Origin of the sequence: Pseudoalteromonas sp. SS15, assembly GCF_049257195.1 — a bacterium.
Taxonomy (GTDB): Bacteria; Pseudomonadota; Gammaproteobacteria; order Enterobacterales; family Alteromonadaceae; genus Pseudoalteromonas.
Genome location: NZ_JBMMUD010000012.1, coordinates 1 through 57,671, shown reverse-complemented (window position 1 = coordinate 57,671; position 57,671 = coordinate 1). Strand labels below are relative to the sequence as shown.

Below are 57,671 nucleotides of genomic sequence, written 5' to 3'. Positions count from 1 at the left end.
TAGGGTGCTAGGTAAAAGCATTAATGTGACTCTACTTGAGTCAGAAGACATCGCAACTGTTGGAGTTGGCGAAGCGACTATCCCACCGATTATGCAATACAACCAAGCCATCGGTGTGAATGAGCACGATTTTATGCAAGCGTCTAAAGCCACCATTAAGCTTGGTATTCAGTTCGAGAATTGGCTAAAACCTAAACATAATTATATGCATGCCTTTGGTAGCATAGGAAAAAACTTCCCGTTTTGTGACTTTCATCACTTTTGGCTTAAAGCGCAAAATAAAAATGACCAAGTCGATAATCTTACTTATTGGGATTTCTCACTTAACTACCAAGCAGCTAAGCACAACAAATTCCAAAAGCTCAAACACCTCCCAAACACTAATCTGCCGGGCATTGCCTACGCCTATCATTTTGATGCTGGGTTATACGCTAAGTTTTTAACCGAACACGGTAAGCAGCACGGTGTTAATCATGTCATCGGCACGGTAAAACAAGTAAATCAAAATAACGAAACGGGTCATATCGAAAGCCTGTTATTAGATAACGATACCCAGCTTAGCGGCGACTTATTTATCGACTGTACCGGCATGCATGCTCTACTCATCGAAAAGACACTTAGTACAGGCTATGATGATTGGTCACATTGGTTACCTTGTGACCGCGCTATGGCAGTCCCGAGTGAGAATGCAGAGACAGTAGTGCCTTATACGCGCTCTATCGCTCATCATGTTGGCTGGCAGTGGCAAATTCCGCTGCAACACAGGACAGGTAATGGCTTAGTGTATAGCTCTAAACACATGAGTGATGAAGAGGCCAAACAAACGCTGCTTGGTAACCTGCCGGGCAAACCAATAAGTGACCCAAGAATTATAAAATTTAGAACCGGTCGTCGCAGAAAAGTCTGGAATAAAAACGTCATCAGCATTGGTCTATCAAGTGGCTTTTTAGAGCCATTAGAATCAACCAATATTCATCTTGTGCAAAGTGTGGCAACGCGTTTACTCAAGTTCTTTCCGCACAATGGCATTAGCCAAACCTTAGTCGATGAGTTTAACCGCTTGTGCAAAGCCGAAGTTGAAGGCATTCGAGATTTTATTATTTTGCACTACAAATTAAATAATCGTAGCGATAGTGCATTTTGGCGACAATGTCAGCAAATGGACATTCCTGACACACTGAATACTAAAATTGAGCTATTTAAACAAACAGGCAAGGTACACTGCGAACCAAACGATTTATTTACCGAAATCGCTTGGCAACAAGTAATGCTCGGGCAAGGTATTACGCCAACCGATACTCACCCACTTGTTGATGGGTTAAGTGACGAACAAATCAAAGACATGATGGAAAGTTTGCGAACGCTGGTCGATAAAACCGTCGAAAACATGCCAACTCACCAAGACTTTTTATCTATCTTAACCTAATCGCCCCCAAATAATGCTCAGGTATGAGTCAACGCTCGTACCTAATATAGACCCACAAAGTATTAACCCCCGGGAAAAACAATTAGTATTCAAACTATTTATTTAGACTATAAGTAAAACAGATGAATACGATAAAACCCTGAAAAATATAAACATAATAACTTTTACCACTAATTAAAATATTAAAATTTCGTTACAGCACTTGCTATAAGCGTCTAAAACCAGTAATCTTTTCAGCACAAATTCTTTGAGCACTAATTAATTTAACTTTAAGAGTTATTCATAACAGTTAGTCGCTTGTCAAAAAGTCCGTTACGCAATTATTCATTGCGACATGACCTTTTCGGCTCAACCAAACCATGGTTCGCCTGCCGAAAACGGTTCGATACCTTGCTACTGCGAGGATCACAATCAAATTTTTAATTATTAATTTAACCTAAGTCGTGCATCTGCACCGGGGTATTCATGTCTAAGAGTCTTTGGCTTACTAGATTTGCTCATCTGCGTTTTGCCCATCATGGTGTTTTCACGTCTTAAAACTATGCCCTATTGCGCCGGTAGGAAAAGAGGAACTTGCAGAAAATGAGTTTAACAAACACAAAAAGATTAGTTATAAAAGTTGGTAGTGCCTTGATTGCGCCACAACAAGATGGCTGTAAAGCGCGTTACCTGCTTAATATTGCTCAATTTATTGTTAGAGCTCGCGCCCAAGGTGTTGAAGTTTTATTGGTTTCATCAGGCTCTGTTGCCGCTGGCGCACATCATTTTAAAAATCCAGACCGCAGTAACATCGCAATTAAAAAAGCTATGGCTGCAGCAGGTCAAATGGAGATGATGTCAACGTGGGATCGCTTTTTTGATTTTCCATCAGCACAGCTACTGATGACACACGCTGATTTACGTGACAAAGAACGTTATGAAAGTATTCGTCAAACTTTGTTTAGTTTATTAAGCGAAGGCATTTTGCCAATTATCAATGAAAACGATGCGGTAACAACCGAGCACTTGAAAGTGGGTGATAACGATAACTTATCGGCAATGGTCGCCGCTGCGGCAGATGCTGACACATTAATTATATGCTCCGATGTTGACGGGTTATATGACCAGAACCCAAAAACAAACCCAAATGCAAAACTTATTGAAGAAGTAAATACCATTACGTCAGCGATTTATGACATGACAGGTGGTCCAAATAGCGCCGTGGGTACTGGCGGAATGCGCACCAAGCTTGAAGCGGCTGAAAAAGCCACATCACACGGTATTGCCACTTATATCATCAATGGGTTTGATGAAAGTACTTTTAATGCACTACTCGATGGCGACAATCCGGGCACTTTATTCACGCCATTTAAAAATCCAATGGAAGAAGCCCAACACTGGATGACACACACAGCAGCCGAACATGGCGAACTTGTTGTTGAGTCTGAAGGATTACACAACAGTGAGGAGCTCAATTGTGAAGAGATCCTTTCTGTAGAAGGTGAGTTTTCAGCAGGTGAAACTGTGCTGATCAAAAACACCAAAGGGGAGCGTTTGGCTAAAGCAAGCAGTAATTACAGCAGCTGCTTATTGAACTTTATTACACAAAATACCGATGGTATAAATACTAGCCAAATGCAAAATAGTATTGGCCCTATTATTTCGAAAAACGACATTGCTGTGCTGGAGAGAAAACAATCATGAGCTTAATTACAAATTTATCAAAACAAGCGGCGAAAGCGGCAAAAGTATTGGCATTACTAACAACTGAGCAGAAAAACCAAGTACTGCAAGCGATGGCTAATGCACTGCGTGCAGAAACTGATCATATTCTTAGCGCAAACCAAGAAGATTTAGCCAATGCCAAACAAAATGATTTAAGCCCAGCTATGATTGATCGCCTTACGCTTACTCCCGCACGCATTGAAGACATGGCGCAAGGTATCGAAACCATCGTGTCGTTAGACGATCCGGTAGGGAAAACGCGCAGCATGGGCACTCGACCAAATGGCATCGAAATCAATAAAATGCGTATTCCTTTAGGCGTGGTATGTATGATTTATGAAGCACGCCCAAATGTCACAGCCGACGCGGGCGCACTGTGCTTTAAATCAGGTAATGGCGTGATTTTACGCGGTGGTAAAGAAGCATTAGCCAGTTCAATGGCCATTGCCAAGGTCATGCATAAGATTCTAACTGAGTTTAATCTGCCAGAAGCGCTTATTACTGTCGTACCAGATCCAGATCGCGGTTTAATGATGGAGCTGATGCAGCAAAAAGAATACATCGACCTGATCATTCCACGCGGCGGCGAAGGCCTTATCAACTTTGTGACCGAAAACAGTACTGTGCCTGTCATTCAGCACTTTAAAGGCGTGTGTCATTTATATGTTGATAAAGATGCCGATTTAAACATCGCAGAAGCCTTGCTATTGAACGGTAAAACTCAGCGTACTGGCGTATGTAATGCCCTAGAAGGGTTAGTGGTTCATAAAGACATCGCCGATAAGTTCTTAAACCAAGTAGCCCCGATTTTGCGTGCTGCAAATGTGAAAGTGAATGCCTGTAAACGCGCTGCAGAGTACTTTGACGACGTCACTGTACTAAACGATGACGAATTTGGTGAAGAGTATTTAGCGCTAGAAATTGCCATTCGTATTGTCGATGACTTTGCCGCTGCAATCGACCACATCGACCAATTTGGCAGTCATCACACTGAAGTGATCTGTACTAAAAACCATGAAACAGCCACGCTGTTCCAACGCAGTGTTGATGCATCTGTAGTTATGGTCAATGCGTCATCACGCTTCAGCGACGGCGGCCAATTAGGTCTTGGCGCCGAAATTGGTATCGCAACTACTAAGCTACACGCCTATGGCCCAATGGGCTTAGAGTCATTAACCACTGAAAAGTATTTAGTAAATGGTACAGGTCAGGTGAGAGATTAAGAGTTTGCGAGTTTGCGAGTTTGCGAGTTTGCGAGTTTGCGAGTTTGCGAGTTTGCGAGTTTGCGAGTTTGCGAGTTTGCGAGTTTGCGAGTTTGCGAAAATAATATCGCCTCGATAGCTAAACCAAACCCGGTAGCACCGACTTTATGTCGGGTTTGAAAAATTAAAAACATCTGTAGGCGCGGGTTCACCCCGCGCTTTTATTTGCGCGATATAAAATCGCGCCTACAAGGCAACACTATCACACGGTAGCACCGACTTCATGTCGGGTTTCAATCTCCAGCGCTTTTAAGACCTTCAATAGTGTGATTAAAAATTTCGTCCTCATTAAAACTTACGCTTAAATTTTTTCACTGCTTGCTCAAGTAATAGGCTTATTCCTTTCACTTCGAATTACAACAACCAAGGCTGTTCAATCGCGATAAATCGACTTGAGCTATTAATCAATGAATTCGCTGTAAGTTGCTCAACTCCAACGGCCCATGTTTCGATGCCGTGTTTAGCTGCCACTTTTTGCATTAATAAATCAAAATCACCGTCGCCCGATAGTAAACAGATCACGTCTACATCTGGCGCATGTTCAAGTATATCTATGGTGATCCCCACATCCCAATCACCTTTGGCCGAGCCGTCTTTACGCTGAATAAAAGGTTTAAGCTTTACATTAAACCCTATGTGTTTGAGGGCTTTTTGAAACTTGTGCTGTGAGTCGTCGTTTGGGGCTATGGCGTAGGCGTTTGCAAGAGTAATGTCGCCTTGCTCAGATAAAAACTGCCAAACTTTTCGGTAATTGAGTTGACGTGAAAATGCGTCTCGAGTGGTGTAGTAAATGTTTTGTACATCGACAAAAACAGCAATTTTTTTCATTTGGCGCTCAGAGCAATTTAAAACCCCATGCTAACCAAAAACTTGCCTAGATAAAACCAAAAGAGGCTCAGTTACCTAAGCCTCAAAGCTCTCATGTATTAATCACACATAAAGTAGCGATTTGTAAATGCGCAATCTTTACCATTCCAGCATGAGATAGCACCGGTTCTGCAATCTGCTCGATTTGTTGGAATACAATCAGGTGTATCAGAATTGAAGTAACCACCAGCCACATTTGGGGTTGCAGCATTAGCGAGTACTTTTTCAGATGTTAAGTTTTTCAGCTTTTTTTTGTTCAGTTTCATAATAAATATCCTTTTAGTGCCGTTATTGGCAAAAAAAGTGTAATGAAAAAACACAGATTAAGTAAACACTCTAGTAAGAATAAGTAATTATAAAGCAAGGTAAGTTTAAGTGATTTAGTGCTATTGAGTATTCATGATTAATGACCCAGTCACACTATGCAGTTTATTAGCCTTAAACCAAAGCTCAGGTTAAGTTAGAGAAAATATCTTCATAAAGGTTTATACTGCGCCGGTTTTAGTTATCAATTTAGTGTCATTATGAAAGATCAACATTCACCTTACTGCGCCATCGGCTTATTCAACCCTAAATCACCGACGAATGTTGGCGGTATTATGCGTGCTGCAGGCTGCTATGGGGCCAATGAAGTGTTTTTTTCTGGTAGACGTTACGCCATTGCAGCAAAACATCAAACCGATACTAAAAATGTCAGTGAGAAAATACCGCTTACTCAAGTCGATGATTTAACTCAAGCCGTTAGCCAAGACATTCCTATCGTGTGTGTTGAACTCGTGGAAGGCGCAACACCACTGCCTTTATTTCAGCACCCAGAACAAGCATTGTATATATTCGGCCCAGAAGATGGCAGTTTGCCACAAGAGATTGTCGATAAAGCCAGTGCCGTAGTTTATATGCCAACTACAGGTTGTATGAATTTAGCTGCTACGGTTAATGTGCTTTTATATGACCGCGCAGCAAAACACACTCAGCAGTTTAATAAACAGCAAATACTCGATTCACGAGATAATAATAATCGACTGAAGTTTAAGCCTTAAATAATAAATATCTACACAGAGGTTAGGTTGCAATAACACCCCTGACTCTGTGATATCACGGTTGCACCAGACCTAGCTAATTGATCTTTCTCAATAAACGGTTCTACAAGGCCGTCGCCTTCCGTGCAAAACATGCCCGATGAATATGGACCGAAATAGTTTAACTTGCCAGCTTTGTCAATCACCGCAACCGCTGGTACTGAGGGAACAAACGCTTTTAGTATGCCCGGCTCATCTAGCGTGACAGTGACATTGTTGAACTGGTGTTTTTCAGCGAGCTTTTCTACCGAATTAATATGACTTTGCGCCACAGTCTGACAAAAGCAATCACTGCGTTGAAAATGGATCACACTGCCAGCAAGTTCTAAATTATCTTTCAATAACGCTTCAACAAATACAGTATCGAAAGATAATGACAGCGCCGACTGATGTAATACATTTTGAGGGTCGAAATATTTAGTTTTATTACTGGCAGCATATAAGACTGCAAGCAATAAACCTGCAGCCCAAATAATTAATAGGGTTGGCAACCACTTAGACTTCAAATCGACTCATTTCCTGATTTAAGCTGTTGATTTGCTGCTGCATACTTGCAAATTTTTGTCCCATTTCGACCGTAGAGCTTTGCAAGTGCTTTGAATTACTCGCAAGTGACTGAGTTGACTGAGAAATGCTGTCAGATACGGTTGTTTGCTCCTCCGCGGCACTCGACACAGATGCCATATTATCAACAATGCTTTGAATACTTTGCACAACACCTGACATCATACCTGATGCTTCATTTGCTTGCGTCACAGTACCTTGCGCTTGCTCTAAACACTTAGCCATTTGCTCGACTGATAAAGAAGCCTCAGAGGTTAAAGATGCCGTGATATCACTGATCTGTTCGGCATTTTCACGGGTCTTCATAGCCAATTTTCGCACTTCGTCTGCAACAACCGCGAACCCTCGCCCATGCTCACCTGCCCTTGCAGATTCAATCGCCGCATTTAAAGCAAGTAAATTTGTTTGATCAGAAATGGATTTAATCGCATTCATGACCTCTTCAATTTGATTACATTTATTAGCCAGCTCACTGATTGTGTTTGAGGTATCTGCTAACTCTTGAGTTAAAGTATCTATATTTTGACCCGAGCTGTCGATAATCGATCTCGTTTTATTTGTATTAATAAAGGCGTCATTGGCATTGTCATTTGCACTGGAAACCTGGCCAGATACATTACTACTGGCTACCGTCATTTCTTCTGTAGCCGTAGCTATTAAATTGATTTGATTCGCATTATCTTCACTGGCGCTTTGTGCTTGAGCGGTAAGAATGGCTACTTCCTCTGCCATATTTGCCACGGAGTCTGATACTTGTTTTGATTGTGTAATCAAATTAGAGAATGAACTAATCAGCTTATTAAAATCAGCCAATTGCTTTGAGTCACTAGGCTGATAGCTGGCTAAATCAAATTTACCATTATTTGCCAATATGGTTTTCACACTGGACGATAAATCATGTGCAGCAACTGCTTCCCGGTGAGAGTGCTTTGCTACATACATCAACACACCAGCTTCAACAACGGCGAATATAGCGTGGATCATCAAGATATAAAACAGCAAATGACCCTCTTCAAATATAAATACACCAGAGCCTTGAACTTGCATCACAAAGAACAAGATATGGTGAACAGCAACAAAACCCACACTCGCCAAAATAACTTTCCAGTCTCGGTAAAAGCTCAAGAATGCCAACATGACAAAGATTTCAAAGTGTAGCTCTGTTAAACCCATAGTCTGCTGAATATGGAGAGCAGCAAAAACCTGCACAGCCACACCAACACTGTATCTAGTGATAGAAGATTGCGGTGCGCTCTTAATGAGAAATAAAGGGAGGCTCAGAGTAAACAAGCCAATAACAATGGCCTCAAACCAGGTTTGAGTGAAAAAAGCGATAAAGAGGGAGAGTAAAAACTGCGCAACTAACACGCCAGAAAAAATTCTGTTTGCTTTACTTATCCAGGGGTAATCCATTCTTATCTCCAATAGAGTTTAGAATATTTTAATTTTTATAAGTATAAGCTACGTTTCAAAAAACGCTTTGGATTGAAGTTTTTTCTTTGCTCAAGACTGTTTACTCAATATATGTTCAAAACGGTACCTGGAACAGAAAAATTGATGAGAGTTTACTCTGTCTAGCACTCTAATCTCCTTACCATATTAGAGATACTGATGAATAAAAAACTTATTTCTGATTGATGAACGGTTAAATGGTTGTTTGATAAACCTCGACCTATGCAAAATTACATAAAAAGCTGACATATCAGAGCATAAACCTTAAAAACCAGTTAGAATTCGTTCCTCTTAAAGGAGCATATAATGAAAACAATACTCTCAGCTTTTACCGCTTTAGGCATTTATCTATTTAGCTCAGATTGCTTAGCGACATTTAATACGAACAATCTCACACTAAAAAAAATTAATTCACATGAGATAAATCAATACGAAGCAACTTCTTCAAAAACTTTATTAAACGCATCTACGCTCGTTTTATATGGTCGAGATGGGCTAAGCATTTTTGAAGTAACCGATGATGACTTTATCTTAAAGTCTGAATATCCTCATTTGCATTTTGCCTCAGATGCTAGAAATACCGTGGAATATGCGCTCTCTGAAAATGGTAAATCACTTCTGTCGGTTGATTTCTCCGGTAATATCATTGTTTGGCAGATCACTGAAGAATATAAGCTAGTTGAAAAGCAAATCACAGAGTTTAATCCTGATTCATGGAGTACATCAGGTCAGCTAACCAGCTCTGCTTTTTATGCTTACGAAAATAGTGAAAGAGCAGTCACCAAATTCACACCTTATTATTGGGACCCTGCAAACTTTTCAATCTCTAAAGGAAACAGTGTCACAATAAATGATGAAGATTTCGACCAAGGTAAACAGCACCATTACCCAGATTTAGGCTTGGTTTTACACATAGCTAAAGATGCCTTAACAGTGTTTGATTTAAATAACAACTATCAAGAAATGTTTAACGGTTCTTTTGATTTCAGATACCCAGGAAGGATTGCCAGTGCATATGACCCAGTTAACCATACTCTGCTCATACATAATTACGACACTGTCATTGAGCTAACACTAACAACCGATAACCGTGTGGCTAACCACCGTGAAGTTTCTCGCGAAACTTTCTTGCCAGATAATTTGTCAGTGCATGATATCTTCAGCACTGACAATCGTTTGCTTGCGTATAACTATGCACAACTTTTAGAGCTGACTTTAACTTCTGATAATAATTACGCTGCGACCGAAGTATGCGCAGGCTGTGTGCCGAGTAGCCCAAACCTTGATAAAGAAACACTTCGCCTTTATTCAAAAAGTACAAGCTTAAAAGTCAATACCATTAACAATGATGGTTCTTTTAGCTCAATAGAAAGACAAAAAGAGCAAGGCAGACTCAAAACCAGTGGCCCTGATTATTACCCAAATCTAGTAATTGGAGACAGCAGTAGCTTAAACTTCAATGGTCGATTTTTCACTTTATCTGCTCTTTCATCTGAGCGTGGACAAACATTCACTAAAGATATCCCACTGACTGATCAGCTTCATAATCAAACTACTTCGTATAAGGGTTTTTATAAATTAGGGAAGCAAGTTTTATTTGTTAAAAATGACTCTTATACATTAATTTCGACGAACGCAGACGAGACTGATTTAAATTTCAAAAATGGTAAATTAGTTCTTGAAAACAGCTCTGAACTTGCAGAGTGGCAGGCTGTTTTTGCATTAACTGACACTCAAGTCGTGTTTGTTTCTGCTGGTGACTATTACTTATTTGAAGTAATCGACGGAGAGTTGGCTTTTAAACAAGTCTTTGACTTGAATTTAGCTTCGAGTACAAGGCTTAACAAACATACAAGCTATATTGTTGATGGCATTAATATTTATGCATTTGACAGAGATTTGCAAAAATTACATCACTTACTCTTTGATAATGCTCAATTAAGCCTTCATAAAACTATCGACTTACCTATATTTACTAATAGCCTAACTGATTACTATGGAGAAGTTACTTACGTTAATAAGCGTTTTTATTTACCTGCATACTGGGGGTTTGGCAAAATAAGTGAACATGGTATCTACCGTCTTGAAGAGAGCGGGTTCGTTAAAGAAGATATTGCATTACCCCGAGTGCCAAAAATGAGTCCAGCTCAGTTGAGCGACACTCAATCTTTGTGGTTTTTTGATGTTGGAAACTACGACACTTTAGATACTTACCTGCTTGATACTGAAGCTGAAAGTATTTTTTCACGTGTTGGTGAGTTCGACCTTTATGAGGGAAAATATGCACAAAGAAACCATTACTTACACTTTTACTCAAAAGGTACTATGGTTATCACCAATGAGCTGTCACCAACCTCTGAATCAGTCGAGTTAACTCTAAACCAAGGCAATCCAACTAGCTGGGATTTAACCACCTACTTTAGCGAACAACAGCGTCAGGACCTTAAGTTTGTCACAACACAAACACTACCGGGCGTGTCATTATCTGAAAAGGGTTTGTTAGAATTTGATGGTCAGCCTTCAAACTCTCAAAGTCTCATTGTTTCTGTCAGCAATTCACTGGAGCAAAATGCAGAGCTGTCAGTGCAACTCACATACAATAGTGCGCCAACAGCGATAAACAATTTAGAGTTTGCTGCGAAAACAGATAAAGAGTTAACAATCACGTTTGCCGAGCACTTTGTTGATGACAAAGACTTACCGATAATCGTTGAGTTAAATGGTGTTTTAGACAATATGACACTATCAAAAAATACGTTAACCATTACTTTCTCAGAAGCTGGCGATTTTAAATTGCCAATCACCACTTATGACATTGAAGGCGCTTCAAGTAAGCATACTTTAATGTTTAAGGTAGAAGAAAAAGAAGAAAGCTCAGGTGATTCTGGTTCTGGTGATTCTGGTTCTGGTGATTCTGGTTCTGGTGATTCTGGTTCTGGTGATTCTGGTTCTGGTGATTCTGGTTCTGGTGATTCTGGCTCTGGTGACTCTGGTTCTGATAGTAGTAGCACAAACACAGGAAGCGACAATAGTAATTCATCGTCTTCCCAAAATGCAGAACAAAAAAGTGAGAGCCAAGGGGGTGGCTCAGGTGGTAGCTTGTTCTACTTACTAGGCTTGATGATCGGCCTTGTTACAGTGAGAAAAAAACAATCATAATCAATGGGGCTTCACTGAAGCCCCATTTCTTTTCATGCATTAAGCAAACACCGCAACCGTTTGTCTACTCAGTGCCAATAGCTCCCCATCTGGGTGCCAAATTTTAGCTTCTTCGATCGCGTATCCATCAGCGCTGTTATGTGTCACCGCTTCAAAACCAAACCACTGGCTCTGTTCTAATTGTACTGGTTTTAAAAATTCAATGTACCAGCTCATGGTACTTGCAGGTGCCGGACGAGGATACATTTGCAGCATAGTCGGCGGCCATGCATCGCTCAATGCCAGCAATTGCAGCTCATCTTGAAAACCTTCATGCTCAGCAAAACGCATCCAACCACCTAAATGCGATGTCATTGCGCCCGTAAATGGCATACCACCTTGTTGTAAGCAAATTTCAACATGCTGAAAAAATTCTGGCGTCATATTTGGAATATAAGGAATGCGTTGTTCAGGCTTAGGCGCAACTAATTGATGGGTTTCATCATTGCTCACCAGTAACTCTGACTTACGAGATTCACCAAAACAAAATTGCGCCAGTACACAGGTGCTGCCATCTTGTTCAATACGCGCCAATACTTGAGAGGCGCTTTTACCTTCACGTAACACTTCGACTTTAATATCGAACGGCTGCTCAGCAATCAGTGGACCGATAAAGTTTGTACTAATAGACAAGACTCGACGGGTTGGCTTTACAACTTGTTTTACTGCTTGGAAAAGTAGCGCCCCAGATACGCCTCCAAATGCAGTACGGCCTTGGCACCAAGAGCTAGGAAGGACAATCCCTGACAGCCCTTGTTCTAATTGCGAGAGGACAGTTTGTAAATTCATAGTAAAAACCTAAAGTGGAAATCAGATAAAGTGTATGTGTTTTTTATACCACAGACCGACTGGTACGACCACACCCAAATTTTATACTACTTTCTACCTTTTCTAATTTTAAAAATCCCATAACAAACACTGAAAATTCATCTCTAGCCAAAAAATAATTTGAATTAACGCAACAATTAACTAGCATTTTATATACGTTGCGAATGCTTGTAATTGTGCAGGCCCTGCCACCGATGTGCTTTGGAAAAACCATGGCCAATACGTGAGCTGCGTAGCCCATGCTAAGAATATTGAAGTGAATAACGGATTACTTACTGAGGAGGAAGGAGATGCCCTCACAGAAGCCGCTGGTGAAAGTAATTGCGGTAAACAATCAAAAGGAAAAGGTAAAGGAAAGTAAGACCCTCCATAAGCGACTGATAAAGGGGCATGATGCCCCTTTATTTTTGCATCAAAAATCCCAAAATTCGCAACAATGGGTGCATTTTGCTTCGCACATTCAGATGCCTTTTTTCTAAAAAATCGAAAAGCTATTAAGATCATAAACTTACAAAATTTGAAAAGTTGGCACCCAACCTGATACATATGACTTGAGTAAATGAGAGTAAGCTAGATACCAGCACTCATTGGCAAGGCCTCCCCCCACAGGTTCACCACCAATGAGTGCTAATTTCATATTGGTTCACATGCGCACTTGACAGCGATGTCATTTGACATCTAATGTTAAAAATAGGTTAAGCGACCTATTTCAGAAACATGCGATTCAAAGGAACTCAAATGAAAAACCATTCTCTCAAACTACTTGCGTTGCAAGTTGGTTTAATTGCTTCGGCCAATGCTTTAACGATTGTCGATGATCCAAACAACCCAAACGGTTATTTACTATCGCGAGCAGAAATTAATGCTGCGCGTGACGCAAAAGCCTCAGATCCTATGTATCAGATTTGGGCCAAAGCGCTAGAAACACGTGACAACAGTATTGTTGAAGCGATCACGCCTAGCAATGCCAATAATCCTGAAAACGTGAAACGCGTTGAGCGTGTTTTTGGTCAGCAAGAATGGGACTTTTTAACCGGTATGGCTGCCCCTGAATATACTTATACGCGTTTCTTACGTGCCATAGGTAAATTCCCAGCATTTTGTGGTGAATATACAGATGGCCGTGATTCTGATGCCATTTGTAAGAAGTCTATCATCACAGCATTTGCACACTTTGCACAAGAAACTGGTGGACATATTGCCAAAGACAATATTTCTGACAATCCACAGCAGTTAGAAGAGTGGCAACAGGCACTCGTGCATGTTCGTGAAATGGGCTGGTCTGAAGGTCAACCTGGTTACACGACAGGGTGTGGACAAAACGACTGGCAAAACCGTCGCTGGCCATGCGCTGATGGTCAAGGTTATTTTGGCCGAGGAGCAAAACAACTTTCTTACCACTTCAATTACGGTGCTTTCTCTGAAGTCATGTTCAACGGTGATGCAACTGTACTGCTAAACAACCCAGGTTTAGTTGCTGATTCTTGGCTCAACTTAGCTTCAGCTATTTGGTTTTTCTTAACGCCTCAAGCGCCAAAGCCCGCCATGTTGCATGTTATTGATCGAACTTGGGTGCCCTCTCAAAAAGAGCTCGCTGCCGGTATTGGTTATGGGTTTGGTACCACCATAAATGTGATCAATGGGGGCATTGAGTGTGGCGAGCAAAACCGTACTAAAGGTCAGCCAGTAAACCGTATTCGTTACTGGGAAGGTTTATCGAACTATTACAACATTCCAATTGAAGCTGACGAAGAAAATACCTGTTGGCAGCAAACGCCTTTTGGTAGCTTAAATCTAAATGGCTCTGCAGATGTACTCTACACTAATTGGGAAGCAGATTGGACTTATCACTCAGACCGCCCAGGTGGCCAGTCATTCGAGTGTAAATTAGTGGGTTACCAAACTGCGTATTCCGCACTTGTGCCAGGCGACTATGAAAAGTGTGTCACTAATTTTTATCAATCTCATGTTAATTGGCCAAATGTGACGGTGGTTGAAAAGCTCGATCCGCCTAAAGATAAACCACCAGTGGGGGGTATTGCGGCATGGGATAACACTAAGGTGTATTTAAAAGGTGACAAGGTCAGCTTCAATAAAACAATTTACACCGCGAAATGGTGGACACAAGGCGACCAACCTAAGGCTGATGGCGGACCTTGGGCGCTAGTCAAATAAGCCATACTCGCCCGTATTGATCCATAAGTTTACGGGCCGACACGCTATTAAACTACCCGATAGGTGATTGATATTTATGTTATCAATCACCTTTTTTATTGCTTTATTTTGACCACATTTTAAAAAAATCGACGACGTAACAACCATCCCTTGTAAAATTAAAGTTAAAATTCAGTTAACATTTATTTTACACCGCAATAAATATGCGCTACTTTTATGCTCGGTTCCCAAAACCATAAACAAGTAATTGTAAGGATATGATAATGAAAGCACGCCACTTCTTGCCGCTGTTAAGTGCGGTTTCACTGTCTGTAGCAGCTCAAGCGCCACTGACAGAAGCACAAATGATGAAATACACATCACAAGCACAAAAAACCACAATAGGTAAAGCTGCACAGCTTAACCTGCCGCTTAACAGTCAATTCGCAACTGCAAATGCCGTGAACCAAACGGTCATTACGCAAACGGTTTCACACCCAAATGCCAGTTACATCAAGCTGCACTTTAAGAATATCAACTTACAGAATGGCGGCAAACTAGTCGTTCGCTCTGAGGATGGTAGCGAGCGTTATGAGTACACAGAGTTCAACATGAGCACCGCTACAAAAGCGCAGGGCGATGATGGGGTTTCATCATTTTACGCAATGTCAGTCTCAGCAGACAAAGTGATTGTTGAATACACGCCTGGTCAAATTAATAATACCTTCGCAGCACAAAGCCAAATCTCGCTGGCAGATGCTGAAATCGATAGTTACTTCCATGGTACAGAGAATGACTTTGCACAGTCTATTGAAACCGATGTAGGCATAGCCTCTACTTGTGGTGCAATGGAACGCCGAGACGTGCAATGCTGGGCTAATTCAAACCCAACAGAGTTTGAACGTTCTCGACCAGTTGCCCGATTACTTATGAACGGCAGTGGTTTATGTACTGGCTGGCGAGTTGGCAGTGATAACCGCATGTTCACCAATAACCACTGTGTTGAATCTGCATCTGAACTGGCAAATACTGAAGTATGGTTTAACTATCAACACACAAGTTGTGATGGAAATACGCTAGAGAGTGTTGTAAAAGTCACAGGTAAAGATCTATTAAAGACCGATTACACCCTCGACTATACGTTATTTACCATTAATGATTTCGCAAAAGCGGCACCATTTGGTTATTTTGGTCTAGATGTACGTGATGCAACACAAGGTGAGCGCATTTACATTCCTCAGCATGGCTCTGGTAATCCAAAAGAGCTGTCGATTGAATCTGACAGAGATGCTAACGGTCTTTGCTCTGTAAACAATGCAAACGCGAATGGCCGTGGCACAGGTACTGACTTGGGCTACTACTGCGATACGATTGGCGGCTCTTCTGGCTCTCCGGTACTTGCTGCAGCAACAAACAATGTTATCGCACTTCACCATTTAGGTGGATGCACTAACAAGGGCGCAAAGATCAGTTTAATTTGGCCTCAGGTTTCGAGTCATTTCAATGGCCAAGTACCTTCTGGTGATAATGGCACAGTTGACCCACAACCAATCGCTGACTTCGATATTAACTGTAACCTAATGAGCTGTAGTTTTGATGGCAGCCGATCAACTTCACCAAATGGCGCTATTACGCAATACGAGTGGCAATACGGTGATGGCTCTGCCAACGGCTTTGGCACAAATGTAAGTCATACATACACTGTAGCTGGTGAATACTCGGCTACGCTCACCATCACTGATGAAACAGGCGCAACAGCAAGCAAAACCTATACACTTGCTGTCGATGATGGTACAGACCCTAAACTACTTAAAGATGGCGTAGCTAAAACTGGGTTAAATGGCGATAGAAACAATGAGCAATTCTTCTACTTTGATGTACCAGCAGGTATGTCAGGTGCCACCATTGTGATAACTGGCGGTTCAGGTGACGTTGACTTATATGTCCGTAAGGGCAGCGAACCTACTCGAACAACTTATGATTGCCGACCTTATCGCTGGGGTAATGAAGAAACTTGTGCAGTGAGCTCGGGTGCAGGTAGATACCACGTTATGCTGAGAGGCTATAGCACTTATAGTGGCGTAAGCTTAACGGCTGCAGCTAATTAATTTTTCCTTTATTAACCTGAACTTTGGTTAAGAGATTTACCAACGTTCAGGTATTAAATTGATAAATAATTTTTCAAGTCTGTAGCCGGAAACTTTTTAAGGATAACAAGGCGAATTTACGCGTCAATAGCTAGCCTATTGCAAGTAAATTCAACACAGTTAGCGTTAAAAATTGTCGCTAGAGATAGATTTATTATCCAGAGCTCAGGTTTATTAACAACTGCTAGCAAAGGCGACTATGAGGATACATGGTCGCCTTTTTTGCACTTAGAACTTTAGTAATAGGTCAGTATAGTGATAATAAAAATTGAGATTGTCATCACTGGCCAAAACCAAATATTGGCTAAACGTTTGTATACTCGCCCATCTCCGGTTTCTTCTTTCGCTTTATAATATTGATGTGCTATCAGCATAAACAATGACGATACCAAATAAAGTAAGAAGTAAAAGATCTCAAAATAGACCACTTCATCAATTTGTAAGTGCTCTCTAATACTGTAATGGGCAAGTAAAATCGTGAAAACAACTGCGGTTATATTGTTACGCAAGTCACCATAAGGTGTGTACTTCATACTCACAACACATGCATACAACAGGCATACCATGACCATTACAGGCAAAAGCGTCGTCACAAATGGTCCGATAAATTCACGCTCAATGTTAATGTTATAGTTAAGCTCGGGCGCGACATTTTGGTTATAAAAAGTATCTAAACCAAAATTAGTATTGTAACTTTCAAATCGATACTTGAAGTAACTGCTCTTTAACTGCCACTCATCAAGCACTATATCGGGAGATACTGCTGGGTTATCCATTTTTGACAGTTTTTCATACGACTCAAGATCCGGCACTAAAATAACATTGCCGCCCATATCAGCTTCATTAAAACTCAGTTCTATGCTCTTATGATCAAACGGGTATTTACTGTAATCAAACTGCTGCCTAGTTTCGATAGAGAAATGCCAGCCAACTAACACACCGCCATCTTTTAAATCCTGCCGATAGGCCTGTTCAATTTTACTGTTAACGGTATGATTAAAAGCCAACTTAGGCTCAATAAAGGCTTTCTGAGAAGCCGTTAGCTTTTGCCAAGCATGGCCTGTCAAATGCACGTTATTGGCATTTACAAACTCAAGTGACTCAACATACAAACCCGTTGCTACATACTCAGGCTGCGCAACATGCATTGTTTCCATCCTGTCACTGTAGCTCGTTGAAAACGCCTCTCTTTGTGCTTGTGTTGTGATCACGACATTATCAGCGCGTTCAAGGGTTTTAAAACTCCTGGCAAACTCAAGTACAAGTGATGTACTCAGTATCAATGTCACTGACAACAGCACATTGTTTTGTGTCCAAGTCAGCTTTCTTACTTTCGTCATCAATAAAATAAGAAAGATAAATGAAGCTGCGCCCCAAGCAATAATATGAATATTATTTTGACGACGCTCGTCTCTGTCCATGTAAAACATGTCAGAAGACATCCGAGTGATCAATGTCCAATTTGTGTGAGGCACTTTTGTACAAGCAGCATAATGCTCGCTGTTATCAAGTGTTTCACCATTAAAAAACAGGTAATCTAAATCGCCTTCAAAGCACCCTGATATTTTAGAGAGATAAGCAAACTCAGTCTCTGACACTAAGTCTTGTAAGTTTTCCATTTCTCTGACATGGCTAAATACAGGGTGAGAGATTAGGTTTTGTTGCTTAGAAAATAAAATACCATAACCGCCAAGTCCCAAGTCTAGCTCTTTCAGTGAAGCAGTTAAATGATCCAACGATATATCAGAGGGCACCACTCCCACTGGCATTTTCCCTTCTCGTTTGGCATTTTTATATTGATAAAAAGGCACCGAGTAAGTCGTCATCAACACATTGTTTTGCGGCTCGTAATACGGTTCAGTCCAGATAGGCCCCTCTTTTAACGGCCTGTGATACCAGCTAAATTCTTTATAAGGCTTGTCATAATCAACCAAGTTATATTTACGCTCGACCCCCGTTAACCTTTCATAATAGGGGCTAAAATATCGGATATTAGGCTGGTATTGATATGGATGAAAGGTCACATTTAAAGAATAAATATCTTCATTGACGGCAAACTCGTCTTCTAACAGCTTTAACACAAATGTTTTATCTGGCGTTGCCGTGACTTCACGGGCAAACCTATCAACACTTGTCATGATTTTTTCTAGTTCACTACCCACTTCTGCCGCGGCATTTAAAGTCTGGGTTTTGACTTGCTCACGAACGCCTTCACTAAAAGACCGAGTCTGCTGGATTTGATAAAAGCTATTTAAGATAAAACCACAAACAGAAATAATTAAAAATAAAGTCAAAAGTGGTTTAGTTAATTGGTTATCCCAGGGATCTTTTACACGCACGCTGTTTTCCAATCTGTGTTTAAATTTTCAAAAATATTAATTCACTAAAATTCAGGCGATATTGCCCTATCAAAACAATTCTAATATGGAATTAAGGTAGAAATATGAAGCCGAAGCAATACATATTGTTAACATTTTAACTAAAACAGAGAAGTTATTTGAGTTTTACACAGATTCTTATCTAAAAGGGTTATAAAAAATAAAAAGCGCATAAAACAGATTGCTTTATGCGCTTTTACTTAACGACTTAATTAATTGGACTTAAAACGTTTAAATTTAGTAGCTAGCTTGAAGCGTCAAACCACTATAAGCACTGTAACCACGAAGCATGATGTAGTAAGTACCGCCCGTGCCAGAGCTCAAGCTACAACTCTCATTGTTACCACTACGATAAGGGCGGCAGTCATATGTACCCGTTGTTGGTGCTACTCCTTTACGAACATAAAGGTCTGCATCACCAGAACCACCTGATGTATTTACATTTAGTGTAACGCCTGCAGGTACATCAATTGTGTAAATAACTTCAGAGTTACGTGATCCAGAAACACCGGTTACTGGTACACCATTGTCAAGACAGTTGGCGCTACAGCCACCACCCGATGAAGTTTTTGCTACCAGCGATACACCAGCATACGCACTATAACCACGAACCATTACATGCCACGTACCAGCAGCTGGGTTATTAAAAGTACAGGTTTCTTCATTACCGTTTTTGTATGGACGACAGCTATATGATGATTGTGTAGGCTTAGTACCTTGTTGAACATAAAGGTCTGCATCACCCGAACCACCAGACATATTAAATGTCACACCCGACGTATTCGCTGGTACTTCAAATGTGAAGAAGCTTTCAGAGCCATTAGCACCAGAGATACTCACAGCAACACCATCTTCAAGCACTGGATCAGGGTCAACTGGGTCAACCGGACCACCATCCCCCGATAAGCTGTAAAGAAGTTCATTTGGCGAACCTGATTTTGCATCACTGACTTTATTCTTCGAACTGCGGCTACTTAAAAGAGAATCAATTTGCGCTGGCGTACGCGTACTATCTTCATCAAGATAAAGTGCTGCAACACCAGCAACATGAGGTGCAGCCATTGATGTACCACTGATGGTATTAGTCGACGTGTTAGAGTTGTACCAAGCTGACTTAATGCTTGAACCCGGCGCGTAAATATCTAAACAACTACCATAGTTAGAGAAGCTTGAGCGGCTATCACTGCTCGTTGTTGAACCAACTGTAATAGCATCAGCAGCACGTGCTGGTGAATAGTTACATGCATTTGAGTTGTCATTACCAGCAGCAACAACAAAGGTTACACCTGCAGCAACTGCAGAGTTAACTGCATCATCAAGCGCTTGTGAAACACCACCACCTAAACTCATGTTAGCAACAGACGGGCCAGACGCATTGTTTTTCACCCAATCAACACCTGCAATAACGCCTGAGTTAGTACCTGAACCAGTACACCCTAGTACTTTGATACCAACGATATTCACATTCTTTGCAACACCGTACTGGCTACCGCCAATTGTACCCGCTACGTGAGTACCATGACCGTTACAGTCTGTTGCATCTGCATCGTTATCGACGAAGTCGTAACCATGTGATGCTCGGCCACCAAATTCGTTGTGAGAAATTAGGACACCGGTATCGATAACATAAGCCGTTACACCCGCACCATCGTAGTCATAATGATAGTTTGAGTTAAGTGGTAGTGAACGTTGGTCAACACGGTCTAAACCCCAAATTGCATTTCCCTGATCAACATTGGTTGCTGCTAGAGGAGACACACTCACAATCTGATCTTGCTCGATATAGTCAACATCAGGGTTATTCAGTAAGTCTTGAACTTGGTTTGCAGATGCATTCACAACCACACCATTTAAAGAACCAGCAAACTTGCGTGATACATCTACGTTATAGCTATTTACGAGTTTTTGGCTGGCCTGCTCAGCATAACTTGCTACTGCATCAGCGCTTTGAATATTTAAAACTGAAGGGGTTTTAAATACTACAATGTATTGATTTGGAATGGCTTTGCTTGCAGAAACTTGTTTTAGTTCTGCTTGAGCTACAGCTTGACCAGATACAATTGCACCGATAGCAAATGCTAGAGTCGATAATTTACGCATAATGATTCCTTTTACTTTGTTGTTTGATTAAAAATCACTCAAACCATAGCGCAAGGAACCTTAAAGATCACATTTTATTTACATAAATTTAAACTTTCTCATCTTTAAATTCGTACCCATAACTTTACATTCAAGCATTTTATTCATTAGATTCAATTATTTAATTTAATAAATTTGACACAATCAACATTGTTAAATTTTAGTTACATACTTGGCAAAAGTGGCTTCCACCAAAAAGTTTGCACAAATTTCTTTTCTGAATTGAAAATTTCTCCAGTTATGGGTGTTCTAATCACAGCATGATGCTCATCCGCCGCTTTTGACACGCGCTCCAATGGTTCGAACCATGCATGAAATGCTAAATCAAACGTGCCATTGTGCACCGGCACCATCACTTTACTTTGTAAATCAAAGTGTGCTTGTAAGCTTTGCTCTGGTGTCATATGAATATCGGCCCAGTCTTTATCATAAGCGCCCGTTTCATATACCCAAACCATATCAAGATGCATGATTCAGAGCGATGACTTCTGCCGTAGTTCAAGGAAAAGAATGCAGCGTAATGACAAGTCCTTTCCAAGTTCTTTGACGATGAAATGGGGCGGAAGACACGCTCACTTGGGCGAGTTTGATTGGCTTTCATACTTCGTTATCAATTTTCGATTTAGAACCACTAGATCTTCAAATCGATGCCTTGCCTGAAAGCCAATCAATCCTCGCTGAATCTCGTATCTTTATGTGGTTTGGGTATTAAGTTAAATCAAACGGGCCGTACTTCTCGCCAATTTTCTTAAAGCCATCAAAGTAGCCAGAGTCACCACTGAAATAGATACTTTCTTTAATGCACCAAACAAAAGTAAACTACTGAGTGCAACTTTTTTAATTTGGATTTAGAATAAGGCGGTTATCGAGAGGAAAATTATGAAATTATCTGATCAGAAAAAATTGCACATTTTAGCTGCCGCAGAGCAATTGTTTTATGAGCAGGGCGTCGACGCCACCAGCATGGACGACATAGCTAAGCTTGCCAAAGTATCAAAGCGCACGGTTTATAACCATTTCGATACTAAAGATCAGCTGTTTCACGCGATTTTATTCAAAATGAAAGACGAGTTAATGACGACAGAAGCGGTGGTTTTTGACCCGAGCAAACCCTTGCATGCGCAATTACAACTCATTGCAGAGCAAGAAGTACAGCTACTGACTTCAGACAATTTCTTGCGCATTGCGAAAATTGCCTTTATGCAGATGCTAAAAGATTCTGAATTAGCCTCACAACTTGGTAGCAACAAAGTGGGCTGCATGACTTTTATCGAGGCCTTCTTAAAAGATGCCGTCGATGCCAACGCATTAGCCATAGATGACATTGAATTTGCAGCAAAACAGTTTCTTTTTCAGCTTAAGTCGTTTATTTTTTATCCGCACTTATATGGATTCGAAAAGCCAACGCCTGAACAGCAAAAGCATATTATCGAACAAACAATTACTATGTTTTTAGCGCGATATACAAAAAACGAGAGGCCAATATGATAAGAGCAATGACACACGCAGATTTTTCAGCATTTTGGCCGACTTTTCAGAGTATTATTCAAGCACAAGAGACTTATGCCTTTGATCCAGATATGAACGAGTCGAGCGCATATTCACTGTGGTGTGAAGCGCCGCTAAAGTCTTTCGTTTACGAAGAGCAAGAACAAGTACTAGCGAGTTATTATTTAAAAGCCAATGCCATGGGGCCAAGCTCACACATTTGTAATTGCGGCTATATGGTCTCACCTTTGGCTGCAGGAAAAGGAATAGCAAGACAACTTTGTGAGCACTCTCAAGAAATCGCCCGAGCGCTTGGTTTTAAGGCCATGCAGTTTAACTCAGTGGTCTCGAGTAATACCGTTGCGGTATCGCTTTGGCAAAAGCTCGGCTATGAAATTATTGGCATAATACCAAAAGCCTATAATCACCCGAAGTTAGGTTATGTAGATAGTCTCATTATGTATAAGTGGCTGAGCGATGAATAATACCAATCCTAGAGGATTGGTATTAGCCGCAAAACACCTTTAAACAATAAACTTATTCAACAAGCTTTGCTGCGACTTCACGTCCCCAAGTAGTTGTTCATTGGCGGTGATCTGTTCGTGCGCAAAGCTGTCAACTTGTTGGCTGATATCGCGAATACTAATGGTGTTTTTGTTAATGTCTTCAATCACCACACTTTGCTCTTCAATGGCTGCTGCAATTTGAATGTTACGATCCATTATTTCTTTCACTTCGTTCGATATGCTCTCTAAAGAATCACTGGCAATTTGTGTATGCTCAACACAACGATTTGCTTTGTCTTTACTTTCATCCATCGAAGTTTGTACTTGCGAAGAATAGTGCTGAATTTGCTCTATCATCGACTTAATTTCTGTGGTCGATTCTTGCGTCCTTGAAGCCAGTGTTCGTACTTCATCGGCTACGACCGCAAAGCCGCGACCTTGCTCACCTGCTCGTGCGGCTTCAATTGCCGCATTGAGTGCTAATAGATTGGTTTGCTCTGCAATGCCGTTGATCACAGATAGTATTTGTTCAATATTATTGCTGTAAGAGGCCAGTTCACTACTGAGCTGCTGAGCCGAACTAATAGACGCCGACAACTCCACAATATCTTGGGTGGTTTTCGCAAATACTTGTTTATTTTCATCTGCGGTTTTATTAACAGCCGTCACTGAAGCCGCCGCATCTTGAGCGCTTGCAGCTATATCAGAAGACGTTGTGCTCATTTCATTCATAGCTGTGGCTAAATTATCTATCGACAAGTATTGCTGATTGAGAGACTCAGATGATTGCATTGACAATTGCGAAGCATGATTACTTTCGGAGGTGATATTCTCAGCTTTGTGCTTAATATCTGACACCAACTGTTGCAAGTAAGATAAAAACTGATTGAAGTTATTAGCCACAACCCCGCATTCATCTTCACTTTGCACATTCAAACGGCGAGTCAAATCACCACCACCACTGGCGATTTGGCCAATTGCACTTTCTAACGTATCAAGCGGGCTCAATAAATGTTTAGCAAGCTTTCTTAATAGAAACACACACAGCGCAATACTAAACACCGCGAAGATAAATGTGCGACTGGTAAAAGTAGACAAAGACTCGTAAACCAGTGACTTATCAAGTAATACAGCCAAGTACCAATCAACCCCAGCACTGTCATCAAGCGGTAAAAAATAAGCCAGTTTATCTTCGCCTTGATGACTCAACTCTAAAATTTCGCTTTGTCTATTTGGGCTAAGTTTGTACACAGCTTGGCTAGACTTACCATTTAAACTGGCATTCGGATGGGTAATAATCGTGCCTTGCCCGTCAACAATAAACGCAAAGCCGGTATTGTTGAAATTTATGGTATTCACACTATCTGCGATTGTTTGCAAAGACAAATCACCACCTATCGCCCCTTTAAAACCTCCACTATTAACTGAAGTAACAATAGAAACTAAGAGCTCTTTCGTAGCTGCATCAACATAAGGAGGTGTAAACACTATGCCTTGACTGTTTTTAGCTTGTTGATACCAAGCTCGCTCGCGAAAGTCGATCTCTGGTGGGTTTACACGATTTTTGTTATTAGAGCGAAGTCCCCGCTCGTCTGCCAAGGTGCCAAACACCAACAAAAACTCATTTCTTAGGGCATTGTTTTCGAGGGATTTCTGAAAGTTACTTTTTGAAAAATCAGCTTCAAGCTGATGCTTTAGAATACGAACCTGCGCGGCTTTGCCGGCCATCCAATTACTAATACTGCTACTGAGTAAAGCGGTATTATCGACCACATAGGCTTGTGTTTTTTGCTTTAAGCTATTTTCAACCAAGATATATGTTGAAAGCGCCAGAAGCGAAATCACCACAAAAACAACAACCCCAGATACCACCGAAAACTTAGATCTAATCTTCATTTCTCAGCCTTATTCGAATTCAGCAAGAAAGCCGTTAGCATTGTGTAAATATAAACTATACTCAAAAAAACACGCACTTTTGCAGAGAATTCTTATGAGAAGCATCGCTTTTGTCGCCGCCTTGTTAAGTCTTATCTATGCAGTAAACGTATCAGCAGCTTCGAATACACAAGACGAAATAGCCTTGTTGAAAGCGCAATTAAAACTCTTGCAGCAAAAAATAGAAGCGCTAGAAAAAGCCCAAACAAACCAACCCGTAGCCGAAAAGCTAGCGCCAAAACCGAGTATGGTTAAAACTGGTAGGGCTAAGTCTGACAAAGACCTAAAGTTTTACGCCACTATCAGACCAACTTATGGCTACATTGATAATGCAGGTGAGAGCACCACTGACGTCCGTGATGCGTTATCACACATAGGCGTTAAATCGACTCATCAATTCTCAAATGAATTTAAAGCCACACTACATGGCGAATGGGGTATAGACTTATCTAACAACGGAGATTTTGGTAAAGCAAGGCAAGTATATGTCTCGCTAGACACACCGCTCGGTGAGATAGGCATAGGTAAACAGCGCCCCGCACAGTACTTATACATTGCTGAGTATATTGATATTTTTAACCATGCCAGTAGTCCATTTGCCTACGACCCCGAAAGCATTTTTTTCGTGAACAACTTTCTCACCTACTCAAAACAACTTGGTGATTTCACCTTCAAAGCAGGCGCGCAATATGACGGCGAAAATGGCGATAATTATTCAGACTTATTCAACGCAGGCCTAAGCTATGATGTCGATAACCTGCACCTCGCGATGACTTATCAAAATAACCAAGTATATGACGGCGAAACGCATTTAGGAGAGAACAGCATTTTAGCCTTTTCAGGCGCTTACACCTTTCCATCAGACCTATACCTTGCCGTTGGTTATCAAGATAAAAGCTATGACCGCATCACAAGTAATGATCGAGATGGCTCAACATTCGATATTTCTTTGGGCTACCCAATCACCAAACACTATAAACTCAAGCTCGGCTATTTTGATTTTGACGACGGCCTAGATAGCAGTGGCAATGGCTTTGACGGGTATAACATCACACTTGAGTGGCTGCCGGCCGACAAACTACGCTTTCATTTAGAGTATTTAACAAAAGACTATGCCAATAACTCTGGGTTTGATTCTATTTCTGTGGGCTTCAGATATGACTATGTGAAGTTTTTAGATGAATAAGCTTTTCTTTCTATCAGCGCTGGTTTTAACGGTTTGTTTTACGCCACTACCACTTATGGCGTCAGACTCACCAATTAAGGTAAAAATCATAGTTGATGAAGCCTACCCGCCCTACAGTTATGCCGTTAACGGTGCGCCTCGTGGCATTTATATTGAAATGATCCGAAAAGCTGGAACATTACTTAACGATGAATACCACATTGAGTTTGAATCTATGCCATGGAAGCGCGCCTTAAAAGAAATTGAGCTAGGCCATGCTTTTGCTATTCTCCCCCCTTACATTCATAGACAAGCTAGGCCCTACATTGGCCCCTACTCGGTATCATTACTCACCGAACGTGTTGTGGCTGTTTGTAATAAGCACATTTCATTAAAGTCGCTATTTCAAGATGCAAACGCGCAGCAAAGCAAACCACTTAATATTGGTATAAATGCCGGTTACCTCATGTTTACCGATAAATATAAAGAATTGATCGCACAAGAAAAAATAAAAGTTTGGGAAAATAAAAGCACACAAGCGAACCTTCACAAACTCATTGACGGTAAAATTGATTGTTACGTAAATGACAGTCGGGCGATTGAATATAACTTAGCAATGATAACTGATGTGATGCCTGGTGAGTTTGTAGAAGCAGACGAACTAAGCCGACAGACCGCACACATAGGGTTTAGCAATAGTTCTAAGGGGAATTTTCCTTACAAAAGCGATTTTATTTATAAGCTGAACCAAGCTATCAGTATCGTTAAAGAGCAGCATGAGAAGTTCAAAGATTAAGCGTGTGTTAATTTTGCATTCTATTTAATGCTGTGTTTAATTATTTTACTATCAGCATTATTGTCGTGTTTTCGCTTCGGATTTTCTAAATTATGATCAGACATCTTGTTTTTTTTATTCTCGCCGTCTTATTTAGTATCCAAGCTGTCGCGAGCGAACATCGCCCGCTTAACGTGATGTTTTTAAATCCCGGCCACCCTTCAAACAATCCAACAGGGCATTTTTGGCCAAACGTAAATTACTTCATGCAAGAAGCCGCTGACGACTTAGACATTAACCTCACCACCATTTATGCCAACCGCAATCACATTCTAATGAAATCATTTGCTACAGATGTGATAGCTCAAAAACCAGATTTTGCGGTTTTGGTGAATGAAAAAGGCGTGGCGATCAACTTAGTTGAAGAGATCACCAAACATAAGATTCAAGTATTTATGTTACTCAATGACCTCTCAGATGAAGAACTTAGCTCACTCTCTGCAGAGCAAAGACAATATTACGCGGGCAGCCTGACCCCCAATAACTTTGATGCCGGTTTTTCTTTAGCCGAACAACTGCATGACTCACTGGTAGCAAATAAAACCACCCACGGTAAAGTCAATGTGCTTGCCCTACATGGTGATACAACCTCCCCAGCTTCGGTCGCCAGAGCTGAAGGACTCAATAGTTTCTTAAGTTCGCACCCTGAAGTGCGCTTAATCGATAACACAGTTGCAAACTGGTCAAAGCAACATGCTTACGAAAAAGTAAAAGGCATTTTAAAACATCAAAAAGTCGATATTATTTGGGCAGCCAATGATGCCATGGCTTGTGGCGCAACCTCTGCGGTAGCAAGTTACAACCTGTTACCAGCGGTGCGAATTGGCGGCATAAACTGGGATGACGATATTCCAGAAGGCAGATTAGCCGTGTCTGTTGGCGGCCACGTCACGCTAGGCGCTTATGCCATGGTTATGATCAAAGAGTTATCTGAAGGCAAAAGACAGCCAGAAAGAATAGAGCATTCTATTTTTCAACACAGTAATATCAAATCCTACCAAGCCTTTAAATCGGCATTGCAACAAAAACGGTTTAACCAGTGCAACTTTGCCGACTTCTTAAATGATTCAAACACCAAGCGCACGTTTTCTATCGACAATTTGATTTGTGAGTAGTAGTCATCAAAGGCTTGGGCTGAATAAGCCTTTGTTTAATTACTTTCTTAAATTGCAGAGAAAAATTGTGCCTAAAAGTCAGGTATGTGCCAAAAGCAAATTTAGCCAAAGTACATTACGAACATTGCAATACTTGACCCTTGGTATTAAGTAAGTTTTCCGGAGCAGCCTTTTTTAAGCATTTTTATCTATAGAATCACTTAAATATTTAATTGGAAACCCAATAGAATGGTAATCTATATAATGTTCTCCCCCACCCATAACCTTTAAAAGAACCCTGTGAAATATAACTTTAAGTATCTTTATTTCTTTAATTAGCTGTATTTCACTACCTTCTTTAATTTCATTACCATGGGCAGCATTGTTTCGTTGCTGCCAAGCAGATTTCTCTCTAGCCGAAAAGTCTATATCAAGATAAGCTAGGAATCTCTCTGTTAATACGCTTTGGGGTGTTTGATTCAGAGAATTAATCTTGTTCTCTAGCACCTTGTTTTCTGTTTCTTCTAAATTCAGACTTGTTAGAACTTCTAAGGTTGCTTTTCTTAATTCTTTCCATTTGGGCCTTTCAATTAAAGCACTACTAAATATCTTTCCATTGTTTTCAATGTAAGACTTTTGAAGTGATTCTATGCAAGCTCCAAAATGTACCGCGGCAATATGAACTGGTGCACAAACAGCGTGCCAGTATGTCCAAGATAAATGGCCAAACCTATATTTTTCATAATTATTGTATATTGCATTTATAAGTGGAGTAATAATATTACTATCTATTTCCCCTGGATACTTTTCACTAAGGGGAAATGGAGGTAAAGAATGTATTGAAAAGGCTGAACCACCAAAAGTATAAGCACTAATTGATTTAAATGAAACTAACAGCCATTCTGAATCAAAGATACTATAACCTGTTTTTATCAATGGTCTTCCAAAGACAAATGACAAGCAATTTCTAACTTTTTTTCGTTCATCACTCGGTGGGATGCCTAAATAAAGGATATAACCAGATTTAGCACCAACAGATTTAGCATCATTCTTGGTGCTCACTAGGTATAGTTTGTGTCCTCCTACCTCCAGAAAAACACAGCTACTTCCAAATCCGTTAAACGATGACTCTTCTTGTAATTTAACTTTATTTGGTCCTACACCAATTGAAATCTGCGTATGGTTTTTTATGTTAGTTTCAACACAGTCTGGCCATATGAAATGACCATCATCGACATTTTCTAACCATTCAATCAAATATTTTCCAGACTGGGCTTCTCTGATGTCTGCTTCGATAGAACTAACTGATGACAATTCTGTGCGAGTAGAATTTCCGTTGTTATCTGTGGAAATAGTATTGTTAAATGGTTGAACACCATTAATTTTCACCTTGCATTTAGAAGTGCTAGTTAATTCTATTGCATCATTATTTATCCGAACTGTTCCTGGAGGATGGCCTATAGAACAGGCTTCTGAATTAGAGTCTGATATTGTTGTTAGAGTTAAATTAAGACTTTCATCTCTTTTAACTGTTAGACCTCTTATTGGAAAATGTAACGGACCTTGCTCATTAACTTCAAAATGATTGTCATTTATAAACTTTTCGAGTACTTCACCTTTAATTACACTCATATTTATTCCAAGTTTTATTGTCTAACGTTTTATTAAATATTTCGAGAATGTCCCGATACCTATAATGTTTTCATTGAGTGTTTTAAAAACTATTTTCAATAATGACAATAAGTTACCAGCATCTTTGTATAGGTCAAGTAATTCTATCCACTGAAAAACAGAGCTAGGGTAATCAAAAGCTAAAGCCACTTGCTTCATAATAAAAAAGCGAAGAACTGCAATTCTCACAACAACTAAACTAAAATCTCGTTTAAGCAACTAATAAAGCCGCATCTTCCAATTTGTATCTTTGAAAACAGCAGCTACAGACAACACCCTTTCCCCTTGTATCACGCCTGAAAATAAGTAATTGATGAGTAATACGCTCGCATGGATGCGAGCCAAGCGATGATTTCGCCAAGGATGGCGAATACATCGCGGTTACGTTCACATCAATTAGTTATTTGAAGATTTAGCGTGATATAGGGGCGCCGTGGGAGTCCAGAGCGAAGGTCGCACCCGAGCGCTCGGCGGCAGCCGCCCTTTGGTTGCCGTCGCCAATGCGACAACAAACCAACACTCCGATTAAATCCCTTGTTATTAATGGAGTCGCATCTTGCAATTTGTATCTTTGAAAACCGCAGCTACAGACAACACCCTTACCCCTTGTATCAAGCCTGAAAATAAGTAATTGATGAGTAATGTGCTCGCATGGATGCGAGCCAAGCGATGATTTCGCCAAGGATGGCGAATACAGCGCGGTTACGTTCACATCAATTAGTTATTTGAAGACTTAGAGATATAGGGGCGCCGTGGGGTGACGAGTGACCACAAAAATGGAGGGAACATTTTTGAACTGCGAAGCAGATCCGGAGGATGAAAGGCTGGAAGCCTGAAATCAAACGAAGTTTCGCAGCGCGAGGAAGTGGAGGCATGGACGCCGACAGGCAGATGCTTCAGGGATGAATTACTGCACTATGTCGAATTGAATCACTTAGCCGCCCTTTGGTTGCCGTCGCCAACGCGACAACAAACCAACACACCTCTAAATCTCCATTTTACTAACCACCACACCATTCTCATCGGCATACACCCAATCACCTTCTAACACCTCAGCACCGAGTAAAGTCAGCGAACTTAACACACAGCCTAAACCTTGCTTTTTGGTTTTACGCGGCACATGCCCTAGCGCCATGACACAAAATGGCAATGTTTTTAATATTTCCACATCGCGAACACAGCCGTTTACGATAATGCCTGACCATTGGTTTTTAATGGCCGATATAGCCAGGTTATCGCCTAGAAAAGCGAATGATTTAGAAGCTTGAGCATCAACAATTAAAACCTTATTGTCGCCAGGTTGTCTTAAACACTCGCCAACTAGGCTGTTATCTTCTGGGCAGCGGATAATCACGGCCTGGCCTTTCATATAGCGTGATTTACCAAAGTGTGACAAGCCATAATCCATAACTTGTAAAGTATCGCCGTATTCGTCGTACAAATCGGGGGTCGTAAAAACAGACATTTATGATTCCAATTTAAGTCAAGGTAGTACTTACTTAAGCAGTTAAAATTAAAAATTCACAATCTCTTAAGCAAATAGCGGCTATTCATAGAATGCATATTATTGGTGGGTGCAACGGGCTTCTAGCGAGAGCTCTTGCTCTGAAATTTGTGTGATGGTTTCTAGATAACGCTCCTTGATGGGTAAGTCCAAGCCTTTTGAATAAATTTTGTCAATCGCACTTTGTAGTTGAGTAACCAACGTTTGTGGCACTCTCTTATTTAAAGCCAAGTAATTTCCACCTAGTCGAGGATCATCTATATAGTAAGCTGGAACAACCTGCTCAGGTCGAAGTCGATAATTCTGAATGTGGAACTTTAAACTATTCGCAGAGGCAATAAATAAATCGAGTTTGCCCTCAGTAAACGCTTTTATTTCTGCAAACTTTTCAGAAAAAGGAATGTAATTTATATGCTCTTTAAACCCCCATTGCTTGAGCACTTCTTCATATGCATCGCCTTTATGTAAAGCAACCGTGTAATTTGCCAACTCTTCTTTGTTGTTTATTTGAATATCATCGCGTTCAGTAAGTTTATAAAAGCACCCAGGGCTTGAAATAAGTGGCCCAACCCATTTGAACTGCTGTTCACGGCTGGGCAGCCTAGAAGTCGACATGAGACCACTACGAGCATCTTTCAAACTCAGTGTCATCGCGCGCTTCCAAGGGTATAGTGCAAATTTGCATTCAATATTTGCCATTTTACAAGCCATAGCCACAATATCGGCATTCACACCAACGACAGCGCCTTTTTCTAGGAAGTTATAAGGTGGGAACTCTTCGGTATAGATGGTGAGCGATTGCTCAGAGCCAATAGCGTAGGTCGAAGCAAACAGCAGAGCAATACAGCACCTTTTTAACTTCATCAAACAACACCTTAGATAAAAATAAGAGTATGAAAAACTTATGTTTCAAGTTTATGTCTAAATTTAAGCATAGGAAGAAAATCGAGAATTGCCATTTCCTGAATGAATTATGGAAATGGCCGTTCAATGAAATATAGAGGTGAAATAGCAGAGGTAATTTATAAGCTAAAGGTTCTGCCTACTGTAAACAAAATAGTCGAGTCGCCATAGGTGTCGAGATCGGTATCTTCGTAACCCAAAGATAAGTCCCATCCGTTGAAAGAGTAATTTCCCGTCACTCGCCAATGAATGTAGTCATCGTCTTTGCCCTCCCAAGTCCATTTATCATCATCCATACTCATGGAGTAATCGATGCCGACATCAACCGAGAATGACTCGTTTACAGGGAAGTTATGAGTCAGCATCACAATACTATGGCCTGCACCTGTGCCAAAGTAGTCCCACGCATACCAAAAGTTAAGGTTAGTGTTACCGTAATTAAACTTTGCATAGGCTTCTGCATAGTTATAGCTAGAGCTCACATCGGCACCATGGTAGGTGTACTGCGCAATACCGACATCTAAATTAAGCACATCATTCAGAGCCGTGTAGTAACCTACATAACCATCAAACTCGATGTTGGTATCTTCGCCAAAATCGACATTTGAACCCCAGACTCCTGCATACCACCCGGTATCTCCCGCCCAATCAAAGCTTGCCTGAATGGCTGGGTCTTCTTGAGTTTGGCTTACCCCATTAAACAAATAATCAGACACACCCGTCACTGTAATTGAGGTATCAGCCAAAGTCGGAAAAGCGCATAAACACAGTGTATATAAAATCGATTTTTTCATTATTGAACTCTGAAATAATTTTCCTTTATGAAATGAGATTAGTACAAAAATGACTGCTGTAAACAAATGAACAGACTATTTCTAAAACAGAAACACTTTACCTTTAGGTAACATTAAGCAATACCTTGTTGCTAATACCAAAATATCTACACAGTTAATGTGGGTAATACTTAACCCTGTTTTCATATGGTTTACTCTTAATCAACCTGAAAATATATAACCATATACTAATATTGAAATATAACTTCCCCAATCGCCCCGCCCGCCGGGGCATTTTTTTGATTAAAACGAAAAGACCAACTCGCTCTAATATTCCTGCAGAAATGTATCTGCTCTGGTGATTACACTCAAAGAATGTCTTTTTATGTCGCTTTTGTGTTTCAACTGACACCATTCATCAAGCTATTATGTGTTGAATCGACAGGTAAACTATTAACAAACAACTTATATGACCATCAAACAAGTCTATTTCATCGCCGATGGCTTTCAAGCCCTTGACCTATTTGGCCCGCTTGACGCCTTTATGGAAACTAACAGCATTCAAGCCAATGCCTATCAGTGTAAGTTGTTAGGGATCAGCAAACTGCCTGTACAAACCGCATACGGGCAACACGTGTCTGTCAATTACTCTCTAAGTGATGAGTTTGAGTATGACGATTTGATCATTTGCGGGGGCACTGGCATGCGCACCTTGCAACTAACTACAAAACAGCTCAATGCGCTTTCTGACATAGCTAAAAAAGCAAAACGTGTCTTTAGCATTTGCACCGGGGCGTTTATTCTCGCCAAACTCTTTGATGATAAAGCCCTTACGATTACAACACATTGGCGCCATTGTGAGAGCCTAGCGAAGCAGAACCCAAATAAAACCGTCACGCCTGATCCACTCTTTATTCGTGATGAAAACATATGGTCATCAGCCGGTGTGCTGTCTGGTGTTGATTTAGCTCTCGCTATTATTCGCGAAGATTATGGCAATAGTATGGCTGCTAAAGTCGCTAAAGACTTGGTGGTGTATCTGCAACGAGCTGGCTCACAGCAGCAATATTCAGATATTTTAGCGCTACAATCCGGTGAAAGTTTAAAGCTCTCGCCATTAATTGATTGGTTAAGTACACAATTAGACAAATCTGTCACCGTTACTCGTATGGCAGAGTTTTGCAGCTTGAGCGAGCGACAACTCACTCGACTATTTAAACAGCACCTTAACTGCACGCCTAGCCATTATTTTCGGGTACTCAAACTTAACCATGCCAGAGATCTATTGTGTGAAGAAAACATCAGCCTGCAGTTTATCTCGCAAAAATTAGGTTTTAACAATTACGATAGTTTCCGCCGTGCTTTCATAAAGCAATTTGGCCTCTCACCTTCACAGTATGCAAAAGGCACACACGCATGAAAATAATTTTTAAATTACTTGTAATCGCATTGTGTAGCTTTGCCACCTATGCGAACACCCTTTCGACCGAGCAACAGCAAGCTTGGCTAGAAGACATTAACTTTTTTGAAACCCAAGTCAGAACCAAGCATATTGAACCGTTTCATACGCTTGCAGAGAGTGACTTTACGAGACTTGTAAAAGAACTTAAACAAGATTTACCACTACTCAGCGAGCCACAAGTCGAAGCGCGGTTAATGGCGATAACAGGAGCCATTGGTGACGGGCACACTAACTATTTTATGATGTCAGGGCCTCACCAGCACTTTCCACTGAGGTATAAATTCTTTGACAATAAATTACGTGTTATTGATGCAACTAAGCCATATCAGCACCTTATCGGCGCAGAGCTCAAAACCATCAATGGCTTAACCGTTGAAGCACTATTTAAGTTAATCACACCTCTGTTGCCTGGCGTCGATAACCAATTTAGTGCCAAAACCCGCTTTGAATTTTATTTAACCCTACATAAATTATTATTAGGCCTGGGTCTTGTTAAAGAGAATGCCGCGGCACAGTTTGAGTTTAACCTTGAGGGTAATACACTCATCGAACAAATAACCCCTGTTGCGATGAGTGAATTCGCCAAACTCAGTTCCGCCTTTAAAAGTCACTCAGATAAATTAAATATGCTAGATATTGGCATGCCGGGTATAAGCCTAGGCTTGTTAAAAGATAAAAAAATCGCTTACTTTGATTTTAATGCCTACCCTAGCTTTGAACTGGTCATTGCTGAGTGTAAAGCACTGCAAAAACAATTAATGGCTGCGAAATCAAAGTATTTGATTATCGATTTCAGAGGCAATGGCGGTGGCAGTTTTTACACTGGTTTGGCTTTTTCATCTTGCTTGTTACCTATGGACCAATTTGATTGGAAAACAGGTGCGTTTATTCTCACAGATGAACATACTTTTTCTGCGGCAATGAGTAATACCGTACAGTTTAAACAAATTCTCAATGCGCATATTTTCGGCATGCCAACCGGTGGTGATCCCAACCAGTTCTCCGAAAGCTATCGCTTCGTTTTGCCTAACTCGAAAAGGAAGTTGAGTGTATCAAAACGCTATTACCCGTTTCTTTTTGAAGATACAGATGCTGTGTACCCTGATGTGTTGATTGAAACTTCATGGCTAGATTACCAGCAAGGCAACGACCCAGTGCTCTCAGCGGTACTGGCTGAAATTGAAAAATAGAGAACAACACATGCTCCAATTAAAACCCAATTGCGAATGCTGCGATAAAGCTTTACCTCCAGATTCAACTGAGGCAATGATATGTAGTTATGAATGCACTTTTTGTAGACACTGTGTAGAAAAAGAATTACGTAATGTGTGCCCAAACTGCGGTGGTAATTTTGAAACAAGGCCTATACGCCCTTTAGAGGTCCGCTAAGAAAACAAAATTAGCACGAGCACAATGTTATATTTTCACTACAACACGCTGAGCTGATTTCTAATATTGCGAGCAATGTATTTATAGTTACAATGACAATTAAGTACTGCTCGCAACGCCTAAAAGAGCGAGTAAAAATATATCAAAGGAATACTCGTGGAAAGACAAGAAACGCTGGTTCAATATTTCAAAGAGCATGATGAGTGCGCGCCTGATTCTAAACTCTCAAAACACCAAAAAATGGCCAACAGCCCATTTCAGTTTCTGCGCGGCTCAGCGCCGCTTATGTATCGAGACTTGGCAAGCCACATAATCACTTTGCCTGATTCCTTAGAGAGTATCCCACTCACAACAATTATGGGCGACTGTCATACCAGTAATTTTGGTTTTTTAAGTGAAGAGGGTTCGCATGGTGAAACCGTGGTGTTTTCACCAAATGACTTCGATGATGCCTGTTTTGGTCATGCCAGTTGGGATCTATTCAGATTTTTAGTCAGCCTGCCACTGGCACATGCCGAAGCAACTCAAATTCAAACTGAATCAGAATGTGAAAAACTCAAAGCAAAACCCCTTGCAGATGAACAGCAAATACATTCAGCGCAACAAGCTTTTCTAAAAGCCTATATAGCAACTTGTGAGCGTTCATTACAAAAGAAAAACGACAGTCAAACCGCACTCACTGAGTTCTCAAAAGGTCACATTTTGTACAAGCGCTGGCAGAAGGCGCTGACAAGAGTGGTCGGTGGCGAAGCCTTTATGACGAAAAGCACCTTGGCTAAAGAGGTCGATTTAGTTCAGTGGCGATTTAAACAAAACCCTGACAAGTTTATTCCTCTGCCTGACGACATATATGAAGAACTGTACGAACAATTCAGGCCTTTTATGGATGATGAAATTCTCGATATCGTCATGCGCCATAACGCAGGCACAGGCTCAAATAATTTAGGTCGCTACTATGTTTTAGTTGGCCCAAGTCAGCCCCATGATGCTGGTAAAACACATATTGTTGAAATAAAGCAGCAAAGAGAAGCTGCTCCCATAAAGTACTTTCCAAATGTATCAGTAAACAATCAACTCTCTGCGGCGCATTTAACAGTAAACTGCCAAAGAAAAATGCAGCGGAGGCCTGATTTAATCCTTGATGACACTATTTGGCAAGACAAACATTGGTTACTTCGCTCTCGCCACCATGCCCGTGTTGGTATAGATTCAGAGCACTTTATGTTAGGTAAAAGAGCCGCAGAAAAAGGCGGCGTTATTCAGTATGCGCTGAGCTGTGGTGAAGCGCTGGCACTCGCGCATATGCGAGGGGATCGCCGCTCAGTGGATTTTCAAAAAGCCATCACTGAACTTTTACCTCAGCAAAGTCAGCCCTTAATCAAAGCTGCTAACAATTATGTACTTCAAGTAAGCAGTGATTTCTTAATTCTAAAATCTTTGCTTTAGTTAACCTACTAAGTGACAACAAGACTAGGACCTACACATGCTAGTCTTGTTCTTAACTCCAAACGCCTTTTCTGTGTTTGTCAAAATACTGAAGCAGACTTACAAAGTAACAGCAATTTAATTGTTATTTCTGCATTAAACCTTCTATATTTTATAGCAAGTAAACATACAACTTCACTCAGATGCTTATCGAATTCATTTATACCAGTACAGCGTCAGAACCTTTTTCTTGGACAGAGTTAGAAGTTCTCAGGCACGAGTGCGAGCAGCGAAATCATATTGAAAAAATCACCGGTATGCAGCTCTATGATGGCAAACATTTTATGCAAGTGTTAGAGGGCCAAGAAAAAAAGGTGCTCGCACTGTTTGAACTGATAAAATCAGATCCCAGACATAACAATATAGAAGCTTTGATACAAAACCCTATAGATAAGCGAAACTTCGGAGATTGGGCTATGGGGCTCATTACTTGCGATGAAAAAACGCAACTGCAAACTGTGACTGAGTTAAGAGGTAAAACCAGAAAACCACTGAGTTATGAATTACTTTATGCCTTTGCCCATAACGAACTCACTATTGATGATATCGTAGAAACAAATACGCCATCAGAAGGGAAATAGCCGAATCAAGCTGTAAACCCCCTTTACGTTTTACTAGTAAGTTGTTTTTCGGCTATGTCTTAAAACGACCAACTAGAGCATTCAGCCTTGCAGCCAATTCAGATAAGTTCTGTGCATTACTCTCTGCAACCACCGAAACCTCAGCCACTTCATCTGCCACTGTTTTTATGTCGACCACATTACGATTTATATCTTCAGCTACATGTTGCTGCTCTTCGGCTGCAGTCGCAATCTGCGAATTCATATCACTGATCAAATCCACCGAGTCTGTAATTGAATTGAATGCCTGTTGGGCTTCTTGTGTATACTCCACAGTTTGACTTGAGGTCTGCAAACTAGACTTCATTTCTTGTGAAATACCTTGTGTCATCTGGCGAAGTTTAGAAAGCTGAGTAGAAATTTCTTCTGTTGATTCTGATGTTCTTACCGACAAGGCCCTGACTTCATCAGCGACCACCGCAAAGCCCCGTCCTTGCTCTCCCGCCCTTGCCGCCTCAATGGCAGCATTAAGCGCAAGTAAATTGGTTTGTTCAGCAATACCTCTTATCACGTCTAAAATAGAAGTAATGCTTTCACTTTCATTATCTAACTGCTCGATATTCGATGCTGAATCACTGAGTGTTTGGCTTAATACCTGCACGCTGTCCACTGTTTTCTCGATCACCATTTTACCATCTGTTGCAGCATCTTTAGTTTGGTTCGCAGAATCGGCAGCACTGGCACAACTTGCTGCTACTTCATTGGCAGTTGCAGCCATTTCATTTATGGCGGTTGCTGCTTGCTCTAATGCCATTTGCTGCATTTGAATTGAATTACTAAGGTTTTGCGATAACGCTTTAGTTTTATCAGATGACTGATTAATACTGCCTGAGCTGTCGTTTATTTCATTTACTAACGCTGAAATTGAACCTAAAAACTGATTAAAACTGCCTGCTAGTTTACCCGTTTCATCATTGCTGCGAATTTGAAGCCTTTGACTCAAATCCCCTTCACCTTGAGATATTTGCTCAAGTCCATCGGTTACTTCAATGATTGGATTCGAAATTAACCTTGCTAAGTACACACTTAGAGGTGATAACAGCAGTAACAATAAAATGCTGACGACAACAATAACCCAAGTCATTGCATTGGCCGAGGCCATCACTTCACTCTTTTTAAGTAACCCCACAAACTTCCATTTCAGATTTGGTGAGGTATAAATATTCGCAATATAGTTATCACCATCTATGTCGATTTCGGCTTGACCTGAAGACTTTTCAGCTAGCGTTTGATATAAGCCATTAGAGACTTGAGAAAACGCTTTAAAATTGTTTTTTGGGTGCTTTGCATCAACCAAAATTGTGCCTGTATCTTCCACCAACACTAAGTAACCAGATTCTCCCAATTTAATATTTTGAATAAGTTCAGTCAGGCCTTTTAAAGAGACATCCATGCCCGTTACCCCAAATACATTTCCACGACTATCTTTCAAAGATTTAACTGTGGAAACGATAACAGCATCATCAGGCTCCCAATAATAAGCGTTTGTTCTGGCAGGCTCTGAACTCGCATTGAGACCCTTTTTAAACCAAGGACGGGGACGAGGATCGTAATTAGCGCTTACACTCCCTTTTGGCCATTGAGTGTAGCCACCTTGCTGGTTTCCCATATAAATATAAGCAATACCTGGATGAGAAGAACCGAACTGATTAAATAAATCAAATATGCTAGCCTCTATGGTGCCATTCTTCTCCGGTGTCATGGTTTTGGTGGTGTTGCTTGCCAGATAAGTCGCAATACCAGACTGCCCTTTTATTACATTTGGGTGCTGTGCGATATACATGACATCCTTACTGATCTCTGAAAAAAACATAGAGATGGCATTATCAACTTGCTCAACTTCACGGGTATTCGCTGATGAGAAGTTATCAAATGCTTGCTGTCTTGCTTGTGTCACCATAATCACGGCAACAATTACAATAGGGACAAATAAGGTCGCTAACAATGCCCAAATGAGTTTCTTGGAAATCGACATAACACTTTCATGAAAAACCATTTTTATAAATATGGTCAGCACACTCAATTACGTCAAGTTGCTAAAGTAAGCTATCATTATTGCAGTATGGTTCTATTTTTAGGGCATGTTATGCGTCTATTGTCTTCTTTTTTTCTAGCTCCTTGTCTGTTTATGTCGGCAAATGCGGTTGCTGAAATTGGCTTTGCTGGCGGGTTTTGGATTAACTACAGCTATGATGAAAATAGCTATGACACTAACCTAGGCGACCAAGCGCTTGTCTTTTATTTAGATAAGAAAGAAGACAAATCGAATCCTTGGCATTATTCCGCTGAACTTAGACTTGGGCCGGGCGGGTTCACTGATGCAGATAACAACACCACAGGCTCTGATTATGTGCTGCACAAAGCCTGGGTTAGTTATAACTTTCATGCGTCCCACAAGCTGGTTATAGGTAAAAGCCAGCTCCCTTTTGCTTGGAAAACCGGTAATTTCTGGCCTGGTGATATGTTTTTGGCTGCATATGGCGATCAAATGGACGTTGGCTTAAAGTATCAAGGTAACTTTAATAATACCGCGATTCAAATTGCTTATTATCCCAGGGATGACTGGCGAAGCACGTCAACTGACAGCACTGATGACAACAGGCACTGGGGAAGTCGCCACACCTACCGCAAATTAAATACCTTAGTGGGTGATTTACAATGGCATATTTCAGGCGCACATACCTTGGGACTTTCAACTCAAACTGCTGAACTAGAAGAGTTTATAACGGGCAATAAGCAAACAGATGGCAAGCACCAAGCTATGACTGCTTACTACTTAGGTAACTATGATAACTGGGCAGTTAAACTCAGTTACATTGACGGAGAACGTCAGCTACCTAACGCCTATTTCACAGCTAATAATTTACCTCAAGATATCAAAAACACTCGATATAACGCAGAACTCAGCTATCAAATGGGTGACTGGACATTTTTAGTCGATGCCACATTTGCTAAATCAGACACTCAAGGAGGCGTTGATTCAACTGCGAGTGCTTGGGCTTTGGGTGTGAAATATAATTATGGTCCAGGTTGGATTTACCTTGAGTATCTAAATCAAGATACTTGGTTCGATAGGGATATGAAAATCAATAAAGGTGATTTTGCAGCTTGGTATCTGACGTTAGATTATTACTGGTAATTATTCTATTAAAGTTATCTTAAAAAAATATACTTTGAAGAAGAGGTTTTAAATGACCCAACTGAGTTTAAAATTGTGTCGTACTTTCCAGACTCTTTAATGGCTTTTAACCCCTGATTAAATGCTTGAAGTAATAGCTTAGACTGCTTGGATTGTTTCAAAAATAGTAGGTGACTACTCTCTACCATTAAAGGCCTTGGATGATAGGCTATTTGCTCAATTTCTTCTGCTGTAAAGTGCTTCTTTAAAAGATGTTTCGCAGGAATGGTTGCCATCGGAAATAGATCTATTCTGCCTTTAATCATTTTTTTAAAGTTTTGTATGTCTGTCGTAACTGTATCAACCTTGAGTACGCCGCGCTTGGCGAACTGCCAAAACTCTTCGGTATAGCTGTACCCAGTCGTAGCACCTATATTAAAGTGATTTAACTCTGATAAGTTTTGCCAGTCTTGCAACGGTTTTCTTTTATGAAAATAGAAATAAGTGGCTTCGTAATAAAGAGGGTCTGAACAATAAAAATCTTTTTTTCTCTCTGGTACGCAAAACCAAAAAGCAGCTGCGTCATAGTGACCTTTTAATGCCGATGCAAAACTTCTTCCCCATGGCATGAACTCAAATTTAACCGTATAACCTTGAGCTCCAAATGCAGCACGAATAATTTTAGGCACAATTCCTTGCTGAGGGTACTCCCGACTCGCAAAAGGTGGATACTCCCCTATTGCAATCGTGAGTTGCTTAGCATGGCAAACCCCACTCACTAGCAAAATAAGTAATAATAAAATTCGCACACATTCTTCCTTAAAAATGACTATAAAATAAGCTTAGATCAAAAAGACAGATTATGAACATAGCAATAAAAGGTGAAATTAATTCGCTAACCTCTCACCTTTTAAATAACCTCTGCAAAAATTAAAAAGAAAAGGCGCTTTCACGCCTTATTTCACCATTTCCAGAATGCCTTCCCTATATTCTTTGTCTTATTTGTATTGGGTGCCATATACCAAGTCTCGTTTGTTTGATCTGGACTTTGCGTATAATTTAAGTAATCACTGTATGCATCTCCAATATCAACGCCCTCTAATGGCGGATAAAAATCATCGGGGAAAATCAGTGCATAAGGATAGTTATTTTCGTCTTTAAAATTGCTGGTATCACCATAATTTGCTGAACTTGCAATTCGAGTGACTTGTCCTGGTAAGTGAATTTCTTGACCTGTATTTAGTACATGTAGGTATGGGTCATAAGGTGGTTGACCTAACGCACTGGCAGGAAACGGCGCATCAAGGTTAAAGGTAAATGAAAACTTCTTGCCTTTAACTTTTTCAACATCACTCAGAGTATTAACAAAAGCTTGGTTGCTAAGATGCATTAACGACTTGCTGTTAGCTAATACCTTCACATCAAGCGCATCATTGATTTGACTTGTAACAGGAAAGCCGTTTACTTGCTCAACACTGTCTTCTTTGAATAAGTTCATGGTGAGGCTACCCGATACCGATTCATTAATTGGAATATGCAAATACCAATCATGATCATAGTTTGCCCCTCGAGCTATCATATAACCGGTGGTAATGATAGAAACCACCTCCAACTCACCACTTTGATCATTGTTTTTAAAACCAAAGCCCACCCGATAGCCAATTAGCAGGTCGTTAAAGTCGTAGTCACCTAAGTTAGGGTACTGGTCCTCGTAACTCACCACAAAAAAGCTTTCACTGGTTGGGTAATATGACCAACTGTCTACAGGCTCAGTCACTTGGCTTTGTGCGATCACCAATGGTGCTTCGTCAACACCGGGTTGTGCATATTCCAAATAAGACACATCATTCGCACTTAAAATGGCTAGGTCTTCTGGACCATTTGAAAAGTCATAAAAAGCTTCAGGGTCGCCTAAGCTTTCGTTCACTTCAAGAAAACGAATAGACAAGGTTGCCGTTTGTGCATTACTTAAATCAAAGTTGCTACCTGTACATGATGATTCATCTATTGGCATTCGCATGGTGCCACCAAAATCACTACCAAAAATGTCACTGTCTGAACTTGGAGTAATATGACTACTCCCCGTTGCACCAATTAGGGTGTAATATTCTTGTCGAGTTGTAGTGCCCGCTTTGGCTAACATGGCGCCGGTATTAGTTGTGAAAACATTACAGGTTATAACCTCAGAACCCATATCAAATGTAAGCACAGCACTTTCAACCGTAACACCTTGAGTACTTGCTTTTTCAGTACCACTTGCAGCTTCATTCACATCCACAGCAAATACTAAAGCATTGCTATTTTGCTGCTTATACTCTTCAAGCATGGCACCTGTTAATCTGTCTTTGAAGTAACTACTAGAGTGAGGTGCAAATAAGTCGATTTCACCAACGCCTTTATTAATCGTATCTTTAAACATGATACTTTCAGCCGCATAACCAGAAGTGCTCACAACCAACAAAGTACACGCTAAAATTGATGTTTTCATAGCTCGTACTCCTTCGTGATTTGTGGGTCGGTTTTAACAGTCGAAAACACATCGTATTTAACTTTGCTTACGTCGTTAGGTAGATAGAACTCAAAATTTGGTGAATTGGGTACTTTGCCTAAGAAAAGAGTTTTGTTGTCAAACGTATAAATCTTCAAATAAACCGTATTCGCTTCAAAGCCCAATCCAGAGATATCAATCTCCATATTCTGAGATTTAAACTGCGAAAATTGCGCATTGTCAGTGGCTTTGTTGTCAATTAGCTTATTTGATTGCGGTTGAGTTTCTGATTGTGTTTGCGTTTGGGTCGAAGATGTATCATTACTTGGTGTTTGCGAAGTCTTCGCAGACGAAGTTTCATCTGATCCCCCGCCACCACAGGCAGAAAGTATGAATGATAGTGCGGAAATGGTAAGTATGCGTTTCATCAGCGTTTCTCCAAAGAGATTAATACTTTAAAGAACCAACTTTTATACCAATAAAAAAACCTTATAAATCAATTACCATAAAACCTTAATAAGCGTGCTTTTTCGTTCTGAGTTGCATATTGCAAATCATGGGATAGAAATAGAACTGAACGCGTAACCCCAATCCACAGAATTAAGTGGCCTAACTTTGAGATAAAAATGCTTACCGATATTAGGTGACGTTTTAACTACTTGGTTATTTAAAGTGAAAACGCTCAGTGCAGTTAGCGACAGGTTTTGCCCTTAGAAATAATTAAAAGTAGTTTAGAATTGGTATAAGCCAATAAACACATGAAATAACCTTTAAAACACCTTATTCAAGCACAACTCACCCACAACTTTAACTTCACCTTGTTTGCTTATTGTCAGTAGTCGACAACTGATATGTTTTACTTATTACTGAATTGCGCCCTACTTCTTTTGCTTCATACAAAGCTGAGTCTGCCACTCTGAATAGCTGCTCAATATCAAAGCCATCTGCTTGTTCACAACTCGTAAACCCTAATGATGCTGAGATGTATTCTGCCGTCTGCGACTTTTGATGACTAATTTCTAAATCGAAAATTGCTTGCTTAAGTTTATTCGCGACTAGTAAAGCTTCTTCTTTACTAACTTGTGTGAGCACAACCGTAAACTCTTCGCCACCGTAACGAGCGACTAAATCCATATTTGAACGCGTATTTCTCGACAATACCTCTGCCACTTGGCAAATAACTGTATCGCCGGCTTGGTGCCCATAAAAATCGTTATAAGTTTTGAAGTGATCAATATCGAGCATGATCATACTCACAGGAAACAATGACAACTCACGTTGCTGCTCTATCATCTCCAAAAAGTGCATCAAAGAGCGCCGGTTAGCGATGTTTGTCAGCTCATCGGTATCACTCAATTTTTGCAATTTTTTATTCGCTTCAACCAAAATAGTCTGTTGAGAGTTTACGGTGGCAAACAAGCCATCTATGAGACTTGCTAAGCGACCTATTTCATCTTGCCTTTGTATATTTGTTGCCTGCGAATAATTACCTTGATCAATTACCTTTACAACAGTTTCTCGCAAAGATGTTAAAGGAATAATCACCATTTTATTAATCAGCAAATAGATTAAAGCTAAGATTAAAATAGAACTTAACAGCGCAATCCCCATAGAATATTCAATTAAGTTATCATCGAACATCCGCTTAGGCTTTGCGTAGGCCATTACAGTACTTGCCTTGCCATTTACATCATTAAAAGAAATATATATTTTCTGCTCGGATGAACGAATGTGAGGGTAATCTTGGTACTTATCGAACGGAATAACAGACTTGCCTTGCGGTAAAGCTGAATATTCAAAAAGCGTTATTTGGCGTTGCATTAAATCGCTGAGTTGCTGACTGATCTTTTCATCCAAATAAGTCCAAACCAACATGGTACCAACCACATCACCCACCCCAGTTGATGGGACTATACTACCGCTAACATATAACACAGGATGTTGCTTTCCTTGGATGATCCCGGACCTGAATTGTACTTCTTTTGCTGCTGGGATCTCAGGCTCTTTTACAATTAAAAACTGTCGTTTTTGAGTTGATTTGGCGGTTTGGAAAACGGAGTCTAAGATAACCGAGCCATTATTTTCCAAGGCAAAATGACTCACTGGTTCACCCGATACGTCATAAAAATGCATACCATTAAGATTGAGTGAAGCTAATGACTCTGGGATATGATAATTCTCTTCTAAAAACGCCAGATCCCGCTCTTTAATCACGCGGATCATCTCATCCCAGACTGCATTATCATATATCAGTCTCTGCATTTCACTTTGAATTCTAGAAAATGCCGAACCGAGCTTTCTAATATCTTTTTTATCGTTTTCAACTTCAAGTTCAATGAACTGGGGTATCGTCCAAGCGTATCGGATCAGTAAATGAACAGACGAAAAGCCTATTAGCAAAAGTGCAAATAGCAGAAATAGTTTCAAGCGAAGACTTCTAGCTATTAGGTTTCTCATATAGTGAATAGATTTCCCGTTTAATGAGCCTTAGGTTGATACCAATCCTCTTTAATAAGAGGTCTATTTTAAGAATTTGTATAAGTATAGGTTTAATCTAATTTTTTGCTTTAGACTAAAAAGAAAAAGGTGCTCAAAAGAGCACCTTGCATTTGCTTACTTGTATCGCCCAACTGCTTTAGTGCTCAGATGCACTATCATGGGGGAGTGGGCGCTTTTAAAGCGCATTACCTTCATTATCGACAGCATCAAATTGATGACCATCAGGTCCACCATCTCGTGGTGTTATCAACGCTTTAATTTCATTACTGCCAGCCATGGCTTCTGGATCAGTCAATGATCGTAAGAATGCAACCTGAAGTTGCACTTCTTCATGACTAAAACCTCGAATAATGGCATCATCGCCGCGATCTGAGTCTGTTCTATTTTGTGTTAAGGTCTAGCACGAATTAAGAAAAAAATATCAACTAAACAAAAATAAAAAAATAAAAAAATAAAAAAATAAAAAAGGATTGGTTTTGAAAACTCAATGACACATACCGTAACGATTTATCAATTTAAAAGTGCAATAAGACCCCTTATATTAGCTTAACCAAATTAGCCATGAGCCCAGAAGGAAATTGAATGTCGCAGGACTTAAAAACAACGCTTACTGTTTTTACTATTTTATCGTTTGTCAGCATGGCATAAGCGATTGAGTCTGTTTTATGTATGCGGTGATAGGTAAATAACGGTGCAATCAAGGGACTACTTCGAGCTTCTGCCCCCAGCTTGGCTATCTCATTCGGTAGAAGTATTTTGGTGCCAAAAGCTTTCAGAGCATGCGTTTTTTATCCCGCAAGGCGTCTTTGATTTAATTTTACACAGCCAGCCTATTGGGTTTTCAAAAGTTGACGACCAATTGTCTATCAAGCAAATTCCTGCTGGGACATCAATTCTAGGTCAACAGATCAGTGCATACACACTCTATAGCAAACATCCGCAGTGGATTTTTGGCATTAGGCTAAAGCCTTTTTCATTTCTAAAGCAGCAGTTTATGTCATCGCTCGAAGTGAAAAACACCATAGAATCAATCACGCAATATCTCAGTCATTCGGGCTACTTAAACGATGTTTTACCGCTGTTAACTCAATTAAATGAAGACCACATCAACATAGAGATACAGGTATTAATAGAGAAAATAACGCCTTGGCTGCATAGCCAATTTATTGCCAATGACTATATTATCTCTGAGCGCTTAAGAGCCGAGACCAACGCCATATTAAATGCCCGAGGCGATATAAAAATCTCCGACATGTGTGAGACGTTTTCAATAAGTAAAGTCACACTAAGACAGCACTTTCTCGATAACATCGGCCTACTCCCCAAAGAACTCTGCAAAATTTGGCGTTTAAACAACTTTTTACTGCACAGCCAATCCGCCACACAAACACTCACCGAGTCTGCAATCAACGCCGGTTATTTTGACCAAGCTCATTTAAATAGAGAATTTAAATGCCTGCTTGGACAAACACCCAAGCGCTATTTAAAGTCAACTGAGCCACATTTGAATCAAGGTTTTCAAGCAGCAATCAACAATCGATTCATCGGTAAATACGACCCTTTTTGAACTTACTTAACTTTTTTACAATTTTTACGTGTGCGAACTTGGTAGGTTTTTCTTAACAAGGACACTTTGTGAAAAAATACTATGACATCATTTAAGAAAACTGCACTTTCTATTGCACTTCTCATTGGCCTAAACAGCCAAACAGCGCTTGCCCAAGCTATTTCAAAAGCCGAAAAACAACAAGTTATCGACAGAGTAAGCGAATTAATGGCGGAACATTATGTTTATCCTGAAGTGGCAACAAAAACCAACCAAAAGTTAAAACAAGCTTTCGAGAAAGGCGAGTTTGCCGCTCACACTGACAGCGAAGAATTTGCCAAAGCTCTCTCAACTTGGTTAGAAGAAACCGCTGAAGATCGCCATTTAAGAGTGAGAGCAAATCCAGTTAATCAGGAAGTTAAAGGCGCAGAATCTCGTTTACGCGATACCTTGCTCAACCCGCCTCGCTTTGGCTCGCAAAATAAAGGTGTGGTTGGCGCAAAAGTACTTGAAAATAACATAGGCTATATGGATTTACGTGGTTTTTATCGCTTAACTGAAAGCCAGCCATACATCGACTCGGCAATGAAGCTACTGGCAAATACTGACGCCATCATTATCGATTTACGTCAAAATGGCGGCGGCTCACCAAGAACAGTGCAGTATTTATGTAGTTACTTCTTTGATGAACCGCTGTTATTAAACAGCTTATATTACAGAGAAGACAACGAAACCATCGACTACCACGTTTTAGACGAAGTGGCCGGTGACAAACTGCCAGATGTACCTCTGTATGTGTTAACCAGTAATCGTACCGCGTCTGCGGCAGAAGAGTTTAGCTATAACATGCAAACCAGAAAACGCGCTACCCTCGTCGGCGAGACCACGCGAGGCGCTGCGAACCCTGGTGGCATGTTTAACATCAACGATAACTTTAGAATGTTTGTCGCAACGGGTGCTGCCATAAACCCTGTCACCAAAACCAATTGGGAAACGGTTGGCGTGGTGCCACATGTTGCAACAGAAAAAGATCAAGCACTCGACAAAGCCATTGAACTGGCGAGCACTGAAGTCGAGAAAAGCTGGCAAGCACTCAAAACTGAACGCAAGCAATCACTCGATAAACTGCTCGCGCTATTAAGTGATATAAAACAATCAGAAAAATCATTACCAGATTTAAGGCAAGGCTATCAAAAGCAAACGAAAACCCTGCTGAATACACTTAACCTCACAGATAGAGAGCTGGCAAACCTAGCGTATGACAGCTGGGAAACTTCACCAAAATACGCCGTTTTCTTGTTAGAAATTGCAGTCACTTTTAACGAGCAAGAAACCTTTTTATACGAGTACTGGGCACGCGCTTTGGCAAAAATGGACCAACTTAGCGAAGCTAAAAGCGTCATTGATATCGGGCTATCAAAAGTCAAAGGCGAAGAGCATATTAATATGCTTAAAGAGACCCTTGCCGAAATCACGGTTTCAAAAAACAAGCTTTAGTTAATCGCTAAAGCACTAACTGCACACCAAAGCCAGCAGGATGCTGGCTTTTTTCATCGACTTTATCTGACATTTCACTTTGCACAAGATGCTAGACAATTTATAGATAACAGCTAAAAATATCGCGCATCACTTTATAAGGTATGCCACTATGCATCTGTTCAAAAAAATCGTTGTTCTTTCTACTCTATTACTGACATTTGCTGCAAACGCAAAAGTATTGTCGATTGGCGATAACGTCGAGCTTCCGACTCTTAACGATCAATTCGATAAACCGCATTCACTAAAATCTAGCACCCAATGGCTAGTCCTTGCCCATGACATGGATAGCAGCCGAGTAACGCGCGATGCGTTTGCAGGGCAAACCGATGAAACGCTAAAGCAAGCTAACGTTCAATATTATGCCGATATTAGTGGTATGCCGGGCTTAATTAGCAGCTATATTGCAATTCCAAAAATGCAAAAACAAAAGTACGCCATTGTATTGGGCAAAGAAGACAATGAACTGGCATTTTTACCAAGCGAAGATGATAAGGTGAGTATTTTCAAAATCGAAAATGGCAAAATCGTTGAATTTATTACCACGGATAGTGCGGAAGTTTTAAAGAAAACCGTACTTAAATAATCGAATAAGAAAATTCTTTTCGTTCTTATTTAATTCTTAATGCAATAAGGCAGATCTGTTCAGCCTTATTGCATACCTTTCATATAATACCTCTCTCGCATCCTTTAAACGCAAACCCTAGCCCTGTATTGGCTTTCTTAAGCATCTAAGTTAATTCAACATTTAAACCTTTTACTCTCACTTATCGTCTAAAGAATGATTTTGATGATTGTAAAAGGAAAACAATGAACCGCTTAATAACCCGCACCATTCCGTCAATATTGGTGGCTTTATTATTCTCAGTGTTGGCTGCGTGTAAAAGTCATGATGCAATAAATTTTGAAGCAAATACAAAAGATGATCTTATTGAATTTATTGATGGAAATGCTGGACAGGTCGTCTCAATTTCTGTGGTAGATGCAGACAAAACGTACCAATATCACTTAGGAACCTTAAGTAATGGTGATACGCCTAACAATCAAACACTTTACGAAATTGGTTCAATCACTAAAACGTATACAGGGTTAGTTGTTGCGAAAGCCATTCACGACGGTAAAGTTGAGCTTGATAAAGATATTCGCCAATACCTTAAAGGTGACGAATACAAAAACCTAGAGCTCACCAACCAATATATAACTTTGCGACACCTTTTAACCCACACCAGTGGCCTACCATATAGTTTTGCTGTCAGTCGCGAAGATATAGAGCAAGGCAGATATTTTGACAAAATATCAAAATACACCAGAGCCGATTACTTTAACGACCTTAAAGCAGTGACCCTTAACTCTATACCGGGCGAAGACTATGTCTATTCAAGCGTGGGGACGAATTTAGCCGCTTATATTATTGAATCAGTGTATCAAAAACCTTTTGAATTACTGATTGCTGACATGATCACCAGCAAATCTGGAGAGCTGAATACTAAATTCAGGCGCGCACATTCTGAGGTGAGTAAAGTAACAATCGGATCTGATGGAAACGGTAATCAGATGCCCTTGGCGAGTGCATATTGGTATGCAGGCGGCGGGTTAACTTCAGACCTTGAGTCCATGACACATTATATGCGCCATCAATTATCATCAGAGCCTGAAGTAGCTATTTCTCATCAACTTTTGGAACAAAGTTGGATGGGACATGGCACAGCGTTTTATTGGAACACAACTCAAGACAATTCAAATGAAATCATGCTATATCAAAGTGGCGGCTCAATGGGCACGTCTAGTTGGTTAGCTATTTATCCAAAGCAAAATATTGGTATTTTTATCGTCACAAACTTAGCAAAAGGCGACACTCAAGAAGAATTAGAAACCATTTCAGAGCAGGTGTTTGACCATTTAATCGCATATAAAAAAGCCGTAAAGCCAAATTCGTAAATTTGGCTTTTTCCTTCTCTCTGCGAATATTAACAAGCAGCTATGCTGCAATCTTCAATGATTGTAAGGGGATGAAAAGGTTCCTTTGGAATAAAGCTAAAATATTGATTCTAAATAAATAAAAATATAATGTTAAAGACTTATTAGGAGTAATGTCATTCAGTCGTGTGTAAAATGGAGTTCAAGTGGAAGATTTAAAATTAAAGTGTAATTGTGGGGGAGTAACAGGTGTCGTTAGTAATGTAAAACCAGGGTGCGGTAATCGTTTGGTTTGCTACTGTGAAGATTGCCGAAACTTTGCCAAACAGTTCGATAAGGCTGACAATATTTTAAATGAATTTGGTGGTACAGAAATATTCCAAATCGACCCTTCTCGGATAACAATTAATCATGGTTTGGAAAATATTTCATGTCTGAAATTCAGTGACAAAGGTTTATATCGTTGGTATGCATCATGCTGCCAAATGCCAATAGGAAATACCGTTGGGTTAGGTTTACCTTTTGTGGGATTGATACATTCTTTTATCGCATCAGATCAAAATATCGACTTTAAAATAGGCCCTATCATTGGCTCTGTATATACAGAGCATGCCACAGGAAACCCTTCAGACGAACTTAAAGCTGGTAAATCTAAGGTAAGCCTTTTGTTTACTATCATGAGAAAGCTACTTATCTGGAAAATCCTTGGAAAAGGTAGCCCTAATCCATTTTTTCATGAAGACGGTAAACCAATTGTCGAACCTAGCTTAGTCAGTCGAAATGAAATCTAAAATACCGATGCATTTAAACGACAAGATGCCCTTCCCCATTTTAGTGGTATCTTCTCATGACACTGTAAGTATGGGTTGTGTGCATGGTCTTGCTGTAACAATCTTTGCTTAGTTCAAGATCCGACCATCATTAGTTTTTACAAGCCCACCAGCGATTAAATAGTGCTTTATAAAACCACTCTAAAAACTTTCAAATATATCCTTGACCTTAGCCTTACTCGAGGTTTTAAAGTGCGTCACTCAATCGCTTTAAGCTAACTCTCTGAGTTTATTTAATAAGCAATTTTTAAAATCAAATAAGTGGGTTTTCTAGCCAGCCATTGGTTGACAAAACCCCAAAGAAAACTAGAATAACCACATTCGAATACCATTCGAATGTGGTTATTCTAAAGATTTAAGAGATATAAAGTATGGCGCCAGCACCAAAATTTAGTCCTGAACAGCAACAAGCAATGATCCTTGATGCGGCTGTTCAGTGTATTCAAGAGTCCTCAATTACCGATTTCACCATGGCAAAGATTGCCCGCCTTGCAGGCTTGTCAATGGGCTCTGTATATAAGTTTGTTCAAAGTAAAGAAGACATCGTACTTGCGCTTGCATTTCAATCGTTTAGACATGCCTCATCGGTATTCGAACGCGTTTTAAACCTGCCTCTGTCTACCCCAGAGAAAATGCTGGCAATCACTCTCATTGCCCCTAAAAAGCTGCAATGCTTTGAGTTTGATTACGAGCTGCAATCATACGCAACCAACGAAGCGGTGATCAAACGTGCCTCTTCATTGTGGTCAGGCAAAATGATTGAAGCCTGTAACCTTTGCGAGCAAGGTTTCAAGCTTGCCATCATGGATGGAATCAATGCGGGTGAGCTCAAAGAAGTGCCTAATTTAAGTGAAGTTATTGAAGAGATTATCGTTAGCGGCTGGGCACTAACAGTGGGCTACGAGCAAGTTATACGCGTTAAGCAACAGCAACAGATTATCGAGGGTACGGCCTCACTACTAGAGCCTATTGCCTTCAACGCACCAATCATTCGCAGCACAATTCGTCTTCTCAACAGTTACCCCTGGCAGTCTCCAATCACGCCAGACTCTCTAGAGCGAATTGAGCAAGCACTTATTAATTTAGAATTACGTTAAGGGAGCAACACCATGAATACTATACGCTGGATTGTCAGCATTATCATCGTCTTTGCGGTTATAGTCGGATTAGGACTTACCAAATATAGCCAAATTCAAGCCATGATCGCCTTTGGCGAATCTTTCCCAGAGCCTTCGGCGTCAGTGACTAGCGTTTACGCTGAAACGATTGAGTACACGCAAACGAGCAAGGTCATCGGCCAGTTAAAAGCACCGAGCATTATTGATATTAGTAATGAGTATCCGGGCCCTATTACTTACGTTGGCTTTAAACCCGGTGACATTGTTGAAAAAGGCCAAGTGTTACTGCGCTTAGATACCAGTGTCGAAAACGCTAAGCTTGCTGCTGCAAAAGCGCGTGTTACTTTGGCTGAATCAACCTATGCACGAGTAACTAAACTTCTGCAACAAAAGCGCATTAGCCCAGATGAAGTCGACAAAGCCCGCGCTGATGTAGCCGTTGCTAAAGCCGAAGTACAAAACCTCAATGCCGTTATTAACAAAAAAACCGTTACCGCCCCTTTCAAAGGCCAAGTTGGCCTTAGCCAATATCAAGTTGGTCAACTTATAGATGCAAATATTCAAATCACCACGTTAGTGGGCCTGAGCGACACAATTTGGGTCGATTTCTCAGTGCCGCAAACACTTCGCCAGCCTAAAATCGGCGAAGAAATGAAAATCGCACTGGTTAATCAAAAAACATCTGAAGTTGCAGCAAAAGTCATCGCTAAAAAGCCGATGCTAGATGCCAACTCTCGACAGCAAGGCTATAGAGCTGAAATCGAGAATCTAGATGGCGCACTCAGTCATAACCAAATCGCCAGCGTACGTGTGCCGCTATACACAACCAATGCGGTTGTCGTGCCAACCGCTGCCATCACTCGAAGTCACTTTGGTGAGTTTGTCTATGCACTTGAAAAAGATGATCAACAAAACTGGCGCGCTAAACCGATTAAAGTGACATTAGGTGAAAAGCTGGGTGACCAACAAGTTGTATTGTCTGGCCTAAATGGCGGTGAGTTTATCGCTGGCGAAGGCGCATTTAAATTAAGAGAAGGTATTTTGGTTTATACCGCGCCACTCGATGAGCAATTAGCCACGACGGACGACAACATCGGAGGTCAGTAATGAGCGCATTACATGAAAACAAACCTTCTTTTATGGACATTTTTGTCAATCGCCCCGTACTTGCGATTGTACTGTCTGTATTGATCATCTTGGCAGGCTTAAACGCCGCGCAAAAGATTTCAGTACAGCAATATCCTAAGATTGAAAGTGCGTCACTGGTTATCAATACCGTATATACAGGTGCGTCTGCTGATGTCGTCAAAGGCTATGTGACAGAGCCGATTGAACGCGTAACCTCAACTGTACCCGGCGTTGATTATGTTGATTCAGTCACCACTGCCGGCTTTAGTAAAGTCACAGCTTGGCTCGAGCTAAACCATAGCACCACAGATGCACTTGCCGAATTAACGACTAAGCTCAACCAAATTAAGTTTGAGTTACCAACAGGGGCTGAAGACCCCGCGATCCAAATTGTGCGTGCCGATAGCCCGTATGCCGTGTTCTATTTAGATGTGCAGTCGCAAGGCTTACCGCGCAGTGAAGTCAGTGATTATCTTATTCGCAATGTTGTGCCAAGCATGAGTGATATTGAGGGCGTGCAAAAAGTCACCCTTGAAGGCGGCCGCGACCCTGCAATGCGTATTTGGTTAGATGCAGATAAACTCGCTATTTATGATTTAAGCGCCAGTGATGTGTTTGCTGCACTTCAAGCAAACAACACCATTGCGACATTAGGTTACAGTGAAAACAATCGTCAACGCATTGATTTAATGGCCAATACTAGCCTGAAAAGTGTGGCCGACTTTGAAAACCTAATTATCAAAGAGCAAGACGGCTCGCAGCTTCGCCTTGGTACGGTTGCCGACATCGAAATCGGCGAAGCCGAAGGTATGGTTACTGCGCGTTTAGATTCTCATGATTCAATTTTTCTGGCTATTTGGGCGCTGCCTGGTGCGAATGAAATCGACATTGGTGATGCGCTTTATGCCAAGTTACCGCAGATCAACGATGGTTTACCGAATGGTATGAATATCGAAATTGGTTACGATGGTACGCTGTATATGCGTGACTCAATTAAAGAGATTTTCACGACGCTTGCCGAAACAGTGCTACTTGTAGGCATTGTAATTGTTGCCATGATGGGCTCTTTCAGAACCGCGCTAGTGCCATTGGTGACCATTCCTATTTCAATTTTAGGTGCTATCGCCGTTATTTCGATGATGGGCTTTTCATTAAACCTATTAACCATTCTAGCCATCGTATTATCGGTTGGTTTAGTGGTCGATGATGCCATCGTGGTGGTTGAAAACGTAGCGCGCCACATGCGTGAAGGCAAACCTCGATTGCAAGCTGCGCTTATCAGCTCACGTCAGTTATTAGTGCCCGTGATTGCCATGACCTTAACCCTTGCTGCGGTATACGCCCCAATTGGCTTCTTAACTGGTTTAACTGGTTTCTTATTCCGTGAGTTTGCGTTTACTTTGGCTATTGCGGTCCTGATTTCAGGTCTTGTGGCTATTACGCTGTCTCCTATCATGAGTGCTTATGTGAACCCTGAAGGGGGTAAAGAAGGCAAGCTAACTCGCAAAGTGAATTGCTACTTCGACAAGCTACAAAACTTCTACTTTAAGTCATTAGATAAGTTGTTTGCATGGCGTCCACAAGTGTTCTTTATTGCCATTGTGTTCTCTCTGTTGTCTGCCCCCTTTTATTTATTGTCGCAAAAAGAGCTTGCGCCAGTTGAAGATCAAAGCAGTATTCAAGTCGTGGTTGAAGCGCCACCTGAGTCTTCTCAGGCCTATACCTCTAGTCGAATGAATGACACAGCAAAAGTCATGAATGAGACCGAAGGCGCAAAATTCACTTGGCAAATTATTACTGCAGCCGCAGGTTTCGGAGGGGTTCAGTTAGCACCTTATGAAGAGCGAGAAAACTCGGTTCACGACTTATACTTCGACCTATTTGCGCGCCTTGGTAGTGTAAATGGCTTGAGCTTGTTCCCTATTTTGCCAGCTTCTTTACCAACTGCGGGCCAGTTCGATATCGAAATGGTTGTCAGAGCCAATGACGACCCTGTGGCAATGAAGAAATATGCTGACGAGATCATCGCGAAAGCGAATGCCAGTGGTAACTTCTTGTTCGTTAATACCGATTTAAAAATCGATTTACCACAAGCTGAGCTAGAAATTGACCGCGAATTGATAGCTGATTTAGGCCTAAACCTGCAATCAGTGAACGAGCAGCTTAGCATTTTAATGTCGAACAATTTTGTGAATTACTTCAACAAAGACGGTAAAGCGTACCGTGTTATTCCAGCGGTTGATAACGGTGACCGTTACAACCCTGAAAACATCTTAGATATGAAGATCCGCACGGACTCTGGTGAGCTTATTCCTGTCTCAGCATTTGCGAGCTTAAGAACCTTCACAAGCCCGCGCGTATTGGGGTCTTTTAATCAGCAAAGTTCATTTAGGATCTTAGCGGGTGTTTTACCACATGTAACCAAAGAGCAAGGTTTAACGGCCGTTGAAGAGATTGCAGCAGAAGTATTGCCAGCAAACTACTCAATTGACCATGCTGGTGAATCGCGCCAGTTACGTAAAGAAGGTAACACCATGGTTGGCGTACTCTTAGTGTCTATGATTGTGGTGTACTTCTTACTGACGATTCAGTTTAACAGCTTCCGAGACCCACTTGTGGTGTTACTGGGCTGTGCGCCATTAGCGCTTGCCGGTGCTCTGATGCTACCGTTTTTACAATTAACGACGATTAATATTTATAGCCAAATTGGTCTTATTACTTTGATTGGTTTGATTGCTAAAAATGGTATCTTAATCGTAGAGTTTGCTAACCACCTTCAGCTTGAAGGCAAGTCAAAACTGGAGGCGGTTAAAGGTGCTGCAGCGACACGTTTACGCCCAATATTAATGACAACAGGTGCAACGGTACTTGGTCACTTCCCATTAGTATTAGTAACCGGCGCTGGCGCAGAAGCACGAAACAGTATTGGTATTATTCTAGTGGCAGGTATGTTATTTGGTACTTTCTTCACGCTGATTGTATTACCACTGCTTTACCAAATGTTGGCGAAAGACCACCGTGGTGAAATGGAAACTGAAGCCTCGTTAACTAAGACTAAGTTTGCAAATTCATTGTGATCATGGTGTTGCGTGGGTTTAACTCACGCAACACCACTCAAAAAACGCGATGTAAAATCGCGCCTACAGAAACCACCAGCCTAGTTTTTTGAATGTAGGTTGTCGTTTACTGCGACAAAATATTTATGCTCCGGTAGCACCGACTTTATGTCGGGTAATTTATATCAGCTTGATTTGAATATTTTGTCGGGTAATTTATATCGGCTTGGTTTAATCACATTGCCGGGCTAAAGCCCGACCTACAGTATGAGTAGTTTTACTGATGTAGATACCATCTCTCCTAACCAGTCTCAAGTTTGATTTAAACAACTTGAGACTGGTATTCAGTTTGATTCTTCACAACACCAAAGCAGATGTGAGCAAGCTTTCTCATAGCTGCACCGATA

47 protein-coding genes (1 of these 47 running past the window's edge) are annotated in these 57,671 nt (G+C 40.8%); 27 read left to right on the top strand and 20 right to left on the bottom strand.

All coding sequences use genetic code 11. The features are described from left to right. From AAEU28_RS19390 to AAEU28_RS19380, 3 genes are all read left to right on the top strand, one after another. Positions 1-1,426, top strand: the 3' portion of a protein-coding gene (locus AAEU28_RS19390; protein WP_421965573.1) for a tryptophan halogenase family protein. The gene continues 74 nt to the left of window position 1, outside the view; 1,426 of the gene's 1,500 nt are visible here — the last part of the coding sequence; its start codon lies off the left edge, out of view; the stop codon is at positions 1,424-1,426. A 582-nt stretch (positions 1,427-2,008) separates the two neighbouring features. Next, complete coding sequence (gene proB, locus AAEU28_RS19385; RefSeq protein ID WP_421965572.1) at positions 2,009-3,109, top strand: glutamate 5-kinase; 1,101 nt, start codon at positions 2,009-2,011, stop codon at positions 3,107-3,109. After that, a complete protein-coding gene (locus AAEU28_RS19380; protein WP_421965571.1) occupies positions 3,106-4,353 on the top strand; it encodes a glutamate-5-semialdehyde dehydrogenase in 1,248 nt (415 codons plus the stop codon). The genes proB and AAEU28_RS19380 overlap by 4 nt, the downstream gene beginning before the upstream one ends. A 393-nt stretch (positions 4,354-4,746) precedes the next feature. Here AAEU28_RS19380 and AAEU28_RS19375 read toward each other — a convergent pair whose 3' ends face one another. Then, a complete protein-coding gene (locus AAEU28_RS19375; protein WP_421965570.1) occupies positions 4,747-5,220 on the bottom strand; it encodes an NYN domain-containing protein in 474 nt (157 codons plus the stop codon). Positions 5,221-5,318: 98 nt separating this feature from the next. Then, positions 5,319-5,525, bottom strand: a complete 207-nt coding sequence (locus AAEU28_RS19370; protein ID WP_138478981.1) for a hypothetical protein — start codon at positions 5,523-5,525, stop codon at positions 5,319-5,321. A 258-nt stretch (positions 5,526-5,783) separates the two neighbouring features. On the opposite strand from AAEU28_RS19370, the gene AAEU28_RS19365 reads away from it, so the two are divergent. Then, positions 5,784-6,299: an RNA methyltransferase gene (locus AAEU28_RS19365; protein ID WP_421965569.1), complete on the top strand. Its 516-nt coding sequence runs from the start codon at positions 5,784-5,786 to the stop codon at positions 6,297-6,299. Between the two features lie 11 nt (positions 6,300-6,310). Here AAEU28_RS19365 and AAEU28_RS19360 read toward each other — a convergent pair whose 3' ends face one another. Together AAEU28_RS19360 and AAEU28_RS19355 are read right to left on the bottom strand one after the other, a co-directional pair. After that, complete coding sequence (locus AAEU28_RS19360; protein ID WP_421965568.1) at positions 6,311-6,844, bottom strand: DUF6436 domain-containing protein; 534 nt, start codon at positions 6,842-6,844, stop codon at positions 6,311-6,313. Continuing rightward, positions 6,834-8,315 (bottom strand): methyl-accepting chemotaxis protein, encoded by a 1,482-nt coding sequence (locus AAEU28_RS19355; protein ID WP_421965567.1) that lies wholly within the window; start codon positions 8,313-8,315, stop codon positions 6,834-6,836. The genes AAEU28_RS19360 and AAEU28_RS19355 overlap by 11 nt, the downstream gene beginning before the upstream one ends. Positions 8,316-8,660: 345 nt before the next feature. Between AAEU28_RS19355 and AAEU28_RS19350 the strand changes: the two genes are divergently transcribed. After that, the gene (locus AAEU28_RS19350) at positions 8,661-11,513 is read left to right on the top strand and encodes a hypothetical protein (RefSeq protein WP_421965566.1); all 2,853 of its coding nucleotides are present in this window, start codon (positions 8,661-8,663) and stop codon (positions 11,511-11,513) included. Positions 11,514-11,552: 39 nt separating this feature from the next. Here AAEU28_RS19350 and AAEU28_RS19345 read toward each other — a convergent pair whose 3' ends face one another. Continuing rightward, on the bottom strand, positions 11,553-12,341 hold the full coding sequence (locus AAEU28_RS19345; protein WP_421965565.1) for a thioesterase family protein: 789 nt from the start codon (positions 12,339-12,341) through the stop codon (positions 11,553-11,555). Positions 12,342-12,603: 262 nt separating this feature from the next. Between AAEU28_RS19345 and AAEU28_RS19340 the strand changes: the two genes are divergently transcribed. Continuing rightward, positions 12,604-12,741 carry a hypothetical protein gene (locus AAEU28_RS19340; protein WP_421965564.1) on the top strand — a complete coding sequence of 46 codons (138 nt, stop codon included), beginning with the start codon at positions 12,604-12,606 and terminating at the stop codon, positions 12,739-12,741. 147 nt (positions 12,742-12,888) lie between these two features. Here AAEU28_RS19340 and AAEU28_RS19335 read toward each other — a convergent pair whose 3' ends face one another. Beyond that, positions 12,889-13,017 (bottom strand): hypothetical protein, encoded by a 129-nt coding sequence (locus AAEU28_RS19335; protein WP_421965563.1) that lies wholly within the window; start codon positions 13,015-13,017, stop codon positions 12,889-12,891. 101 nt (positions 13,018-13,118) lie between these two features. Here AAEU28_RS19335 and AAEU28_RS19330 point away from each other — a divergent pair, with 101 nt between their 5' ends. Further along, positions 13,119-14,555 (top strand): chitinase, encoded by a 1,437-nt coding sequence (locus AAEU28_RS19330; RefSeq protein WP_421965562.1) that lies wholly within the window; start codon positions 13,119-13,121, stop codon positions 14,553-14,555. Positions 14,556-14,818: 263 nt separating this feature from the next. Continuing rightward, a complete protein-coding gene (locus AAEU28_RS19325; RefSeq protein WP_421965561.1) occupies positions 14,819-16,642 on the top strand; it encodes a PKD domain-containing protein in 1,824 nt (607 codons plus the stop codon). Between the two features lie 275 nt (positions 16,643-16,917). Here AAEU28_RS19325 and AAEU28_RS19320 read toward each other — a convergent pair whose 3' ends face one another. The 3 genes from AAEU28_RS19320 to AAEU28_RS19310 all read right to left on the bottom strand — a co-directional run bounded on the left by AAEU28_RS19320 (position 16,918) and on the right by AAEU28_RS19310 (position 21,656). After that, a complete protein-coding gene (locus AAEU28_RS19320) occupies positions 16,918-19,020 on the bottom strand; it encodes a cache domain-containing protein (protein ID WP_421965560.1) in 2,103 nt (700 codons plus the stop codon). Positions 19,021-19,296: 276 nt separating this feature from the next. Beyond that, positions 19,297-21,159, bottom strand: coding sequence for a S8 family peptidase (locus AAEU28_RS19315; protein ID WP_421965559.1), 1,863 nt, complete (start codon positions 21,157-21,159; stop codon positions 19,297-19,299). A gap of 203 nt (positions 21,160-21,362) precedes the next feature. Next, positions 21,363-21,656 (bottom strand): MBL fold metallo-hydrolase, encoded by a 294-nt coding sequence (locus tag AAEU28_RS19310; RefSeq protein ID WP_421965558.1) that lies wholly within the window; start codon positions 21,654-21,656, stop codon positions 21,363-21,365. Between the two features lie 421 nt (positions 21,657-22,077). Between AAEU28_RS19310 and AAEU28_RS19305 the strand changes: the two genes are divergently transcribed. Beyond that, entirely contained in the window at positions 22,078-22,686 is a 609-nt protein-coding gene (locus AAEU28_RS19305; RefSeq protein WP_421965557.1) for a TetR/AcrR family transcriptional regulator, read from the top strand. Further along, the gene (locus AAEU28_RS19300; protein WP_421965556.1) at positions 22,683-23,171 is read left to right on the top strand and encodes a GNAT family N-acetyltransferase; all 489 of its coding nucleotides are present in this window, start codon (positions 22,683-22,685) and stop codon (positions 23,169-23,171) included. The genes AAEU28_RS19305 and AAEU28_RS19300 overlap by 4 nt, the downstream gene beginning before the upstream one ends. A 39-nt stretch (positions 23,172-23,210) precedes the next feature. On the opposite strand, the gene AAEU28_RS19295 is transcribed toward AAEU28_RS19300, so the two are convergent. Beyond that, positions 23,211-25,088 (bottom strand): methyl-accepting chemotaxis protein, encoded by a 1,878-nt coding sequence (locus tag AAEU28_RS19295; RefSeq protein WP_421965555.1) that lies wholly within the window; start codon positions 25,086-25,088, stop codon positions 23,211-23,213. 94 nt (positions 25,089-25,182) lie between these two features. Between AAEU28_RS19295 and AAEU28_RS19290 the strand changes: the two genes are divergently transcribed. From AAEU28_RS19290 to AAEU28_RS19280, 3 genes are all read left to right on the top strand, one after another. Further along, complete coding sequence (locus AAEU28_RS19290; protein WP_421965554.1) at positions 25,183-26,313, top strand: porin; 1,131 nt, start codon at positions 25,183-25,185, stop codon at positions 26,311-26,313. Beyond that, a complete protein-coding gene (locus AAEU28_RS19285; protein WP_421965553.1) occupies positions 26,306-27,088 on the top strand; it encodes a substrate-binding periplasmic protein in 783 nt (260 codons plus the stop codon). The genes AAEU28_RS19290 and AAEU28_RS19285 overlap by 8 nt, the downstream gene beginning before the upstream one ends. A gap of 92 nt (positions 27,089-27,180) precedes the next feature. Further along, the gene (locus AAEU28_RS19280) at positions 27,181-28,242 is read left to right on the top strand and encodes an ABC transporter substrate-binding protein (RefSeq protein WP_421965552.1); all 1,062 of its coding nucleotides are present in this window, start codon (positions 27,181-27,183) and stop codon (positions 28,240-28,242) included. A 174-nt stretch (positions 28,243-28,416) separates the two neighbouring features. Here the strand turns inward: AAEU28_RS19280 and AAEU28_RS19275 are convergent, their stop codons facing one another. From AAEU28_RS19275 to AAEU28_RS19260, 4 genes are all read right to left on the bottom strand, one after another. Further along, positions 28,417-29,853 (bottom strand): hypothetical protein, encoded by a 1,437-nt coding sequence (locus AAEU28_RS19275; protein ID WP_421965551.1) that lies wholly within the window; start codon positions 29,851-29,853, stop codon positions 28,417-28,419. 1,024 nt (positions 29,854-30,877) lie between these two features. Then, positions 30,878-31,357, bottom strand: coding sequence for a ribonuclease E activity regulator RraA (gene rraA / locus AAEU28_RS19270; RefSeq protein ID WP_421965550.1), 480 nt, complete (start codon positions 31,355-31,357; stop codon positions 30,878-30,880). Positions 31,358-31,456: 99 nt separating this feature from the next. Continuing rightward, positions 31,457-32,260 (bottom strand): substrate-binding periplasmic protein, encoded by an 804-nt coding sequence (locus AAEU28_RS19265; RefSeq protein WP_421965549.1) that lies wholly within the window; start codon positions 32,258-32,260, stop codon positions 31,457-31,459. 158 nt (positions 32,261-32,418) lie between these two features. Further along, a complete protein-coding gene (locus AAEU28_RS19260; RefSeq protein WP_421965548.1) occupies positions 32,419-33,093 on the bottom strand; it encodes a TorF family putative porin in 675 nt (224 codons plus the stop codon). Positions 33,094-33,541: 448 nt separating this feature from the next. Between AAEU28_RS19260 and AAEU28_RS19255 the strand changes: the two genes are divergently transcribed. The 5 genes from AAEU28_RS19255 to AAEU28_RS19235 all read left to right on the top strand — a co-directional run bounded on the left by AAEU28_RS19255 (position 33,542) and on the right by AAEU28_RS19235 (position 37,989). Further along, a complete protein-coding gene (locus AAEU28_RS19255) occupies positions 33,542-34,492 on the top strand; it encodes a GlxA family transcriptional regulator (RefSeq protein ID WP_421965547.1) in 951 nt (316 codons plus the stop codon). Further along, complete coding sequence (locus AAEU28_RS19250) at positions 34,489-35,724, top strand: peptidase S41 (protein WP_421965546.1); 1,236 nt, start codon at positions 34,489-34,491, stop codon at positions 35,722-35,724. Before AAEU28_RS19255 ends, AAEU28_RS19250 begins: the two co-directional genes overlap by 4 nt. Before the next feature lie 10 nt (positions 35,725-35,734). Beyond that, on the top strand, positions 35,735-35,923 hold the full coding sequence (locus AAEU28_RS19245) for a DUF1272 domain-containing protein (RefSeq protein WP_421965545.1): 189 nt from the start codon (positions 35,735-35,737) through the stop codon (positions 35,921-35,923). Between the two features lie 156 nt (positions 35,924-36,079). Then, positions 36,080-37,369 carry a DUF2252 family protein gene (locus AAEU28_RS19240; protein WP_421965544.1) on the top strand — a complete coding sequence of 430 codons (1,290 nt, stop codon included), beginning with the start codon at positions 36,080-36,082 and terminating at the stop codon, positions 37,367-37,369. Between the two features lie 182 nt (positions 37,370-37,551). Then, the gene (locus AAEU28_RS19235) at positions 37,552-37,989 is read left to right on the top strand and encodes a BLUF domain-containing protein (RefSeq protein ID WP_421965543.1); all 438 of its coding nucleotides are present in this window, start codon (positions 37,552-37,554) and stop codon (positions 37,987-37,989) included. Between the two features lie 52 nt (positions 37,990-38,041). Here the strand turns inward: AAEU28_RS19235 and AAEU28_RS19230 are convergent, their stop codons facing one another. Then, entirely contained in the window at positions 38,042-40,003 is a 1,962-nt protein-coding gene (locus AAEU28_RS19230; protein ID WP_421965542.1) for a methyl-accepting chemotaxis protein, read from the bottom strand. Between the two features lie 111 nt (positions 40,004-40,114). Between AAEU28_RS19230 and AAEU28_RS19225 the strand changes: the two genes are divergently transcribed. Next, a complete protein-coding gene (locus tag AAEU28_RS19225; protein ID WP_421965541.1) occupies positions 40,115-41,167 on the top strand; it encodes a hypothetical protein in 1,053 nt (350 codons plus the stop codon). 14 nt (positions 41,168-41,181) lie between these two features. On the opposite strand, the gene AAEU28_RS19220 is transcribed toward AAEU28_RS19225, so the two are convergent. The 5 genes from AAEU28_RS19220 to AAEU28_RS19200 all read right to left on the bottom strand — a co-directional run bounded on the left by AAEU28_RS19220 (position 41,182) and on the right by AAEU28_RS19200 (position 46,458). Further along, positions 41,182-41,925 carry a substrate-binding periplasmic protein gene (locus tag AAEU28_RS19220; protein WP_421965605.1) on the bottom strand — a complete coding sequence of 248 codons (744 nt, stop codon included), beginning with the start codon at positions 41,923-41,925 and terminating at the stop codon, positions 41,182-41,184. 182 nt (positions 41,926-42,107) lie between these two features. Next, positions 42,108-43,634, bottom strand: coding sequence for an LruC domain-containing protein (locus AAEU28_RS19215; protein ID WP_421965540.1), 1,527 nt, complete (start codon positions 43,632-43,634; stop codon positions 42,108-42,110). Next, entirely contained in the window at positions 43,631-44,062 is a 432-nt protein-coding gene (locus tag AAEU28_RS19210; RefSeq protein WP_421965539.1) for a hypothetical protein, read from the bottom strand. Before AAEU28_RS19210 ends, AAEU28_RS19215 begins: the two co-directional genes overlap by 4 nt. Positions 44,063-44,447: 385 nt before the next feature. After that, complete coding sequence (locus AAEU28_RS19205) at positions 44,448-46,061, bottom strand: diguanylate cyclase (RefSeq protein WP_421965538.1); 1,614 nt, start codon at positions 46,059-46,061, stop codon at positions 44,448-44,450. 247 nt (positions 46,062-46,308) lie between these two features. Continuing rightward, complete coding sequence (locus tag AAEU28_RS19200; protein ID WP_421965537.1) at positions 46,309-46,458, bottom strand: hypothetical protein; 150 nt, start codon at positions 46,456-46,458, stop codon at positions 46,309-46,311. 366 nt (positions 46,459-46,824) lie between these two features. Between AAEU28_RS19200 and AAEU28_RS19195 the strand changes: the two genes are divergently transcribed. From AAEU28_RS19195 to AAEU28_RS19160, 8 genes are all read left to right on the top strand, one after another. Then, positions 46,825-47,700 (top strand): helix-turn-helix domain-containing protein, encoded by an 876-nt coding sequence (locus AAEU28_RS19195; RefSeq protein WP_421965536.1) that lies wholly within the window; start codon positions 46,825-46,827, stop codon positions 47,698-47,700. 81 nt (positions 47,701-47,781) lie between these two features. Beyond that, entirely contained in the window at positions 47,782-49,176 is a 1,395-nt protein-coding gene (locus AAEU28_RS19190; protein ID WP_421965535.1) for a S41 family peptidase, read from the top strand. A gap of 151 nt (positions 49,177-49,327) precedes the next feature. Further along, positions 49,328-49,801 carry a hypothetical protein gene (locus AAEU28_RS19185; protein ID WP_421965534.1) on the top strand — a complete coding sequence of 158 codons (474 nt, stop codon included), beginning with the start codon at positions 49,328-49,330 and terminating at the stop codon, positions 49,799-49,801. Positions 49,802-50,025: 224 nt separating this feature from the next. Continuing rightward, a complete protein-coding gene (locus AAEU28_RS19180; RefSeq protein ID WP_421965533.1) occupies positions 50,026-51,153 on the top strand; it encodes a serine hydrolase domain-containing protein in 1,128 nt (375 codons plus the stop codon). A 185-nt stretch (positions 51,154-51,338) separates the two neighbouring features. Next, complete coding sequence (locus AAEU28_RS19175; RefSeq protein ID WP_421965532.1) at positions 51,339-51,923, top strand: DUF6151 family protein; 585 nt, start codon at positions 51,339-51,341, stop codon at positions 51,921-51,923. Positions 51,924-52,333: 410 nt separating this feature from the next. Then, the gene (locus tag AAEU28_RS19170) at positions 52,334-53,059 is read left to right on the top strand and encodes a TetR/AcrR family transcriptional regulator (RefSeq protein ID WP_421965531.1); all 726 of its coding nucleotides are present in this window, start codon (positions 52,334-52,336) and stop codon (positions 53,057-53,059) included. Positions 53,060-53,071: 12 nt separating this feature from the next. Next, complete coding sequence (locus AAEU28_RS19165) at positions 53,072-54,187, top strand: efflux RND transporter periplasmic adaptor subunit (protein WP_421965530.1); 1,116 nt, start codon at positions 53,072-53,074, stop codon at positions 54,185-54,187. Continuing rightward, positions 54,187-57,285, top strand: a complete 3,099-nt coding sequence (locus tag AAEU28_RS19160) for an efflux RND transporter permease subunit (RefSeq protein WP_421965529.1) — start codon at positions 54,187-54,189, stop codon at positions 57,283-57,285. Before AAEU28_RS19165 ends, AAEU28_RS19160 begins: the two co-directional genes overlap by 1 nt. Positions 57,286-57,671: the final 386 nt, after the last annotated feature.

What these genes read in the sequence shown, in the direction of transcription:
- proB (WP_421965572.1), top strand. Translation starts at nt 2,009, where the DNA reads ATGAGTTTAACAAACACAAAAAGATTAGTTATAAAAGTTGGTAGTGCC.
- AAEU28_RS19380 (WP_421965571.1), top strand. Translation starts at nt 3,106, where the DNA reads ATGAGCTTAATTACAAATTTATCAAAACAAGCGGCGAAAGCGGCAAAA.
- AAEU28_RS19375 (WP_421965570.1), bottom strand. Translation starts at nt 5,220, where the DNA reads ATGAAAAAAATTGCTGTTTTTGTCGATGTACAAAACATTTACTACACC.
- AAEU28_RS19370 (WP_138478981.1), bottom strand. Translation starts at nt 5,525, where the DNA reads ATGAAACTGAACAAAAAAAAGCTGAAAAACTTAACATCTGAAAAAGTA.
- AAEU28_RS19365 (WP_421965569.1), top strand. Translation starts at nt 5,784, where the DNA reads ATGAAAGATCAACATTCACCTTACTGCGCCATCGGCTTATTCAACCCT.
- AAEU28_RS19355 (WP_421965567.1), bottom strand. Translation starts at nt 8,315, where the DNA reads ATGGATTACCCCTGGATAAGTAAAGCAAACAGAATTTTTTCTGGCGTG.
- AAEU28_RS19350 (WP_421965566.1), top strand. Translation starts at nt 8,661, where the DNA reads ATGAAAACAATACTCTCAGCTTTTACCGCTTTAGGCATTTATCTATTT.
- AAEU28_RS19345 (WP_421965565.1), bottom strand. Translation starts at nt 12,341, where the DNA reads ATGAATTTACAAACTGTCCTCTCGCAATTAGAACAAGGGCTGTCAGGG.
- AAEU28_RS19335 (WP_421965563.1), bottom strand. Translation starts at nt 13,017, where the DNA reads ATGAAATTAGCACTCATTGGTGGTGAACCTGTGGGGGGAGGCCTTGCC.
- AAEU28_RS19330 (WP_421965562.1), top strand. Translation starts at nt 13,119, where the DNA reads ATGAAAAACCATTCTCTCAAACTACTTGCGTTGCAAGTTGGTTTAATT.
- AAEU28_RS19325 (WP_421965561.1), top strand. Translation starts at nt 14,819, where the DNA reads ATGAAAGCACGCCACTTCTTGCCGCTGTTAAGTGCGGTTTCACTGTCT.
- AAEU28_RS19315 (WP_421965559.1), bottom strand. Translation starts at nt 21,159, where the DNA reads ATGCGTAAATTATCGACTCTAGCATTTGCTATCGGTGCAATTGTATCT.
- AAEU28_RS19310 (WP_421965558.1), bottom strand. Translation starts at nt 21,656, where the DNA reads ATGGTTTGGGTATATGAAACGGGCGCTTATGATAAAGACTGGGCCGAT.
- AAEU28_RS19305 (WP_421965557.1), top strand. Translation starts at nt 22,078, where the DNA reads ATGAAATTATCTGATCAGAAAAAATTGCACATTTTAGCTGCCGCAGAG.
- AAEU28_RS19300 (WP_421965556.1), top strand. Translation starts at nt 22,683, where the DNA reads ATGATAAGAGCAATGACACACGCAGATTTTTCAGCATTTTGGCCGACT.
- AAEU28_RS19295 (WP_421965555.1), bottom strand. Translation starts at nt 25,088, where the DNA reads ATGAAGATTAGATCTAAGTTTTCGGTGGTATCTGGGGTTGTTGTTTTT.
- AAEU28_RS19290 (WP_421965554.1), top strand. Translation starts at nt 25,183, where the DNA reads ATGAGAAGCATCGCTTTTGTCGCCGCCTTGTTAAGTCTTATCTATGCA.
- AAEU28_RS19285 (WP_421965553.1), top strand. Translation starts at nt 26,306, where the DNA reads ATGAATAAGCTTTTCTTTCTATCAGCGCTGGTTTTAACGGTTTGTTTT.
- AAEU28_RS19280 (WP_421965552.1), top strand. Translation starts at nt 27,181, where the DNA reads ATGATCAGACATCTTGTTTTTTTTATTCTCGCCGTCTTATTTAGTATC.
- AAEU28_RS19275 (WP_421965551.1), bottom strand. Translation starts at nt 29,853, where the DNA reads ATGAGTGTAATTAAAGGTGAAGTACTCGAAAAGTTTATAAATGACAAT.
- rraA (WP_421965550.1), bottom strand. Translation starts at nt 31,357, where the DNA reads ATGTCTGTTTTTACGACCCCCGATTTGTACGACGAATACGGCGATACT.
- AAEU28_RS19265 (WP_421965549.1), bottom strand. Translation starts at nt 32,260, where the DNA reads ATGAAGTTAAAAAGGTGCTGTATTGCTCTGCTGTTTGCTTCGACCTAC.
- AAEU28_RS19260 (WP_421965548.1), bottom strand. Translation starts at nt 33,093, where the DNA reads ATGAAAAAATCGATTTTATATACACTGTGTTTATGCGCTTTTCCGACT.
- AAEU28_RS19255 (WP_421965547.1), top strand. Translation starts at nt 33,542, where the DNA reads ATGACCATCAAACAAGTCTATTTCATCGCCGATGGCTTTCAAGCCCTT.
- AAEU28_RS19250 (WP_421965546.1), top strand. Translation starts at nt 34,489, where the DNA reads ATGAAAATAATTTTTAAATTACTTGTAATCGCATTGTGTAGCTTTGCC.
- AAEU28_RS19245 (WP_421965545.1), top strand. Translation starts at nt 35,735, where the DNA reads ATGCTCCAATTAAAACCCAATTGCGAATGCTGCGATAAAGCTTTACCT.
- AAEU28_RS19235 (WP_421965543.1), top strand. Translation starts at nt 37,552, where the DNA reads ATGCTTATCGAATTCATTTATACCAGTACAGCGTCAGAACCTTTTTCT.
- AAEU28_RS19230 (WP_421965542.1), bottom strand. Translation starts at nt 40,003, where the DNA reads ATGTCGATTTCCAAGAAACTCATTTGGGCATTGTTAGCGACCTTATTT.
- AAEU28_RS19225 (WP_421965541.1), top strand. Translation starts at nt 40,115, where the DNA reads ATGCGTCTATTGTCTTCTTTTTTTCTAGCTCCTTGTCTGTTTATGTCG.
- AAEU28_RS19215 (WP_421965540.1), bottom strand. Translation starts at nt 43,634, where the DNA reads ATGAAAACATCAATTTTAGCGTGTACTTTGTTGGTTGTGAGCACTTCT.
- AAEU28_RS19210 (WP_421965539.1), bottom strand. Translation starts at nt 44,062, where the DNA reads ATGAAACGCATACTTACCATTTCCGCACTATCATTCATACTTTCTGCC.
- AAEU28_RS19190 (WP_421965535.1), top strand. Translation starts at nt 47,782, where the DNA reads ATGACATCATTTAAGAAAACTGCACTTTCTATTGCACTTCTCATTGGC.
- AAEU28_RS19185 (WP_421965534.1), top strand. Translation starts at nt 49,328, where the DNA reads ATGCATCTGTTCAAAAAAATCGTTGTTCTTTCTACTCTATTACTGACA.
- AAEU28_RS19180 (WP_421965533.1), top strand. Translation starts at nt 50,026, where the DNA reads ATGAACCGCTTAATAACCCGCACCATTCCGTCAATATTGGTGGCTTTA.
- AAEU28_RS19170 (WP_421965531.1), top strand. Translation starts at nt 52,334, where the DNA reads ATGGCGCCAGCACCAAAATTTAGTCCTGAACAGCAACAAGCAATGATC.
- AAEU28_RS19165 (WP_421965530.1), top strand. Translation starts at nt 53,072, where the DNA reads ATGAATACTATACGCTGGATTGTCAGCATTATCATCGTCTTTGCGGTT.
- AAEU28_RS19160 (WP_421965529.1), top strand. Translation starts at nt 54,187, where the DNA reads ATGAGCGCATTACATGAAAACAAACCTTCTTTTATGGACATTTTTGTC.